Here is a 54025-nt window from a genome sequence, read left to right on the forward strand (position 1 = left end):
CTTCAAATATCGATCGACGTCGTATCTCCCGCATGGCCGCGTGCGACGAGCGGAAGTCTACACCATCCGCGCGCGGATGACGCGCGAGACGAATGGCCGCAAGGCTTGTGTGATCGAGATCACATTGCCGCATCCGAGATTTTGGTCCGTGCGGCCGCGGTCTCAACCCTCCGCGGGCACCGTCGCCGACAACGACGGCCGCTGGGAGATCGTCGCGAACCAGGTCGCGAGCGCCGGCCGGGTGCCGCGCCAGTCCACATCGGCAAAACGAAAATCGAGATAGCCGAGTGCGCAGGCGATGGTGAGGCTGCCGATCGTGATCCCGGATCCGAAATCGGCGACCGTCGCCTCCATGTGATCGAGCGCGGCGGCGATCTTGGTCATCTGGCCGCCAGCCCATTCCGAGGATCTGTGCTCGGACGGCCGACAGGTCATCTCGTAGCGGCCGAGCAGGGCGGCATCCAGCAAGCCGTCGCCAAGTGCCTGTTCGGTGAGAACCCGCCATCGCTCAGCGCCGCGAGGAAACAGCGAACCGCCGACGCTGTCGTTGAGGTATTCGCAGATCACGCGGCTGTCGAACAGCAGGGTGCCATCCGCAAGCTTTGCCGCCGGCACCTTGGCCAGCGGATTGAAGGCGGCGATGCGTTCGTCGCGTTTCAAGGGATGGGCGGCACTTGGCAGGCGCACAATGCGCTCTGCAATGCCGAGCTCGATGGCGGAGGCCATCACCTTGCGGACGTAAGGCGAGGTGGGGGCATAGAACAGTTCGATGTCGCTCATGTCTGATGTCCCTAGGGCAGGAGGACGAAATCGGCTAGCCTGTCCATCATCGCGCTGGCCGCCGCGAGTTCACTGAGCGCGATCCATTCATCCGCCTTGTGGGCGCGTGCGATGTCGCCGGGGCCGCAAACCAGCGTGGGAATGCCGGCTTGCGCGTAGATGCCGGCTTCGGTGCCGAACGCAACGGTGCCGGCGGGCTGCGTGTCCTGCGCCAGCCGCGCGACCAGCAGCGTTGCGGGATCGGCGCTACCTGTGTCGAGGGCGGGATAGGCCAACATCTCTTCCGAGATGATGTCCGCTTCCGGTGCCGCGGCCTGCAGGCGACGGCGTTCTTGCTCGACCAGCGCGTCGACGCGCGCGAGAATGTCGCCGGCGTCGCGGCCCGGCATCATGCGCACTTCGTATTCCAGCACCGCACGGTCCGGCACGATGTTGAGGGCTGTGCCGCCATGCAGCGAGCCGACATGGACACTGGTGAACGGCGGATCGAAAGAGAGATCGCCGCCACGCGCCACCTCGGCCTCGGCGAAACCGCGCAGGCCATAAGCGATGGCTGCGGCCGCATCCACCGCATTGGCGGCGCGGTGCGGCATGGCTGAATGGCCGGTGCGGCCGGTGATGGTGAGACGTCGGGCGATCTTGCCCTTGTGGGCGCGCACCACGCGCAGGGTGGTCGGCTCGCCGACAATCGCAAGCATCGGTCGCGTGACGCTCTGCGTCAGTGCGCGAACAAGATCTGGCGCGCCGCGGCAGCCGACTTCTTCGTCATAGGAGAGCGCAAGATGGATCGGTCGCTCTTTTGCTGCCGTGAGGAAACGCGGAACGTGAGCGAGTACAACAGCGACAAAACCCTTCATGTCGGTCGCGCCGCGGCCAACAATCCGGCCGTCGCGGATGACGCCGCCGAACGGCGGCACGCTCCAGGATTGGCCCTCGACCGGCACCACGTCGGTGTGCGCCGACAGCACCACGCCGGGGCGATCCGCCGGGCCGATGGTGGCGAGCAGCGAGGATTTTTGGCCGTCCGGCGAGGGAATGCGCCGTGCGGAGACGCCGTCAGCCTGAAGTAATTCTTCAATATAACCGACGATATCAAGGTTCGAATTTGAACTTATACTTTGAAAGCGAATGAGATCGCATAGTATTTGTGTAATTTTTTCGATCATATACTATGCCTGAAGAGTCAAGATGATGGGAAACTGAACATGACCTATTCCATTTCGGCGCGCTGCCCTGACACCGGCGCCTTCGGGATCGCGATCACGTCGTCGAGCATTGCGGTCGCGGCGCGCTGCGCCTGGGTTGGTCCCCTGGGAACGGTGGTCTCGCAGAATGTCACCGATCCCGCGCTCGGTCCCACCGGACATGCGCTGCTGCGGCAGGGCCTGGGGTCGCCGGCCGTGCTCAGCAATCTGCTGCTCGCCACGCCGTCGCCGGAATGGCGGCAGGTCGGTGTGATCGATCGTTATGGTCGTGTGTCCTGGCACTCCGGCGCGCAGGCGCTGGCGCTCTCGGCTGTCGCGGAAGGCGCGGGCTGTCTGGCGCTGGGCAATCTGCTCGCCAACACCGACGTGCCCGGCGTGATGATCAAGCGTTTCGAAGCCACCGCCGGCCAGGTGCTGGCCGAGCGGCTGCTGTCGGCGCTCGAAGCCGGTCTCGCAGCCGGCGGCGAAACCGATGACGAACATGGCGCCGGTCTGCATGTGGCGCACCAGTTCGACTGGCCGGTGGTGGACCTGCGGGTCGACTGGCATGATGAGCCGATCACTGAGCTGCGTGCGCTCTGGGAGCGTTACCGGCCGCAGCAGAAGGACTACATCGCACGCGCCCTCAATCCCGGCGCGGCGCCGTCGTTCTGAGGTGGGATGAAGTTTGGTTGAGCGGATCTCTCCATTGTCGCAGTTCAGTTCGCTCCGCCTGCGGCTACGGGATTCACGCGTCGTAATCTGAGATTGCCCCATGTCGGGACGATGCTTTGTGCGGCTCCCTCCCCCCTTGTGGGGGAGGGCAGGGGAGGGGGGTATGCCCCGCATTCCGACATGAGAGGTGGCGTGACGCAGTCGATCAACTGCGCTGCGGCTTGTCTTCACCCCCCTCCCTGACCCTCCCCCACAAGGGGGGAGGGAACATTCATTGCCGAGCCGCATCGATTTCACTGTCATGCGTTGTCGTCCGGCGGGAAGGCAACGATGTCGTCGGAGCTGACAACAACACCGATCTCCGCACCGACCGGGCACGACGACAGCGCGCCGATGCCGGGCGAACGCAGCAGCACGCGCTCGTGCGCAATGCCCTGCATGTCGATGTAGAGATCGACATGGTCGCCCTGGAATATCTGCGCCGCAACGATACCGGGCAGTGATCCGGGCAGGCCGCGCGCGGCGATGCTCAGGTGCTCGGGCCGCACGAAGACATCCGTCCTGTCGCCGACGCGGAGCGCGGCGAGCGCCGTGGCCGGCACCTCCAGATGGGCCTCGCCGATGGACACGCTGTCGCTGTCGCCGCGTCGCTCTGCGAGGCGGCCCGTCAGGACGTTCACGTCGCCGACGAAAGACGCGACAAAACGATCGGCCGGGCGCCGATAGATGTCGCCGGGTGTTGCGATCTGCCGGATCCGGCCCGATGACATCACCGCGATCCGGTCCGACATCGACAGCGCTTCGCTCTGGTCATGGGTTACGAAGATGGTGGTGACGCCGAGATCGCGCTGGATCTGCTTCAGCTCCACCTGCATCGATCCCCGCAGGTTCTTGTCCAGTGCCGAGAACGGCTCGTCGAGCAGCAGCACCTTGGGCTGGATCACCAGCGCGCGCGCCAGCGCCACCCGCTGCTGCTGGCCGCCGGACAGCTGCCGCGGCATGCGGTCGGCGAAGCCGTCGAGCTTGACCAGCGCCAGCGCCTCATTCACCCGCCGAGCGATCTCCGCCTTGGCGACACCACGCGTCTTCAAGCCATAGGCGATATTCTTGGCGACGCTCATGTGCGGAAACAGCGCGTAGTTCTGGAACACGATGCCGATCTCGCGCTGATGCGCGGGCGTCTCGGTCACCAGCGTACCATCGATGAAGATCTCGCCGCCGTCGGTCTCAAGAAAGCCGGCCACCAGATTCAGCAGCGTGGTCTTGCCGCAGCCGGACGGGCCCAGCAAGGTCATGAACTCACCCGGCGGAATCTTGAGCCAGGCCTCGTGCAGCGCGGTTGCGTCGCCGAACCGCTTGGTGACGCCGTCAAGCTGGACGGTCGGGCGGACGAGGTCCTCGGACGTCGCGCGCGCGGTCGCGGCGAAATGGTCAGTGCGCATCAACATTCAGGATTTTCCCAAGTCCGAGGAAGGCATTTGCGAGGGTGAGCAGCGTCGCGGTCACGACGATATAGATCACCGACAGCGCAGCGAGGGTCGGGTCGGCATACTCCCGCACATAGTTGTACATGGCGACCGGCAGCGTCTGCGTCGCCTGGCTGCTGACAAAGAGTGTGGCGGTGAATTCGTTGAACGACAGGATCGCGGCGAACAGCCAGCCGCTCAAGAGGCCCGGCAGCAGCAAGGGAAGCGTGATGGTGAAGAGTATCCGCAGCGGCGAGGCGCCGAGGCTGGAGGCGGCGAGCTCGAGCCGGGTGTCGAGGTTCTGCAGCGAGATGAAGACACTGCGCATCACAAACGGCAGCACCATGATGACATGCGCGAGGATCACCAGCGGAAAGCCCCGGCCCGCGCCGGTTTGGGCTGCGAGCATCAGCAAGCCAAGTCCGATGGTGTAGTGCGGGATGATCAGCGGCGACAGCAGGATGCCTTCGAGTGTGCGCTTGAAGCGAAATGTGTAGCGGTGGATCGCAAAGGCGAAGGCCGCGCCGATCACCAGCGCGAGGGACGAGGCCCACAGCGTCACCGTCAGGCCGTTCCAGAAACCTTTTCGGAAATCCGCATAGTCGAACGCGCGGGTGAACCAGCGCAGCGACCAGACCTGCGGCGGGAACGCCAGGATGGCGCGGTCGTTGAAGGCGGTCAGCGCTACCACGATCGCGGGCAGGATGACAAACAGCAAAATGACCGCGACCAGGACGTATCCCGACCATCGCAGTGCCTTGGCGGTGAACCGGCCTGTCATGTCGCAGCTCCCAGTCGCTCCAGCGGACGGGCCGCCTGCTTCATCAGCGCAATGACTGCAAGCGACAGCGCAAGGCCGACGATCGACAGGCTGGCCGCGAATGGAAAGTTGAACGATGAAAAACCGAGCTGGTAGACCAGCGTCGAGACTGTGCTGACCCGGCCTCCGCCGATCAATTGCGGCGTGGCGAAGGCGCTGAAGGTCCAGGCGAAGGCGGTGGAGAAGCCGGCGACCACGCCCGGCATCGACAGCGGCAGCGTGATCGTCAGGAAGATCCGGATCGGTCCCGCGCCGAGGCTTGCGGCCGCCTTTTCGTAGTTCCGATCGATGTGAGACAGCCCCGCGGCCAGCATGATCACCATGATCGGCATGGTCACATGCACGAGCGCGGCGACGACGCCGCCGGTGGTGAACATCATCTGCAGCGGCCGCTGCACCAGCCCCAGTTTGAGCAGCAGCGTGTTGAGGAAGCCGTTGTTGCCGAGCACGATCATCCAGGAATAGGTCCGCACCACTTCGCCGAGGAACAGCGGCGTGACGGAGGCAATCAGGATGAAGGAGCGCAGGAACGGACTGCGGGTGCGCACCAGCGCATAGGCGACGGGATAGGCGAGGATCAGCGTAAACACGGCGGTCTGGAAGCACAGCAGGATGGTGGCCCAGAACGCCCAGGCATACAGCGGGCGCAGCAGCGCCGCGAAATTCTGCAGGGTGAAGCCGCCGACATCGAGCGAGCCGGGAATATAGGTCCTGACGCTGTACTGGAAGACCACCGCCATCGCCGCGACCAGGCTGACGGCCACGAGGCCGGCCGGCGAGACGAACCAACCCAGGAATGGTCGCGAAGTGAGAGGTCGCGAAGTCATGAAAGCCCTCGGTGAATCACACAGCGCGGCCCGACTGTGTCGGGCCGCCGACGGGACGGGCTTATTGCGCCATCATGTTTTCAGCGAACCACTTGCGCCATTCGGCTGTCTTCTCGGCGCGCAGCTTGTGGTCGATTACCAGCGTCTGGCTGGCCCATTGCTCGGGCGTGGTGAACACGCCGGGTAGCGCCGCGGTCTCCGGCTTCAGCTTGGCGTTGTCGACCACGGGGCTGCCTTTCTTCAACTCCGCGATCTTGGCCTGCACCGCCGGGTCGAGCGCGATGTTCAGGAATTTGTAGGCGAGGTCGGCCTTGGCCGAGCCTTTCATGATGCCCATGGTGTCGATGCCGAGCACCGCGCCTTCCTTCGGGATCACGAGCTGGATGGGAACGCCCTGGTCGCGCATGTGATAGGCGTTCATCGAGAGCACCACCTGCACGGGCGTCTCGCCGGTGGCGAACAACTGCTGGCTGTTGGCGTCGTTGGTGTAGAACGCCTTGTAGTTTGGCCGCAGCGCCTTCAGCTTCTCGCTGCCGACCTGCCAGTTTGTCGCGTCGCCGCCCGAGAGCTTGGCCGCCACCGCGATGACGTGGCTTGGGTCGAAGTCGGGTGAGGAGATCATGCCCTTCAGGGCCGGATTCCACAGGCCTTCCCAGCTGTCGAAGCTGACGCCTTTCGGCAAGCGATCGGGCAGGTAGCCGATGGTGTAGACATAGGCCCAGACACCGACATGATACGGGCTGATCTTGGCCTGCGGCACCAGGTGCTGTGCGTTCGGTGCCTTCGCGAGGTCGAGTGTCTCGAACAGCTTGTCGTTGGCATAGAGCCAGCCGACATGCGCGGTGGTGAAGGTGACGTCGCTCTCGGGCTTGCCGGCGGCGAGCTTGGCCTGGTTCAGCCGATCCATGGTGCCGCCAGTGACGTATTCGACGTCGGCACCGGTCTGCGCGGTAAACGTCTTGCCGATCGCCTCGTCGATCAGGTCACGGAAGCTGCCGCCCCATGTGCTGACGACAAGCTTGTCCTTTGCGGAGGCCATGGATGGCGCACCAGTGACGGCGAGTGCGGCGAGAACGACTGCCGCGGAAATCTTCAAGGCATGCATCTTCGAACCTCGTTTGATTGGGCTTTGCAGCGATGAAACAGAGCAAGGATCGTGCCATTTATTTTATTGATTTCAGATAGTTAGATGCAATTTGCCAACGGCGAGCCACTTCATCTTCGAAGGAAGATGAAGTGGCTCTTAGGACTGTTGCTAAAAGCTTGTTTCGCTCTCAGCGCGACGGAATTTCAGCGATGATGTCGATCTCCATGAAATACTCGGGTTTAGCCAGTCCCTGGACGATGATGCCGGTCGACACCGGATAGACGCCTTTCAGCCAGCGGCCGACCACGCGATACACCGGCTCGCGATAAGCGCGATCGGTGATGTAGATGACGATCTTGACGATGTCCTGCAGCGAGGCACCTGCCTCTTCAAGCAGCACCTTGGCGCAAGACATGGCATTCTCGGTTTGCGCGGCTGCATCGCCGATGCCGACGATGTTGCCGTCGAGGTCCATGGCGGTCTGTCCGCGCACATAGACGGTGTTGTTGGCGCGCACCACCATGCAGACATCGTTGTCGAGATTCTGCTCGGGGTAGGCTTCGCGGGTGTTGAACTTGCGGAACCGCTGATGGGTGGTCATGGATCTCTCTCTTTAACTTAAGCAGCGGCGAGGCGACGGAACGCGCGATCGGAAAACACCAGCGGCAAGGCCGGCTGGGTGCGAACGTCAAGCACTTCGCCGGTCACGATGCGATGCGAGCCGAATTCGAAAACGCTGGCGACGCGGCAGTCGAAATTGCAGAGTGCGCCGTCGAGGGCGGGCGCGCCGGTGTGCAGCTTGGACCATTTACCGGCCAGGAAACGATTTTCGCGCAGTTCCGGGATCAGTCCGGCGAAGCTGTTGGCGACGCGTTCCTGGGCATCGCTGAGCACGTTGGCGACGAAGGTGCCGTTGGTGAGAATTTGCGCCAGGCCCTTGTTGTCGCGATGGACGCAGAACACCACCGAGGGCGGCTCCATCGACAGCGAGCACAACGACGACACCGTGACGCCGGCGCGCCCGGCGTCGCCGTCCGAGGTGACCACGGCGACACCCGAGGCCGTCAGGCGCATGGCGTCGCGGAATGTATCGACGCCGACGACGGGTTGCATTGTGTGGCTCATGCCTTCCCTCCATTGATGCGATCCGACAGGCCTGCGGACTTCTTGACGAAATCGAGTGGGCCGGAAAAATCAAAGCTGTTGTAGACGGCGGCGAGATGATTGAAGTGCGGCGCCTGGGCGAACTGCACGAACGTCAGGCGATGGCCGGCATAGTCGGAGTTCAGGAGATCGCGGGCGAAGGCGAGCAACTTGCGTCGGTCTTCGGCCTGCCACTGGTCGTTCAGGGAATAGAACTTGTTCAGCCACTCGCCGCTGCCCTTGGCTTCGAACGAACTGGCATTGGGGGTGATGCAGATCTGGCCGCCGCAGAGCTCGCGGGCGATATGCATCATGGCGGGAAGTTGCGAGCAGCCAAATACCCGGCCGGCATAGAGCATCGACTGCTGCGGCATCAAGAGGCCGCCCGGGCTCTTTTCCGCCATCGCGATCGAGGCGGTGAGATGAGCGTTGATGCCTTCGCGATAACAGACGAGGTCGGCGAGCTTTTCGCGGACCGACTGCAGCTTGTCGAGGCCGGTCTGCTTCGCATTCCACATCGCGGCGCCGATCATCATGTCGGCGGTGTAGAGCAGGCGCAGCACGTAAGGAAATGCCGAATAACGATGCAGCGTCGAGCGCACGAACTGCGCCGCGCGGGTGTGCCGGTAGAAGAAGACGTCTTCCCAGGGGATCAGCACGTCGTCGAACACCACCAGCGCTTCCACTTCGTCGAACCGGTTGGCGAGCGGGTAGTCCTTCTCGCTGGAGCGGTTGGCAAAGCCGGCCCGGCAGATGTGCTTGACGCCCGGCGCGCCCATCTTGACGATGCAGCCGACCGCATAGTCGGATAGCGCTTCGGTGCTCCAGGCGCCCACCGTCGGCTTCAGATAGGCCTGGTCGGCATAGGCGGCGGCGGTCTCGTATTTGGCGCCGCGGATGATGATGCCGGCGTCGGTCTCGCGCGTCACGTGCACCATCAGGTCCGGGTCCTGCTGCTGCGGCGGCAGCGAGCGGTCGCCCTTCGGGTCGGTGTTGGCCGATACATGGAACACGTCGTTCTCGACCACGGCCTGGATGTGTCGGTCGATGTTGGCGGCGAACCGCGGATCGATTTCCGCCAGCACGTCGCGGCCATCGGCCAGCGACCACATCTCGCCGATGGTCTCGTCGCCGACCCGCGTCACCACGCCGCCGATGTCCTTCATCACGTGATCGACCGCGGCGATCTTGTCGGCCCAGTCCTGTTTCGTCTGCGGCGGGCGGTAGAAGATGGAGTGGCGCTCGTTGCCGTCGACATAGGTGAGGGCGCTGCTGTAGCGCTCTTCATGCGCCATGTCGTACATGCGCGCCTTGATATCGATAATCGGCTTCAGTGCCGGGTGCCGCGTGACGTCCTTGACGCGCTCTCCGTCCATCCAGACTTCGCGTCCGTCGCGAATGCCGTTTTTGTACTCTTCGCCCGTGCGGATCATCATTGGCTCCTGCTTGCACTGGACGAAGTGTGGGGCGCCGCATAGCATAAGGAAAATATTTTTATCTTTGGAGTTTCATAGGAAAATGCGATGAAGTTTTCCCTCCGGGCTCTGAAGTACATGGTCGAAACCGCCGATGCGGGCAGCGTCACCGAGGCGGCCCGGCGCCTCAATGTGTCGCAGCCCGCGATATCGACGGCCCTGAGCCAGATCGAGGCCGAACTCGGCATCCAGATCTTTGTCCGCCACCTGGCCAAGGGCGTGACGCTGTCGGCGGCCGGCCAGCGGCTGGTCAATGATGCACGGCTGCTGCTTAATCATGCCCGCGACTTCGAGCAGGGTGCGCAATCCCTCGGCAACACCTTGCAGGGCGAGATCGTGGTCGGCAGTTTCCTGACCCTGGCCACCCGCTTCATGCCGGGGCTGCTGTCGGGTTTCGGCGATCGTTATCCCGGCATTTCGGTGAAGCTGGAGGACGGCGACCAGCAAGAGATCATCGATGCATTGATCTCGGGGCGCATCGAACTCGCTTTGTCCTATTCCTTCGCGATGCCGGACGATATCGTGGGTGAAAGGCTCGCCGAGTTGCCGCCGCACGTTCTGTTGTCCGCCACCCATCCGCTGGCGACGCGGCGGCAGGTCAGTCTTGCCGAGCTTCAAGACGATCCGTTCATCCTGCTCGACCTGCCGCATTCCCGCGACTACTTCCTGAGCGTGTTCGCAGCGTGCGGAATTGAGCCGCGGATCGCGTTTCGCACCCGTTCGTTTGAACTGATCCGTGGCCTGGTCGGGCACGGGCGGGGTTATGCGATCCAGAATGCCGTGCCGCGCACCACCATCGGTTATGACGGCAGCCGCAGCGTGGTGGTCCCGATTGCCGAGCCGTTGCCGTCGACCTACGTGACACTGCTGCACTTGAAACGCTACACGTTGCGACCGGCGGTCCAGATGTTTGCCGACTATGCCAGGGAAGCCTTTGCGGTCGGCGGCCGGTTCGCGCCGGGATCAATAGCCCCGCCCGGGGTCGACGCGGCTTAGCAGCGGCTGCCCGGTGCGCAGCCGCCGCACATTCTCGCCGATCTGTCGGGCCGCGGAGGCCGGCAGTGCGATGGAGGCGAGGTGCGGCGTAATCAGGACATTGTCCATCGCCCACAGCGGGCTCGAAGGCGGCAGCGGCTCGGTGGCGAACACATCCAGCGTTGCCTCCGCGATATGGCCGGATTGCAGTGCTGCGATCAGCGCGGCTTCGTCGACGATGCTGCCGCGCGACACGTTGACAAACGCAGCACCCGTCTTCAGCAGCGCCAGCCGTTCGGCATTCAGGAGGTTTTGGGTGAGCGGCGTTTGCGGCAGCATGCAGACCAGAATATCGCTGCCACTGAAAATCTCCGGCAGCGCCTCGAGACCGGCTGATGTCCGGATGCCGTCAACATCTTTAAGTGTGTTCGACCAGCCCTGCACTTGATATCCTTGCCGCGCGCATTCGATCGCCGCGGCCAGTCCCAGTTCGCCAAGTCCCAAAATGCCGACCCGGATGGTCTCGGGATCGCGGGGATGGATGTAATGCCAGCGGCGCTGCCGCTGCGCGCGTTCGAAGGCCGGGATATTGCGCGCGTGTCGCGTCACCGCGAACAGCACATACCCCGCCATCATCCGCGCCATCTTGGGGTCGGACAGCCGGGTGATCGGCACATCGGGCAGGTCGTCGCGACCGACCAGCGCATCAACCCCCGCACCGAGATTGATCACCAGGGCGAGGTTCGCAAAATCCGCGAAGAAGCCATGGGGCGGTTTCCACACCAGCGCATGGCGGACCGACGCCTTGTCGGCGATGTCGCCGGTCTGCCGCAACTCGATATCCTCCGCGGCCAGCGCCGACCGCCAGGCCTCGAAGTCGTCGACCTGGCTGTAGAAAACCATTGTCTCCGGCATTATCGGGGCGCCTGCTCGGCGATCAGGCGCGCCACCGCGGTCAGGGCCAGTTCATAACCCAGCGCGCCAAGGCCGGCGACCACGCCGGTGGCCGCGCGCGACACGTAGGAATGGTGTCGGAAGGGTTCGCGCTTCCAGATGTTGCTCATGTGGGCCTCGATGATCGGTCCCTCGAAGGCCAAAAGCGCATCCAGGATGGCGATCGAAGTATAAGTGAGCCCGGCCGCGTTGATGATCAGGCCACCGGCTTTCTCGCGCGCCTCCTGGATCCAGTCCACCAGCACGCCCTCATGATTGGACTGGCGAAATTCGAGCGTCAGCTTGAGCGACGCGGCGTGATCCTCGCAGCGCTGTTTGATCGCGACAAAGCTTTCGCGGCCGTAGGTCCCGCTGCGATCCAGTCCATAGAGATTGGCGTTGGGTCCATTGAGGAAATAAACGGTCGGCTGGGCGGTCATGGGGGCGCTTTCGTTGCGGGTCACCGGCCTGCAACACTAACGAGCGCAGGTACCTCCGCCATAATAAAAAAAACCTATCCGGTTCGACGGGTTTGGATATGGGGCGATGTCTCCTGATCTGCCGCATGTCTCATGGCCGGGAGATGCGAAGTGCAGCGATTCTGGATGTACTGAAGCGAAACGGTGCTGCCTGCGCACGCTCAACATTTGCTTCCATCGTTGCAAGCCAAGGACAATGATCATGTCGATCACATCGATACGTCCCTTTATCGCGATCATATGCGTCGGTCTCTCGTGGCTTGCCTTCGCCCCGCTCGCGGGAGCAGCTCCTGTCACCCGCAGCGACGGAGCCGAGCTGGTCTACGCAATCCCGGACGATGGCGCCCAAAAGTATAACAGCGCGCAGAATCCGGCGCTGTCTCCGGACGGCACAACGCTGATTTTCACGCTCTATATCAACGGATACGATGGCCACATCGGCGATACCCAGCAAGGCGGGCTGGCTCGCATGCCGAGCGCCGGCGGCGCGGCGACACCGATCACCGCCACCAATCTTGGCGGCACCAATGTCAACGGGTTGGCAACTTGGAACGGCGCGACCAACCTCGTGACATTCGCCGATACCGCCCTCGACGCCAACATCTGGACGGTCGCGCCGGATGGCAGTGGACTGCGGCAGGTCACCTACACGACAGGCAAGGGCCACCCGGCTTACCAGGAACCGACCTTCTCTCCCGACGGCAAGACCATCGTGTTCGAGGAAGACCTCGAGCATAACCCCAATTCCGACGACGGCTACGTGGGCAGCATCGACATCGTGCCGACCGCCGGTGGCCCGGTGCGGCGGCTGCTGGTTGGCGGCAACGCCAGCGATAACCGGCTGCCGGTGTGGTCGCCCGATGGCTCGCAAATCCTGTTCCAGCGGCGGACGGACATGAAGCCAAAGCAAGAGGGCGGCTATCACCTGTTCACCATCAATCCCGATGGCACCGGCCTGATTCAGATCACCGGCAAGCCCACCGCCGACGGGGTGGTCTATGAAAATTACGACAGCGACGCGTCGTGGTCGCCCGATGGTCAATGGATTCTGGATTCGGCGTGTTATGGCAGCGGTCCGCAGACGCCATGCCCGAAAGGCGCCGTGCCGAACATCTTCCTGATTTCGGTCGACGGCAAAAAGGTCGTGCGCGTCACCACAAGCAAGCACGAGGATGGCGCCCCGGTCATGAGCCCGGATGGTCGCTGGATCTACTTCGAGTCCCACAAGGGCGACGAGGATTCGCCGACCCAGATCTGGCGGATCGCCACACCGCCGCATTAGGTCGTTGTCCGACGAGACGGATCGGGGGAGCTGATCAATGACGGTAACGGGGTTGGCGAGCAGCGGAGTTACGGTGCATTCAATTATTGTGAGGATCTCGGAGGATCGAAACCAGTTCCGGGGACGATCTCAACACCAAACCCAGCTGCAGCCGAAGAATCGATAGCGGTAGATTCTTCGTACGTAGTGAACGCGCGACGCGTGTTGCGGCCGTACCGTCTTCTGCGGTGGCGGCACATTGGGATCCTGGCTCGTCGGATCGACCTGAACTGCCATGCGCCGCAGCTCGGCCGCCTTGAGCGGATCGGGCGCGCCGAGCAATCCCCGTTCGTACATGACAGCGAGGTATTTGAGCGAAAAGCCGTCGTTGAGATCGGCGGCCTGCTGGAAGTATTGCGCAGCGGCGTTGTAGTCGCGCGGCGTTCCCTTGCCGTAGAAATACATCAGGCCGGTCTGGGTCAGGGCGAAGGGGTCGCCCGCCTCGATCGCCTTCTCATAGAGTTCGAGCGCCCTCGGTTCGTCCTTCTTCACGAACTCGCCGTTGGAGTACATCGCGCCAAGATTACTGATGGCGCCAGGCACACCCGCGGCGGCGGCCTTGCTGAACAGCTCGAAGGCCCGCGGTCGGTCCTTTACGACTCCGCGCCCGGTCGCGAAAAGGATCCCGAGACGAGCTTGCGCTGGCGCATAGCCGGCATCAGCGGCTTTGGTCAAATGCCGCAGCGCTTCCATATAGTTTCTCGTCTTTTCGTAGGCGTGGCCAAGCAGAAACTCCAGGCGCAGTTCATTGGGACTGGTGCGCATGGCAGCCTCACAGATTGGGACCGCGGCCGAAAAATCGAGCGTGTTGTAGATTTTCAACTGCTGAGGACTGGCGAAAGGCGGCGGCGGCGCGGCGGCGCGCTCGCATTCGCCGACCGGGCCGTCCGCGGTAACCGGCGGCACCTGAGACGCGGCGGTTCGCGGCTCGACCGACGGCGCAGCCTGCGTTGCGACCAAAGCCGGTTGCTTCAGATCGCCTGGCGCTTGGGACGAGGCCGCCGATTGCGTCGGCGTCGCGGGTGAGGCGACGATGCCAATCGGGGTCGGTTGGGCCGCCAGATAGACATCGCCGACGAGGGAGGAACTGTCCCAAGGCGTTTGCTTCTGACCGGTCGTTTGAAGCACGTCGCCGCGAACCCTGGAGAGCATCTGGCGCACTTCGATCCCGGGCGTTGCGATATGCTTCAGCAGCGCGGCGGTAAAGGGCGAGTTCCGCCCCACGCCGTCGAGGGCGATATTGTTGGGCTGCGTCGAATAAACGATGAGCGAGCCCTGTCCCGCCGCCTCGATGCGGCCGAGCCCGCGATTGGGCGTGGCGCGGCCGCCATGAGCGAGCTTCTCGACAAAGGGATTGTTGCGGCAGGCGTCAAGAATGATGATGTTGGCGCGCCCCGTCCCCTCCATCTCCTGCTGGATGTCGGTCAGATTGAGCGTGTTGAAGCGCACATCCGCAGGCGTTTCGATTTTCGCATCGACCGGCAGCAGATAATTCTCTCCGTTCATCTGCAAGCCATGGCCGGCGTAGAAAAACAATGCGACGTCAGCGCCGCGCAGGCGCTCGGAAAAGTCGCGCACCGCCCTCGCCATGGCGTCGCGGGTCGCATCGCGCTGCTCGATCACCTCAAAGCCGACGCTGCGCAAAGTTTGGGCGAGATCGGCGGCGTCGTTGGCGGGATTGCCGAGTGCGGGAACGGCTTGATAGTTGCTGTTGCCCAGCACGAGCGCGAGGCGCGTGCCGGCGAAAGCCTCTGTCTGCATGGCGGCCAATGCTGCGAAAAAGCAAAGTGTAACAAAAAGGTAGCGGCAATGGAATTTTCGCATGGCGCCTGCTTACGGTGTTGAGATGCGAGCTGAAATGGCTCGCCGATCCAGCGATCGGATGGTGCGGTGCATTCGCACGGGCGTCAACCGGCAGGTGACGGTAGCGCATCAGCGGGAGGCGATGAGCGGCGTGAATTTCGGTGCCTGTGCACCTAATTGACCTCGCGCGTTTCATGTAAGGCGGCAGTGGGGCCGTAGTGGTCACCGCAATTGCGGCTCGCCCAAATTGGGAGCCCGTTTTGCGCTCAACAACAAGTGAGCTTGAAGCGGTCCGATTGTGAACAGACCGAAGCGCACGCCAGAGTATTGTTGCAGTTGCTACAGTTCCCATCAAGAAGGAAACAAGTAATGAAAAAACTTATCTTGTTTGTTGCTGCTTTTGTGACAGCGAGCGGAGTCAGCGCTTACGCCCAGAGTGAGCATGGTGCCGGCACCAGCAAGCACCGTCGATTGATGTCGTCCCACGCTTCGGTACAGAACCATCAGCCCGGCTTTCAGCCGGCCGTGATGGTTCCGCCAACTGGCTATTATGGCGGAGCGGACGCCGGCTATGGTCGGATGGATGACCCGTCAGCGGAAGGCCGCAGCGGCGGGGGCTGAAAATTTTCGATTTTACTGGTGTTGCAGATCGACGGTCCGGCCCCGCTTGAGACCTGAGACTTGGTCTCGGGCAGGGCCGTGCCTTTGTTTCTCCCGACGCGAGGCCGGGGCGGCGTCCTTTGGCTTCATTGGAAAACGATGAGCTTTCACAGCGCGGTCGCCCCTATACGTTAGGGTGGCATACTTTATCGTCCCGGCGCACTAAATTGACGCCGCAACCGGCGGGCGCCATCATGCGCTCCGTCTTGCCCGCGTCATTGTTCCGGTGTCCCGCACCACGCGGCGCTCATTCGCATTCGGGAGAACACGATGACAGATACCTCGCGTCAGACGCCGATGACGGGCAACATGATCGCGCGCCGCCAGTTGCTGCGGTTTTTCGCCGGCAGTCCTTTGCTCACGGCGACCTCTCTCGGGGCGATCACCTCGCTGTTGACCGCGGGCACGGATCGGGCGTTCGCGCAGAGTTATGACGTGCTGCGCGGCTCGCGGCGGGCGCTCGGCCCGGACGGCGTCATCACCGCCGCGGCCGACGCACTGGATGTGTTCGAGTTCGAACCGGCGGCGAAGAAGGCTGTGCTCGGCCAGGAGGCGCCGGCGCACTGGGGCTACCTCCAGAGTGGTGTCGACGGTGACGTGACGCGCGACGCCAACCACACCGCTTTCGCGAAATACAACATCCGCGTCCAGCGTCTGATCGATGCGCGAAAGGTCGACACCAGTGTGAAGATCTTCGGAGAGACCTGGGGCAGCCCGATCTTCATGTGCCCGGTCAGCAGCCTCGGCGCTTACGATCCCGAGGCGGGGGTCACCGTGGCGCGCGCCGCCGCCAAGCGCAACCATCAGATGATTCTCTCCACCGTCGACAATGCCAGCATCGCCGATGTCAGCAAGGCGCACGGCAAGCCGGCCTGGTTCATGTTGTATCCGACCGACGACTGGAACGTGACGCAGAAACTCGTGCAGCACGCGGAGAGCGCGGGCTCTCCGGCGATCGTGCTGACGGTCGACCGCCAGGGCGGCCGCAACACTGAAACCCTGTTTCGCGAACGGCGCCAGGACCAGCGCGAGTGCTCGGGCTGTCACACGCCGGGCTTCACCAACGAGGTCAGCCGCAAGTCCAACTTCGCCGATATCGACGTGTCCAAGGTCACGAACCTGTACGGCACCGGGATGACATGGGAGTTCATCGATCGCCTGCGCAAGATCGTCAAGGGCAAGCTCGTGCTCAAGGGCATCATGACGGGTGAGGATGCCAAGGAAGCGCTGAAACACGGCGTGGACGGCCTGATCGTCTCCAACCATGGCGGGCGCGCGGAAGAAAGCGGGCAGTCGACCATCGGCGTGCTGGCGGAAGTCGTGGACGCGGTCGGCGGCAAGATTCCGGTGTTGATCGACGGCGGCGTGCGCCGCGGCACCGATGTTCTCAAGGCGCTCGCCGTGGGCGCTGCGGCCGTCGGCATCGGCCGGCCCTATGTGTGGGGCCTGGCGTCATTTGGTGAAACGGGTGTGGACCGCGTGCTCCAGATCCTGGACGACGAGTTCATCACCATCATGCGGCAGGTGGGCGCGCTGGACATCAAACACATCACACGGCGCAACGTCACCAGCGCTTAGAGCGTTTTCCAGCGAAGTGGATACCGGTTCGCGTCAAGAAAACGCGTCAAAACAAGATGCTAGAGCCCCGTTCCGATTTTATCGGAACGGAAAAGGCTTTAGCCGTGCCGAGCTGTACAACGGCGGCCCGCAACCTGCGGCAGCCGCCGTGCAAGTCTATTTTGTCACAAGTTTATTTTGTCAGGTGAGCCGGGAACCGGGTGTCGAAATCCCGCAGGCCCTCGATATTGAGGACCGTGATTGTCCGGTACCCCATCGCGATCAGCTCGATCTTCTCCAACTCCTGCAGCGCCTGACTGATCCTTTGCCGCGATGCCCCAACGAGATGACCAAGCTCTTCGTTGGAGATTTCGATGCGATATTCCCGGCTCGGATAGAGTTGCGGATGCAGCATGTCCGCGAGGGTGTGAGCGACGCGCGCGTCCAGGTCGTCCAGGCGGTCATGCTCGAACGCACCCAGGAATTGCCCGAGGCGTTCGTTCAACTGGTTGAGAATGAAGCGGTTGAAAGCAATACTTGTGTCCAGCAGCCAGAAAAATGTGGCTGCCGGCATCAACGCGACGCGCGAGTCACGTAACGCGACGACATTGTATTTGCGCGGCTCCTGTTTGAGGATCGAACCTTCGCCGAACCAGCAATTGGCGGGGAACGTCGCAAAGGTCACGGGCCTTCCGGTTTCGGACAGGTTTGCTGCCTTGATCAGTCCGTCGACCACACCGACCCACACATTGGACGGATCGCCCTTGTGGCACGCATAATTGCCGGGCTCGAGTTCGCGCACCATGATGGTGGTCCGCGCGCGCTGCAATTGCGCGGCTGACAGCGCGCTCGCCCATGTGCTCGTAGCCAACAAATCGTCGAGCGACCGCATTGTGCAACCAGATTGTTAGACCGGCGACAGTCTCCAGGCGGATCACTGATCTATCATGGCGAAACGGGCATGCAAGCGCCCGGCATAATGCGCTGCAACAGGGAGGAGCCGATGATGAGAAACAGACAAGACCGGCGACGAGTCCGAGGGTATCTGCTGGCTGCGGCCGCGCCGGTGGCGATCGGGGTGTTGTCGGCGTCCCCAGCCGCCGCCTCGACATGCTCTCAACTGGCGAGCCACTTTCATCGGCCGAATACGACCATCACGACGGCGCAGACCGTTCCGGCCGGAACATTCGTCACGCCGACCACTCCGGCTCAATCGCTTCCAGGACTGCCGCAATTCTGCCGGGTGGCAGGATTTACGACGCCGACCCGCGACTCGCACATCAATTTCGAAGTGTGGGTGCCGGAAGCGGGGTGGAACCTGAAGTATCTGCAGGTGGGCTGCGGCGGTTTCTGTGGGTCGATCTCCTACACCAGCATGGCCGAGCCGCTTCGCAGGGGGTATGCCTCGGCGGCGACCGACGATGGCCATCAGGCCAGCGGCATCGACGCGTCCTGGGCGGTCGGCCATCCTCAGAAGGTGGTCGATTTCGGATATCGCGCGCTGAAGGAGACCACCGACGTTGCCAAGGATATCATCATGGCCTTCAAATCGAGTGGCCCGCGTCGCTCCTATTTCGTGGGCTGTTCCGATGGCGGCCGCGAAGCCTTGATGGAAGCGCAGCGCTACCCGCACGATTTCGATGGCATCGTGGTCGGTTCTCCAGCGAATGACTGGACCAACTTGTTTAGCGGGTTCGTCTGGAACCAGAAAGCGCTTGCCGCAATCCCCGGCGGTGATCTCTCGCAAGCCGACCTCGGCGTCGTCAGCAACGCCATGCTTGGACAGTGCGCCGGACGCGACGGCGGGCTGCGCACGGATCAATTCCTGAACAATCCCCTGGCCTGCCGCTTCAACCCGGACAGGCTGTCGCTGTCGAATGACAAGATCCAGGCGATCAAGAAGATCTTTTCGGGTCCGCGCGGGATCTTCCCGGGCTATCGCGTGACGGGCGACGAAGCGAGTGATCCGGCCAACTGGCCGGCATGGCTGACCGGGGGCGGCAATCCGGCCAATGGACTGCAGGGATTGTTCGGGACCAACTTCTTTAAGTACATCGTGTTTCCGAATTCCGGATGGACCCCGGACACGTTCAGCATCGAGCAAAACGCCCGTCAGGCGGACGTCCGGGTCGGAGCGATCCTGAATTCCGTCGATCCCAATCTTCGTCCCTTCAAGTTTCGTGGCGGCAAGCTGATCCAGTATGCAGGCTGGGGTGATACCGCCATCTCGCCCGAGAACGACATCGATTACTATAACGCGGTGACCCGGGAAGTCGGCGGCCACGAACGTGTCAGAGAATTCTATCGTCTCTTCATGGTTCCGGGCATGGCTCACTGCGGTGGCGGACCCGGCGCAAACGCGTTCGGGCAATTGACGCTCAACGGGCCGAACCCCTCCGATCCGCAGGGCGACATTATCTCGGCGCTGGACCGATGGGTCGAATATCATGATGCGCCCGACAGAATCGTCGCCACGAAGTACGTCAATGACGATCCGACCCAGGGCATCGCGTTCCAGCGACCGCTGTGTCCCTTCCCGCAATTTGCCAAATACAACGGGACTGGCAGCACGACCAGCGCCGCGAGCTTTGCGTGTGTGAGACCGGATCATGACGAGGATCACGACAGGGAAGCAAGCAACCGGTGAGTCTGAAAACATCAGCCGCGCGGGCGCGTGCGCGTCCCGCGCGGGATGTCAGTTCACGGTGGGTATTGAGGTGATGGGGTGGAGGGCGCCCCGTCATCCGTTCTTACGAGGCGGCGCCGCTTTCGTGCCGGCATCCTGTTGCTGGGGCCTGAACTTCGCTGACTAATTGCTGCCAATGATTCCCCGCTCCCGGATGATTGCGCCGAACCGCCTGGAATCGTCGCGGGCCCTGTCTCCGAACTCGGCAGGGGACATCGGTGCGGGCAGATTGCCGATGGCCATGATTCGCTCTTTCAATGCGGCCGTCGCCAGCGCTCGATTGATCTCTGCATTCAAGCGCATGATAACGTCACGCGGAGTTCCGGCGGGCGCGTAAACGCCGAAAAAAGCGTCGGTGTCAAAACCGGCAAGGCCGAGCTCCTCGAGCGTCGGCACGTCGGGAAGTTGCGGTGCGCGCTGCGGGCTTCCGATCGCAAGGGCGCGCAGCCGGCCGGCCTTCACGTGCTCGATGGCGATGCCGGGGTCGAACAGGAAGTCGAGTTGCGCCCCGAGCAGGTCGTTGAGCGCAGGTGCTGCGCCGCGATAAGGCACATGCTGAGCATCTGTGCCGGTCATCTTCTTGAGCATTTCCGCTGCAAGATGCGGAGAACTGCCGATGCCGGGCGATCCGAAATTGCGTTTTCCCGGGTTGGCTTTGAGATCAGCGACAAAGGCCTCGAAATCCTTCGCCGGATTTTCGGTGCGAACGACGAGATAGAAGGGGACGCGCGCGACGGACGCGACGGGCACGAGATCCTTCGCCGGGTCGAAAGACATGCTCGCATACAGATGCGGATTGATCGCGACCATGCTGCCTGACGACACGAGCAAGGTGTAGCCATCGGGCGCGGACCGGGCCACCATTTCTCCGCCGATATTCCCGTTGGCGCCGCCTTTGTTTTCGATGACCACCGGCTGCCCGAAGGTTTCGCCGAGGGGCTGGGCGATCAGTCGCGCAAGCAGGTCGGCCGTCCCTCCCGGAGGAAAGTTCACAACGAGTCGCATGGGTTGAGTGGGCCAACTCTGAGTGGCCGACGTCTGAGCCGGCGACGTCTGAGCCAGCGATGTCGATATCATGCCGGCGAGGAAAGCGAGCGCGATTGCAATGGCCCTCATGTGTGTCTCCCTGAGTTTTATTATTGGAAGGAAGATGGTGGAGTCCTGCTCGGCATCCCCTGTGTTCGAGAGCGGCTCGCGCAACTTGCGCTCAACCCGCGAGGAAATCGCCAATCGTCCTGATGCAGGCCGGGTTTTCCTGCGTGGCGAAGTGCCCGAAACCGGGGACAATATGGACGCGTGCTTTCGACGATGAATCAGTGGCCGGCATCGTTTCACATGGATTCCGCACTGGCGTGGTTGCGCGAGATCATCACCGATGTTGCTGCCGAGGTCGACTGGACGCCGGCTGCACAAAAGAGGGGTGGGTAAGAAGAAGTTCCAGCAGAGGCCTGCCGGACTTTGAACCTCCCGCCGCACAACGGGCGGCGGTGAATCGCGCTCTCACCGCACGAACGAGAACAGCATTCGTCGCAGCACGCGGGTGACGCGCACGCCGTGACGGCCGTGGTGGCGGGCATAACGCACGTAGCGACGCGCGGCTGGGCGGGTTTCCGCGGCTTTGGGCTCGGCGCTTTCCGACGCCGCTTGCGCGGCTGGTGGCTGTGTGGCTTGCGCCGTGTCCGACGGCATCTGCCGCGAGCGCCGGCCGCGGCGATCGGTGGTGGGTTGCGCGATCGCGACCATCTGCTGCGCGCCGACGGTGTCGAAGGAGACCTTCTGTTCGTCGTTCATGGTGGCGTAGGCGTCGTCGAGCGCGGCATGGACCGTTGTCACTGCCCGCAGCATGGCCTCCAGCCGGCGGCCGATCGCGGCGAGGCGCGCCGGCGGCGTGGTCGCGGCCGCGGGCGTGCAGGAGGCCTTCAGCATCTCGGCGGCCTGTGTTGTCGCGCGCTGCAGCGCTTCGATCTTGCCGCGTTGCGCGTCCGTGGGCACGACCGATTGTGTGACCATGGCCGCCGGCCATGCGGTGACGCCATCGGGCTGCTCATCGCTGCAGTTTTGCACTGTGGCGGCCGGATCGATGGGCATCTCGCGGCGAGGCGACCGATGCCGCCGGTTGCGGCTGTCGGTCGCCTGGGCCGCTTCGGCCATTGCTTTATCGGCGGCTGTGCGCTGCGCCGTGGCGATGGCGTCGAACTGCAGCTTCTGCTCTTCACTCAGCGGACCGTAAAACGCTTCCAGCGCCGGCTGCAGGGTTTGCACCGCTGAGATCATTGCCGTGATGCGGGTCTGCATGATGGCCAGCCGCCGCGGCGCGGTCAGCACCATGTCGGTGGGGCATGCCGCCTGCAGGATCTGCGAGGCTTTTGCGGAGGCATCGGCCAGAGTGTCGAGTGCCGCGCGCTGTGCCTCGGTAGGGGAGATCGCCTGCGCGATGATGTCGACCGGCAGGCCGGCGATGCTGCGGCTGGTGTCGCCGCACAGTTGCGCCAACGAGTTCTGGTCGTCCTTGTCGATGCCTGCCGCGGAGGCCGCTTCTTCCGCGCCGCTCACATGCCGCGCCGCGCGCAGGTGGGTGGCATAGCCGGTGAGGTCGTCATAGGCGTAGGGACCGAACAGGCCGGCGTGCAGGTCGCTGGTGCCATAACTCCAGAAGGTGGGATCGCTGCTGTCGCCCCACAACGCGGCGTTGGAGATGTCGTAGAATGCGAACGGCCAGAACACCGGGCCGACCCAGCCGTAGCCGCCGGTGTTGTGGCGCCACCAGCCATGGCCGCCGCGATGCCAGGCCACGGTCGCAAGCGCCGAAGTGACCATCGCGCGGGTGCGCGGATCGTTGAGCGCCTGGGTCGCATGCAAGGCCTGGTGAATTTGCGGCGCGTGCAGCGCACCGCGCACTGAGGCCGCACTCCAGCGCATGTGGGTGGCGCGCATGTTCAGCATCGCCGCCTGCGATCCGCTGCCGTCGGCACGCCCGGCCATCGCGGCCGGAAGCTGGGCGCCGTCTCTGCCTTTCGAGGCCTTGCGTTCCTGCATCGCCTCCATCATCCGCGTGCCGGGAAAGCCGGCGCCGCCGGCATCGAGGCTGCCGGTATCGCCGCGCCGGTCGCGCGGCGCGGCGTCGGTGGGAGCCGGCAGCAGGCTCAGGGACAGCAACGCCATCGCGGCTGCGCATGATCGCATGGACGAGGTACCGCTTGTGGACAGTCCAATCGTCAGCATGGCATCACCACCGCTTCCCCGGGCAGGTCCCCGCAATGGACCGAGGCGAAAAACACAATTCCGCTCAGCCCAAATTGTTCCGGTGTGAGCCGCTGGGCGTGTCGTCATGGCGGGAGAGGCTGGAAAATGAGCCGGCATGGCTGTCCTGTCGGCATCAGCAAGCCTTGCATCCCGGGCGGCCGGAGGCCAACTTCCGGGTACGAAAGGCCTTTTGGGGCAATCTCATCAGGACAGCACAGGGGAGACTCAAGGTGGCAGACCCAACCGGATTGCAATTGCGCTCGCTGATCAAGAAGAGCGGCGAACTGGAAATCTCGCTCAAACGCATCGCGATTCCCGAGCCCGGCGCCGACGAGGTGGTGGTGCGGGTCGAGGGCACGCCGATCAATCCGTCGGACCTCGGGCTTTTGACCGGCCCGGCTGATCCCGCGTCGTTCAAGTCCACCGGCAGCGGCGACGACGTGGTGGTCACGGCAAAAGTGCCGGAAGCGGCGCTGGCCGGGTTGGCCGCACGTCTCGATGAGTCCATGCCGGTGGGCAATGAAGGCGCGGGCGTGGTGATCAAGGCCGGTTCGTCGGCCGCGGCGCAGGCGCTGAACGGCAAGATGGTGGCCATGATCGGCGGCGCGATGTATGCGCAATACCGCGTCCTTAAGGTGGCCGAATGCCTGCCGCTGCCGGACGGCGCTACGGCGGCCGACGGCGCCTCCTGCTTCGTCAATCCGCTGACGTCGCTGGGCATGACCGAGACCATGCGCAGGGAAGGCCACAAGGCCTTGGTGCATACCGCGGCGGCCTCCAACCTCGGCCAGATGCTGAACAGGATCTGCCTCAAGGATGGCATCGGCCTGGTCAACATCGTGCGCAGCGCCGAGCAGGCGAAAATCCTGCGCGATATCGGCGCCAAACACGTGGTCGATTCCACCGCGCCCAGCTTCATGAACGATCTCACTGCCGCACTGGTCGAGACCGGTGCGACCATCGCCTTCGACGCCATCGGCGGCGGCAAGCTGGCGGGGCAGATTCTCAATGCCATGGAAGCGGCCATCAACAAGACCGCCAGCACTTACAGCCGCTACGGCTCCAACGTGCACAAGCAGGTCTATATCTATGGCGGCCTGGATGTACGCCCGACCGAACTGAGCCGCGGCTTCGGCATGGCCTGGGGCATCGGCGGCTGGCTGCTGTTTCCGTTCCTGCAGAAGGTCGGCCCCGAGACCGGGCACAAGCTGCGCCAGCGCGTGGTCGCCGAACTCAAGACCACCTTCGCCTCGCACTACACCAAGGTGGTGTCGCTGCAGGAGGCGCTGCAGCTCGACAACCTCGCCGCCTACAACAAGCGTGCCACGGGCGAGAAATTCCTGATCAATCCGAACAAGTGAACGGTTGCGCGCGAGCGGTTTCAACCAGGTAAGTGGTTTCGCCTCAGTAACTGGTCTGGCGCCGATGTGATCGCGCTTGCGCTGGCGTGGTGCATCGGTTCAGGTCATGACGGGCGATATTTTCCTTGAGGGACCGATCATGATGAAATTTACAACCGCTCTCTTTTCCGTGCTCGTTCTCGCCGCCATGGTGGGGTCTACTGCGCATGCGGCAGACCCGGCCCAGTTGGAGGCCAACACGAAAGCCGTGCTCGAGTTCTACGAGAAGGGTTTGAACCAGAAGGATTTCGAGGCCGCGTCGAAATATTTTGGTCCGAAATACGTCCAGCACAATCCGACCGCGCCCGACGGTATCGAGGGCTTCAAGACATTTCTTGAATTTCTGCGCAGCAAATTCCCGAACTCGCGCAGCGAGATCAAGCGCGTGTTTGCGGAGGGCGACTATGTGATCCTGCACGTCCATGCGGTGCGCGAGCCAGGTACGCGCGGATCGGCGATCGTCGATATCTTCCGGCTGCAGCAGGGCAAGATCGTCGAGCATTGGGACGTGCGCCAGGATGTGCCGGAGCAAGCCGCCAACACCAACACGATGTTCTGAGAATCAAGACCTGGGTTCAGGCCCTTGAGATCAGCCTGCTGGCATCCGCTTCACTCAGCGTATGCCAGAATACTCACGATGGTGCCTCACGCGTCGCCGCCGGTGTTGCCATGACTGTGCCGCAGCTTCAGGATCTGCACCGACTTCGGCAATTCGATCAGGAATTCGGCATCCCGCTCGAGGTGGTGGATCCTGGTCGGATCGCCGCCGGTGAAGCGGCTCATCGCCGGAATGCTCTCCCAATACGAGATGGTGACGAACTCGGTCTCGCCGTCGCGATCCTCGCGCAGGTGCTGCACGCCCATCGCTTTCGCGATCAGCGGCTTGATGCCGACCTCATAGAGATAGGCCTCATAGGTGTCGGCCATCGCGGCCGTGGTGCGGCCGCGCCAGATCCGCGCGATGGCCGGCTTGATTGCTTGCGGCATGTTGGTCCTTCTGGTTGTCAGGCCCTGTCGCGCTAACGGCCAAGACTGCAGCGGGTTCACGCGCGGCTATCACGCCGAGCGCAGCACCGCGGTGACGCCGTTGGCGAGCAGCCGTTCGTCATGTTTCTTCCAGGCCAGTGCGCGGCGCTCCGGGGTCAGCAATCCGCGCTGCTCGGCCAGGATCATCCAGGCGAAGCCCCACCAGTCGGAGACCATGTCCTCATAGTCGCCGATGTCGTAGCCGTGCTTGAGCGCGAACACGTAGGCTTTTTTCGCCGTCAGCTTGTCCAGCCACTTGTGATCCCGCTCCGAGATATCGTCGTCATCGAAGTCGTCCAGGGTGTAGCCCCAGATGGTCTGGCAGACCCGGTTGAACTCGCGGTCGATATCCTCGTCCACGCCCCACAGGTGCAGTCGCTCCAGTTCCTCGCAGTAGAGGCTGATGTGCTTCAGACATACTACATTTTGTTTTAGTGCGCCCATGTTTCCACCTATGGTGTGAATCAGTGTGGGTTCATCCTACATAAAACTTGCCAATGTTCTATCTTTGTTCTTAAATCGAGCCATCTTTTTTTGGTTGTGGTGAACAGGCGAACATTGCGAGGCCATATGGAGTTCGGCAGCACACCCGGCACTAAATCTGGCGGTCAATCCGTCTCGATCGCCTCGTCGGCGCCGGTTACCGAGCGCCAGATCTCGTCCAAGCGGCGCGACATCGCCCGCCTGCGCGACGACATCCGCCTGCAGCAGGCGGAGATGCAGGCCCTGATCGCCAACGACATCGACTGCACTGCTGCTGCCACGCGCCTGCTGGAGATGCGGCTGCGATTGGCGCGGCTGATCGGCGAGCGTGACGCCATGATGGCGGCGTTCCTGGCGGCGTCGAAGGTGTGACATCAATCACTGGCAATCGCAGCCATAGACATCATATCAGCTGAAAGTCGCACCACCCGGCTGCGCGGCTTCACATCCATTCCTCAGGAATCCTGACCATGTCCTTGTCCATGTACGACCTCTCGATTCCCGCGCTACAGCGCGGTCTCGGCGTCCTGTCGCGTTATCTCGACAAAGCGGCGGCCAATGCCACCGAGCGCGGCTTCGAACCCTCCGTCCTGGTCAATGCGCGGCTCGCGCCGGACATGCTGCCGCTGGCGGGGCAAATACAGCGGGCCAGCGACACCTCCAAGGGCGGCATCTCGCGGCTGACCGGGGTTGCGGCGCCGAGCTTTCCCGACACCGAGACCACGATCGACGAACTGAAGGAGCGGGTCGCCAAGACGGTGGCCTTCCTGCAGACCGTGACGCCGCAGCAGTTCGACGGCAGCGCGGAGCGGATGATCGAGTCGCGCGCCATCGGCACCATGCCCGGCGCGACCCATCTGTTGGCATTCGTGCTGCCGAACTTCTATTTCCATGTCGCCAGCGCCCACGCCATCCTGCGGCACAACGGCGTTCCCGTCGGCAAGAAGGATTTTCTCGGCGGCTAGAGCGTTTTCCGGCGAAGTGGACACCGGTTCGCTCGCGACAAACGCGAAGCGTTTGCGCGGGAAAAACGCGTCAAAATAAAAATCAGGCTGCGGGCGCTGCGTTCGCCGGCAGCGTGGCCGGCGGCTTCGGGTTCATCCCCATCAGGAAACGCATCGGCGGCCACGGCCGGATCAGCCAGTGATAGGCGGCGAGCGAGATCGCGGTGGAGCAAAGCGACATCACCGCGATCTTGACCCAGACCGGCACCGCCAGTGGCAGCACCACCGTGCCGATCAGGAGCAGCGGTGCGTGGTGCACGATGAACACCGGCAACAGCGCTTCATTGAGATAGCCGACCAGCGGCGTATCCTGCGGTTGCAGGCGGGCGAAGCCGCCGAGGCCCGCGCCGACCGCGCTCCATCCCAGCACTCCGACGAACACCCGGCCGAGGGCGGACTCGCCCACCCACATCATGCCGGCGAAGGCGACGAGCATCAGCAGCGCGAGGCGAGGGGCCTCCAAACGCAGCCGCGTCTCGAAGCCGGGCCAGACCGCGATGCCGGCGCCGATCGCGAAGCACAGCGCGAAGTACGAGAAATTCGCCCAGTCATGGATCAGGTTCGGCATGTACGGCCAGAAGCCGTTGAACGCCACCAGCAGCGCCGCCATCGGCAGCGCCGGAAGGTACACCATCCAGGCCGGCGGCACCTCGCGCTGCGGCGTCCGCTTCGTCAGCCGCATCAACAGCGGCAGCATCAGCACCGAAATCAGGAACAAATAGGCGAGGAAATAGAGGTGCGACCAGGTCAGCAGCTTCAGGAATTTCAGATTCTGCGGGAAGAACTCGAAGAAGCTATCCTGCAGCGGCGCCACCAGCCGCAGGCCGTTCAAGCCGAGATCGCGGCCGTGGCTGAGTTCGATGTATTTGATGATCGATCCAGAGGTGATGATGCCCACGGTCAGCGGCACCAGCAGGCGTGTCGCCCGCTCCGTGACAAAGCGCAGCGGTCCGCGGCTGCGCAGCGATTTCAGCGAGGCCCAGCCCGCCAGCACGAACCATGTCGTCATCAGAGTGGGGCGCAGGAATTCGTAGATCGCCGAGGCGATCATCGATGGCTCCGCACTCTTGAGATGATAGCGCGGCTCGACTGCGAAAATCAGCAGCGCGTGGGCGACGATCACGCCGCCGCACAATAGAATACGCAACACGTCGATATCGGTCCGCCGCATGTGTCCCTGTCCCCGGGGTCATTCGGATTGTCGTTGCTGATGGGGAAGCGGCGCCAGACGCCTCGCATCGCGCGGTCGTTTAAGATGGCCTTTGTGGCGAGCGTTGGGCTGCCTGCCGTGCATTCAGCATTGCACGGAGATGAACCGGGCGATGCCAGACATATGTCTTATGTCTTAATTCGTGCGCTTGGCCAGCGACGGCGAGTGCACAGGGTCAGCGGCCTTGAGCGCGGGCGCCAAAGTTATAAAATAAGGACATTGATTCGATGCGGCGGCGGCCGCCCGCAGACAAGCGGCTTTTTTTGGCGCTTCATTTGATAAGCGCCTCTGTTTGATAAGGCGGTATTGCAAGCGATATGGCGAAGTCCTCGAAACTCGTGGTCGCGAAACGTGGTCAGGTGCTGCTGGTTCGCCGCAGGCGTGACCGTCTCTGGATGTTTCCGGGCGGACGCAAGCGTGGCCGCGAGAGCGAGAAGGACTGCCTGCGCCGGGAAATCAAGGAAGAGCTGCCCAAGCTCAAGCTTGGACGGTTGCGGCTCTGGAAGGAAGTCAAAGCCCGCAATCGCCTGTCGGGCCGCAAGATGAGCGATGCGATCTTTCTGACCAGCAAGGCGTCCGGCCACCTGACCATCGGCGACAAGCGGGAGATCGACAAAGCCACCTGGCGCAAGCCGCGTGGAATCCGGCTGACGCCGACGTCGCGCTACATCCGCGACAAGCTGTTTCCGAAACGGGGCTGAAACCGGATCGCCGCGATGATCTCGGATCAGCGGCTTTTCATTTCTTGGGCGCGATGGACGGGGATTTGCCGCCGTCGTTCTTGCCGGCGGCCGATGACTCGGCGGCAGCCTTGAGCACCGGCGGCTTGTCCGCCGGGACCAGCTCCTTATCCAGGTCCCAAATCTCCTCCGCGGTTGGCAGAGCCTTGCTGGTCCTCGACACGGTCATCTCCTTTTTGCTTCACCAAACGAGATCACGACACGGAAGCAAACCGAAGTTCTCTTAAGATTCCTGCTTTTGTGGGGTCTCAGCAAGGCACAAGGGTCTTTGGTTTCCGTTTTGTTCTTGCTCGATTCAGCAAAAAGCCCGGCATTGCACCGGGCTTCTTGAATTTGTTCAGTGCGCGAGATGTTCTTCGGCAGCGGGAAGCAGCGTGTAGATCACATCGCCGACATTGATGGGCGTGCCCTTGATCAGGCCGGCCTGTTCGAGGCGCTCATAGCGGGCGCGGTTAATGGTCCCGGCGGTGTACTTCTTGCCATCGGTACGCTTCATCGACTGCAACAACTTCAACGCATCGTCCTCGAGTTTCATTCCAATTCCCCATTGGCAATCACTCACATCCACAAAGGCTAGGGCCGACGTGGTTAACGAGTGATTAACGCGTCATAAATGCGTCGCGAGTCGCCGGCAAGCCGGAATTTTGGGGAAGATGTCCGCTCTCGTGGTCCGAGGTGTGGCGCCGCTTCGCTTGGTTGCGGCTCGAAATTTTGAGTCGCCGATGTCAGTGAGTTGAATTGATCGCCGGACGCCGGAAGATAGGAAATGCTGTCGATCGGTTTGACGATCACCGCCGCCTTGCGGCGAGAGTTTGTCGTCGACGCGATGGCGCTGGGTGAAGGTGTTCTGGTCGGAGGCGTGCGAGGCCGGTCAACGGCCGGGCAGAGGATCACGGTGCCGGACACCGCTGAGGTGGTCACACGGATCGTCACCGTGCGTTTTTCAGCACCGCGATTTGCGCTTCGCACGCGCGAAGGCGTTGCCCCACCTCGACCTCTCCGTTTTTGGGACCGAGCGGGTTTGCAAGGGAGATCCCGGTTGCCAACGTGGTCAGAAGGCCGATCGTGCCGTTGATGGGCTCGCCGGCCGCCTCGCCCAGGGAAAAGAGAGCAATCATCGCGATCGGGATCAGAACGGCGAGGACGATGCCTAAAATCAATGTCGTCTGGCTGATGCCGTTGGACATCAGGCTCGCTGCGACGAGCGCGAGAACGGGGATCAGCACAGGGAGTATCAGCACAGGGAGTATCAGCGCCAGGATGGCAGCGCCTCGTCCAAGTCCAGGGGATTCCGCCGGCTCTCGATTTTCCCAGGTAATCATCCCGAGCAGGCGCGCGCGTTCTGCTTCGAGTCTCTGGAGGTCGTCGCTGTCGGGCATCGGCGGATCCTCGTGTGGGCCGAGGATACCGCAGGCGGAGCCCCCAGTCCAACAAAGGGAACTTTTCAACAAAGGGAACTTTCCCGCCCCCGCTGCGTTGCAGTGCTAGCCCACAATCGTCAAAACTCATTTTGGTGGATCAACATGTGGCGCAGTATCGAGGCGTGGCTGGGACGGTCGGACGCGCAGCTGGTCGAACTGGGAATCGACGCGACGTTTGCGATCTTGCTGTCTCTGATCGTAACCACAGGCCTGCGGCTTGTGATTGAGTTTCTGTAGAGATCGCTCAGTCGCGATCGTCGCGGGTCGCAACGGTTTGGATGCGGTGGGCTAGCAGTCGCTCATCGCAGCGCAGTCGGCGCGTGCCGAGGTTTCTGGCGCGCCTCAGGAGAGCGCGATCGTCAGCAAAGCCGCGCTGAGCACGGCAACCCCCATCAGGGCCAGGCCGAGAAATCTGGCGCAGATCGCCTCATAACAGCTGTCATATTGGTTTTGGGTACGCACAACTGAAACTCCCGCAAACCACCGGCCGATACGCTCGCTCTAAATTGATTAAAAATGTCTCAAGCGGAGCGATCACGGCTGCGTGCGGTCTGGTGGCACCGGAGCCTTGAGAGGCACCGGATGCGGACCCTGGCCGTGATCATCACGCTATGCGCGAGAATATCGATCCCAGGGGCGACGAGGCGCGGGCCGCGATCCTTTGGTGAAGATGACGCCCAGCGCGAAGCCAATAATTCCGGCTACCAGCAGCGCGCTGCCCGGACGCTCCTGAACGTTGGCCGCAACGGCCCCGGTCCCTTCTTGATAGATCGTGCGGGTCGCATTCACAGCCGATCCGGCCGCATCGCGCACGGCGTCCTTCGCCTGTCCGATGGTGTTCTGCACGATGCCTTCCGCTTCGCGCACGTTGCCGGAAGCTTCCCTTTCCGCATCTCCCGTGGCCTGTCCGAATGCGCCTTCGACCTTGCCGAGCGCTTCCTTTGCCGCTCCCTTCACGCGATCGCTGTCCATCTGTCTCTCCTTGTTTGTCCGATGGCAACAGCGTGGGCCCCAGGCTGTTCCATCGCGCATGTCCATCACGCCAGTTGCGGACGTCGCGGAACGATCATGGTTGTGACGAGTTCACGACAGGGGCCTTGCATGCGTCCGACGCTATCGTGACTTTTCGCATGCTGCTCAGCCCCAAGGGTGACACAGCTGAGTTGAAAGCCATGCCGCAGTTCAAGTATGGAACGGGGAGGCATGGCGGACCCGGCGGGGCCCCGTGCGGCACTCGCTTGACACAGATCGCCTGACATCGATCGTTGCCGAAGGCCGTCGCTCCCGCCGAGTGGGCGTGGATTGGCGACAGAGTGGACTGATGCGGCGAGCGGTACCTGCGGTTCTGGTGATTGTTGCGCTGGCGAGCGCGTATGTGGCCTCCGCGGTGGTTTCGCTGACCGAGGCGGTGCGGGCGGCGCAGGCCGGAGACGGCGAGCGCCTGCGCGGCTACGTCGATATCGACAGCGTGCGGGGATCGATCTCGTCCCAGGTGGTGACGGCCTATCTCGCCGAGATCGGCGAAACCCGCCGTATCTCGCAGCTCGAGCGGACGCTGGCGATGTCGCTGGGCACCACCATCGCGGATGCGGTGGTGGACAAGATCCTGACGCCGGAAAATCTTGCGGTGCTGTTGAAAAGCGGACGGGTGCAGATCGACGCCGGCACCGCCCTTGCCGGCGACATCACGCCGCTGGCGGAGATCGGCCGGCTCAATCTGTTCGATATCCTGGGCCGCGTGCGCCTGATCAAGCCGGTGGAGTTCGCAGTCCGGGTCGGCAAGTCCAGCGATCCGGAGCGCTCCTCGGCGTTCCACATGCATTTCGAGGGCAATGGCTGGAAGCTGTCGGCGATCGAATTTCCGAAGGCGGCGTTGCGCGATCTGGCGTCGAGACTGCCGCGACGGTGATATCGTCGTCTTTGATCGAAGGGGTGAAATTCAGCGACGGATCGAATCCGGAGGCTCGAGTGCGAAATTCAAGCCAGGATCAGGCGAAGGCCGCCGCAACCAGCGCGGCGCTCAGCAAAGCGAAGCCGGAAAAGGTCAGTCCGAGAAACCGGACGCACATTGTGGTGTTACGGTCCTGCACACGCATGACACACTCCTGTCCGTCCAACCCGTCGCTCAGATGGCGCGACGGATATGCGATCGGGATCACGCTTGGCTCAATCGATCACGTACAGATATCGCCAGCATCACAGCATGAAATGCCGGGAATGCCTGTAGCGGCTGGGCCACAGTCTGATTCTTAGTCGATGCGCGGCCACGCCCGGTTCAGCACGCTCACGTCCTGGTGATGCGCCAATTCAGCTCTCCAGCACGCGGCAGAGCCGCAGCGCGTCTTCCGCCACGGCCTCGACGCTTTGCGTGTAGCCGCCCTTGATCCAGGCCTTGGCGATCTGCACCATGGCGCCGACTGCGCCGGCGCGCAGCATCTGGCCGCTCTTGAGTTCGACGTTGGTATCGGGCGCCACCGTGCGCGACAGCAGTTCGCCGAACTCGCGCAGCAGCGCCGCCCACACCTCGTCGACGGCGGGGCCGACGCGGGCGATCTCGATCACGAACAGCCGTGCGCCGTCCGGCTCGTCCTTCAGCAACTGGTAATAGGCCTGCAGCACAGCGCGTCCGCGGGCCTCCGCGGGTCCCGGATGTTCCCGGCGGATGGTGTCGAGACGATCGATCACGCGATGGGAGACGGTGTCGAACGCAGTCACCAGCAGCGCCTCGCTGTTGGTGAAGGACTCGTAGAAGTAACGCTCGGTGAGGCCGGCCGCCTCGCACACCGCCTTCACGGTGGCGTTGCGATAGCCGAGCTTGCCGTAGACCGAGATGGCCGCTTCGATCAGCCGCTCGCGGCGCGCCAGCTGCCGCTCCTCGGCTGAGACGCCCGCATAGTGTCGTGCCCGTGCCGTTGTCTGTGCCGTCATGGATGGCCCCTGGGTCTCCCTATTCGCTCTTGACATGGCGAGTTGTCAGATGTTGAATTCTGACAATAACGCATGTCAGAAAAAAGTACAGCCGGACAACGGCTGCTTTCAGGGTTCGGGAACAACGACAGGGAAGGCAGCCAATGGCTTCGGTTTCAGCTGGCAAGGTTGCGGCTCCACTTCAGGAGCCCTCGAGCGTGGTCGCCTTCAAGACGCGTCCGGTTCCAGCTATCGCCGATCAGGCGCATCTGGATGTGCTGATTGTCGGCGCCGGCATTTCCGGCATCGGCGTCGCCTATCACCTGCAGCGCGATTGCCCGAAAAAATCCTACGCCATTCTCGAAGCGCGCGACGCCATCGGCGGCACCTGGGACCTGTTCCGTTATCCCGGTATCCGCTCCGATTCCGACATGCACACGCTGGGCTATCGTTTTCGTCCCTGGCGCGGCGAGAAGTCGATTGCCGACGGACCCGCGATCCTCAGCTATCTGAAGGAGACCGCGGCCGAATACGGCATCGACCGCAAGATCCATTTCGGCCACAAGGTGGTGCGGGCGTCATGGTCCTCAGTGGATGCGCGCTGGACGGTTGAAGTCACCGGCCCCGAGGGCCGCGCGCTGACGCTGACCTGCAATTTCCTGCAGATGTGCAGCGGTTATTATGATTACGACGGCGGTTACATGCCGGGCTGGGCGGGCATGGAGCGCTTCACCGGCGCCATCGTGCATCCGCAGAAGTGGCCCGAGAATCTGGACTATGCCGGCAAGCGCGTGGTGGTGATCGGCAGCGGCGCCACCGCGGTGACGCTGGTGCCGGCGATGGCCGACACCGCAGCCCATGTCACCATGCTGCAGCGATCGCCGACCTACATCGTGGCGCGCCCGTCGAAGGACGCGATCGCCAACTGGATGTACGCAAAACTGCCGGAAGGGCTCGCGCATGGCCTGGCGCGCTGGAAGAACATTCTGCTGCAGATGTATTTCTACAATGCCGCGCGGCGCAAACCGGACGGCGCCAGGAAAGTGATCGTCGGTCTCGCGCGCGATGCGCTCGGGCCCAATGTCGATGTCGATAAGCATTTCACCCCGCGCTACAATCCGTGGGATCAGCGATTGTGTCTGGTGCCCGACGGTGACCTCTTCAAGTCCATTCGCGCCGGCCACGCCTCCGTGGTCACCGACGAGATCGAGACTTTCACCGAGACCGGCCTCAAGCTGCGCTCCGGCGAGGAGCTGCAAGCGGATATCATCGTCACCGCCACCGGGCTCACCATGAAGCTGATGGGCGGCGCGCAGGTCGAGGTCGATGGCGTTGCGGCCGATCTCGGCAAGACGCTGAGCTACAAGGGCATGATGTTCTCGGATGTGCCGAATCTGGCCTCGACCTTCGGTTACACCAATGCGTCGTGGACCCTGAAGGCGGATCTCACCGCCGAATATTTGTGCCGGATCCTCAACAAGATGGACCGCGAGGGTTTTGCCTACTGCACGCCGCACAACAGCGATCCCACCGTCACCGCCGACGCCACGCCGCCGCTGAGCTCCGGCTACTTCCAGCGCGCCCACGATGTGATGCCCAAGCAAGGCAGCAAGCGGCCATGGAAGCTGCACCAGAACTACGCCAAGGACATGCTGGCGCTTCGTTTCGGCAGCATCGACGACGGCTCACTGGTGTTCACCAAAGCGACCGCGGCGTCGCGCACGCAACCTCTGCAGAAGCAGGCGTGATGACGACCCTCATGGTGAGGAGCGCCGCGCGTCTCGAACCATGAGGCCCGTGCCGTGCCCCACAATCATCCTTCGAGACGGCGCTTCGCGCCTCCTCAGGATGAGGCCGAGGGTGGTCCAGTCAACTCAGAAGCAATAACCGAACAAAGGCACCCCGAACATGTCCAGCCGCATGACCCTCGCCAATCGCACCGCCGTGATCACCGGCGCCGGCAGCGGCATCGGGCGGGGAATTGCATTGGCGCTGGCGAAGCGGCAGTGCCATCTGGCGCTGGCCGATATCAACGAAGCCGGGCTTACCGAAACCGCGCAGATGCTTGCGGGACAAATCACTCCAGGATCTGGCATCCGCGTCAGCCGCCACAAGCTCGATGTCGCCGATCGTGACGCGGTCGCGGCGCTGCCGGAGGCGGTCAAGGCGCAGCATCCCGGCGTCGACCTGCTGTTCAACAATGCCGGCGTCGCCGCCGGCGGCACCTTCGATCGGCTGCCCGAAGATAATTTCGAGTGGCTGTTCGAGATCAATTTCTGGGGCGTGGTGCGGCTGACCCGGGCGTTCATGCCGCTCCTGAAAGCCAGCACCGACGCGCGCCTGGTCAATGTCTCCAGCATCTATGGCATCGTCTCGCCGCCGGGCCAGACGGCTTATTCCGCCAGCAAGTTCGCGGTGCGCGGGTTCTCCAACGCCTTGCGCCATGAGCTGGCCGGCAGCAATGTGGGCGTGACGGTGGTGCATCCGGGCGGCGTCGCCACCCAGATCGCCGAAAGTGCTCGCCGGCCCGAAGGCGCCACCAACGAAGAGGTCGACCAGGGCTTGCAGCGCGCGCGGCGGATGCTGACCATGCCGCCGCCCAAAGCGGGCGAGATCATTGTCGATGCGGTCGAGCGCCGCGCGCCGCGGGTGCTGGTCGGCAACGATGCGAAGTTCATCGCGCTATTGGAGCGGCTCGCTCCGGTGTCGTACTGGAAGTTCATCGAAAAGGTGTTGGTGCGCCCATGAGTCTTGTCCTGACGCTGATCCTGATCGTCGCTGTTATCATCGCGGGCCTGGTCTGGTTCGCGGGCAACACCGCGCGCAAGGTCGAGGCGGCGGTGCCGCCGCGTGGCCAGTTCATGGATATCGACGGCCAGCGCCTGCACTACACTGACAGCAAGGGCACCGGCCCCGTGCTGGTGATGATCCATGGCCTTGGCGGCACCATGTGGAATTACCACTATGCGCTGGTCGAAAAGCTCACCGGCGAATTCCGGGTGATCACGGTCGACCGTCCGGGCTCCGGCTATTCGGTGCGGCCCGACGATGCGCCCGCAACGCTGAGCGCGCAGGCGGCAACGCTCGCCAAATTCATCAAGGCGCTGGGCGTGAGCCGGCCGCTGCTGGTCGGGCATTCGCTCGGCGGTGCGCTGTCACTGAGCATCGCCCTCAATCATCCGGACTGCGCCGGCGCCCTGGCGCTGATCGCACCCTTGACCCATGCCCAGGACGATGTGCCGGAGGTATTTAAGGGCCTCGTCATCGCCTCGGCGCTGGTGCGCAAGATCATCGGCTGGACGCTGGCGATCCCGATGTCGATCCGCCGGGGACCGGAGATGCTCAAGATCGTGTTCGGTCCCGATCCCGTGCCGGCGGATTATCCGCTGCGCGGCGGTGGCTATCTGAGCCTGCGGCCGAAGAGCTTCTACAACACCTCGTCCGATCTGATCGCCGTCAACGACGATCTGCCGGAAATGATGACCCGCTACGGCTCGCTCAGCATTCCGGTCGGTATGCTGTTCGCGCGCCAGGACCGCATCCTGGATTTCCAGCGTCAGGGCGAGGCGATGAAGGCAAAGCTGCCGGCGCTTGACCTCGTGGCGACTGACGGCCACGGCCATATGCTGCCGCTGACCGTGCCTGACCAGGCCGCCGACCTGATCCGGCGGACGGCGGCGAGGCAGCAGGTGCCAAGCGTGGCGAGTGCGTGAGGTAAGTCAGGTGAGGTGTTTGCCATACCTTCCGCGTCATTGCCGGGCTTGACCCGGCAATCCAGCTTTCTCTGGCTGTACCGAAGGGCTTAAGCTGGATACCTGCGACTCGGCTTAGCCGAGTCGCCGAGGTCAAGCCCGCGTATGACGCAGAGTGTTGTCGAAGCGCATGTCACCTCACTTTGTCATGGTCAGCCTTATCCCGGCGGCGCTTCCTATGCTGCGGCTATGCGCCGAGGTCCCGTTCAATCTCGATTTCCTATAAGCGGCCACCTACCTGCCGTGTGTTGGGGACTGAGACCAACAGGACCAAACTCATGATGAAAATCACCACACTTGCCACTTCGCTCACGATGCTGGCCATGCTTTCCGGCGCCGCCCATGCAGGATCGACGATCTCCGATCAGCGCTACTGGCCCGATGAGATCCACCGCGCCAGCCAGCCGGTCGTCGAACACCCAACCGAGGCGTTCGCCGGGATGGCGCCGCTGCAGGCGCCAGCGCCAGCCGTCCATCGTTATGACGGCGGACCGAAGTCGGAGGACTGAGTCGCTTTCGTCACTTTGTGTGACCTCAAGCCGGATCCCTCCGACTTGAGGTGATGCAATGCGACGTGAGCTTGTTCGCTCAGCGCGACAGATATCCCGGCGCCAGCGGCTTGAAGCGGTAGATCAGATACGGCATCTTGTTCTCCGCTTTGCCGCCGTGGAACATCGCCGCCGCCGAGACCTGCGACGCCGACACATACATGTAGCCGTCCGGCCGGTAGGTAATGCCGTCGGGCCACACCAGGTCGGGATCGCTGGCGAAGGTGCGGTATTTGCGGTCCGGCGTGATGACGCCGACCGACTTGGTTTCCACCGCGGTGAGATAGAGGTTGCCGTCATAGTCGATCGACAATCCGCCATTGTTCGGCTTGTCGGCATATCGCTCGACCTTGGCGCTGAGTTGTGTGGCCGATAGCGTCTCGTTGTTGAGATCGTCGACACGGAGACGATAGACAGCGCGGCCGCTGAGCGGCGCGAAGTACAGCCATTCGGCCTTGGGATCCATGGTGATGCCGTCGCAGCCGACTTTGATCAGCGTGGGCTTGCCGTCCTTGCCGGGCACCGTCAGATCCTGGCCATCGACCGTAATCGGCACGTTCTCCGGCACCGTCGAGCGGTCACCGTCGAGCAGGCGCCGGGCGCGCCCGGTGTCCATGTCGATGACGATGATCGCGCCGTGCGAGCCGTCGCCGCCCGGGCCGATGTCCTCGTCGGCGATGTAGAACTTGCGGTTCTTGCGGTCGATCACGATGTCCTGCGGCTGCGACCCCGCGCGCGTCACCGGTTGCGGCATGTAGTAGATTCGCTCCAGCCTGTTGTGACGCGTATTCCAGCCGACCAGCTTCGGCGTGATATGGGTGCGAAAGCCCATGTCGATGATCCAGACCACGCCGTCTTCGTCCGAGCGCAGCCCCAGCACATTGTCGAGATACTGATCGGTGCCGGGACGCGGCGTGTTCCACTCGGCATTCGGAAACGGTTCGAACGTGGTCGGCGACGTCAGCTTCGCCACCCGCACGTCGGGGCTGTAGAACGGATGGTGGCTGAAGATCACCTGGTTGTCGGGGGTGAACGCGATGTTGCCGACCGATTGCGGCAGCCGCGCGAACACTTCTATCGCGGCCGTGGCCGGCTGCTGTGCGACTGCGGAAGATGATGCCGCCCCCGCTATCGCCATCATTGCGATACCGGTGAGAAGCTGAAGACTCATGCTCTGCGAACGCAAGGCCATGCGCGGTCCCTCGATTGGTGTGACTATCCTCCCGGCGTCAGCGCGATCCCCCGCCGTTGCCGGCTGCGGCAGAGATCGTTTGGCGTGATCGTCAACAGCCTGTGAAGGACGCACGCTCTTGGTTGCGCCGGGATAGCGCGCTACAGTACGGACACACAAGTACGCACAGTGGTGGGACACAGTATCACGGAGTGAACCATGGCGAGCTTTGCCGACCGGATGAACGACAAGAGTTATGACTGCGCGCCCGGCTGTCCGATCGAGGCGACGCTCGATCTGATCGACGGCAAGTGGAAGGCGATCATCCTCTACCATCTGCTCGGCGGCACGTTGCGCTTTGGCGAGATGAGAAAACGATTGTCCAAGATTACCCAGCGCATGCTGACGCGGCAGTTGCGCGAACTGGAAGAGGTCGGCCTGATCAGCCGCACTGTGTTCGCCCAGGTGCCGCCGCGGGTCGACTACGCACTGACCGCACGTGGCCGCACCCTGGAGCCGGTGATCCGTGCGTTGTGGATGTGGGGCAATGAGCATCTCGGCCGCGGTGACGCGGTGTTCGACGCTACGTCAAACGTGGTCGAGTTGCCGCGTGTTACGCGCCCCGCGCAAACAAGCTGAAACACACCTGCCGCAACCAGCGGTGGCCGGCGTCGCGGTGATAACGCTCGTGCCAGTATTGCGCCACAATGATCGGCGGCATCGTCACCGGTGGCTTGAAGCTCGTGAGTTTCAACCGGTCGCCGATGGCCAAAGCGAGGTTCGCCGGCAACGTGGCGATGCCGTCGGTCTCGGCCGCGACCAGCGCGGCCGCGACAAAACTCGGCAGCCGCAGCAGCACCCGATCCGGCGGGATCAGCGCCTCGATTGCCTGCTGCGCGGTGGTGTGCGCCGCATGGCCGGTCTCGGACGCGGTGATCAGGATGTGCTGCGCGGCGCGAAATTCGCCGAGTCGCATCAACTGCAGCCGTTTGGGGTGCCCGCGCCGCACCACGCTGAGATAGCCGTCGGTATAGAGCTGTTGCCGGCGCAGGTCGCGCGGCGCCTTGGCGTAGGCGCCCAGCGCCAGATCAGCCTCGCCGCTGGCGAGCTTGGCCTCGAAGTTGCGGGCATCCAGCGGCAGCGCCTCCAGTTTCAATCGTGGTCCCTGTGCGGCCAGTCGCGCGGTCAGCGGCGGCAGGAAACGCAACATGCCGACATCGCTGACCAGCAGGCGAAATTGCCGGTGCGACGATTGCGGATCGAACGGCACCGTGGGCGGCGACGTCAGGCTGTCGGCGGCGCTTAATAGATTTCGCAACGGGGTCAGGATCTCGGCGCCCTTCGGTGTCGGCCGCATGGTCTGGCCGTCGCGCACCAGCAGCGGGTCGTCGAAATGCGCGCGCAGCCGCGCCAGCGCCTTGCTCAGCGTGGGCTGGGTGGTGTCGAGCAGGGCGGCGGCGCGGGTCAGCGAGCCCTCGCTGAGCATCACCTGCAACATCCGCAGGTCGCGCAGCTGCAATTCCACATCATTCTCAGTGGGCATGACCATCATTCCATCCGCGGCATCGCCAGAAGATGCGGCCGGGCCTAGCCTCGCGTCAAGGCTGAGATAACGGCAGTTCAAACAACCTTCGTGGGAGCAAACGCATGGCAAAATTCAGGATCGAAGCGCATTTTCGGCTGCAGGAGTGGGTGGCGGAAGAGAAGGGCTATTTCCGCGACGAGGGGCTCGATTACGAGTTCCGCGAGCTCATCCGCTCCAGCGACGGCGCCCATCATGTCACCCAGGGCCAGAGCGGTGCGTTCCAGAGCATCGAGAAGGGACGCGAGGCGAACATCACCTGTGCCTGCCACTGGACGGTGAATGTCGCGGCGTCGCGCGGCCACACCAAGCTGTTCGCGGACGCCTATTCGGTGGCGCCGTCGGGCATTTTTGTGCGCGCGGATTCGGCCATCAAGTCGCCGGCCGATCTCGCCGACGTGCCGATTTCGGTCGGCTTCCAGTCCGGCAGCCACTATGCCACCATCCAGGCGCTGGAGTCCTACATGCCCAGCGACAAGATCAAGCTGTCGTTCGATGAGGGCATGCTGTTCAGCCGGATGGAAGCGTTCTTCGAGGGCAAGTCGCAGGCCGCGACCCTGTTCGGCGGCCCCTATTATTTCGCCGAGCAACTGGGATATCGCAAGCTGATCGACACCACCTTCATGGTCGGCGCCATGATCAATGGCGATCCCGACATGGCCGATGTGCGCAAATACTTCAACGCCCTGCGCCGTGCCCAGCGCGACATCGACCTCCGGCCGGAGCTCTACACCCACTATTACAAGATGGAGTTCCCCGAACGATTCCATGCGGCGATGGACACGCGGCGCTGGGGGCCGGGCGAGCGCATCGTGTTCGAACCCTACAGCCGCGAGGTGTTCGAGCAGTCGTTCGACTGGATCGCCAAACACGAGATTTTCGAGTCCGGCAGCATGGGCTCGGGCAGCTACGAGAATGCCACGGTGTCGATGGCACTGGCGTAGCCTGCGCTGTCTGACGGTGCGCGGGCGACCGCGCCCCTGCAGGATCGTAGCGTGATGGGCAAGCTGGTGGTGACAATGTGAGGGACACGCGCTCTCACATTGGCCCTCAATGCATCAGCAGAAATCCGGTCGCGATGGTGAATCCCATGGCCAAGATGAAGGTTGCGCTCATGACGAGCGCAGGCGTCTTCACGTTGCTGCCGTTCGCCAGGTCCTCGATTGCCTGAGTCTGGCTGTCGTTCAGCGTGAGGCCATTTTGTTTGCGGTCCAGGGCATCCAGTGTGCCGGTGATCGCGCCGAGCGTCGCCACGGCGGCGAGGATCGCCACACCAAACAAGATCCACGCCACGAACATCGACCACGGCACCGATCGCGTTCCGGCTCCGCTGGCAGTGGTCTGCACGACCTTTTCCAAAAAAGTGACCGTCAACGCGATCACGCCGGTGGACAGCGTGATGATCTGCTTGGTGGTATCTGCGGCCGATTTCAGGCCTTCGGACGAGGGCTTGTCCGCCATGGTCCACCTATGAACAGAACGGCCACAGCGGGCAGAGCTTGCCGAGCGCCGAGTTAAACGTGTTTTCGCCGAGCTGATCGCCCCTGAGTTCGAACTGCTCCGTTTTCGCGTTAGCGGACGAGACCATGGCGTCGACCATGCGCTTGAACGCCTCCTCGCCCTGCTGGATCAGCTTGTCGCGCTCGGCCGCCGGCTTGGCGAACACATCTTGCGCGCCACGTTTCGCCGCCTCTCGCATCTCGCTCTCGGCACCGACGCCGAATTGGCGGCCATGCGCCTTGGCATAGTCGACCGCGTCTGTGAAAAATTTCTTCTCCAAATCCGCCTGATTCATGAATGTCCCCGTCTTCCCTGGAAATCGCTCTGTGATGAAAAAATTCGGCTCTAATCCCCCATGCGCCGCGTCAACACGGCGGTCGACACCTTGAGCGGTTCGCCCTGCACCACATGGGTCATGTTCTGCAGCGCGACCGCAGCGTGGGCCGCGAGCACATCGGAAATCTCGCTGGTGTCGGTGGTGAAGCGGATCTTGCGCAGATAGGCGTCGGCATTGGCGCCGCGCGCCAAACGAAACAGCTTCGTCATCATGTCGTCGACCTTGAGGCCGGGACGGGTGACCTTGCCGGCGGCATCGAACTCCGCATCGCGCTGCCAGTAGCCATCACGGTCGAAGAAGATCATCGGGATGAATGCCGCCGCGTCCTTGACATAATAGTTGCGCTCGGCATCCTCGAAAATTTCTCGGATGGTGCCGCCGCTGCCACGCGCATAGACAATGCCGGCGCGCGAATTGGTGATCAGCGTTTCCTCGCGGATGCTGTTCTGGAAATATTTTGCATAGTGACTGGCGAAGGGAACGGTCGGCTCCTGGCCATACAGCCAGGTCGGCACGCCCAGGCTTTCGCCGGTCTCGGGCGGTGCGAGCGCCCGCGCCTCCAAGGCGGCGTTCATCCATCGTCGCGCGGCATCGAGATCGTCGGCGCGGTCGGGCACAAGTGTGCCGTCGTCCGCGATAGCGCCGATCAGGTCGGGCAGTGCGGTGGCCTTGGCGAGCACGGCCAGCGCCTTGTCCACGGTGGCGACATCGGCATGGGCGAACCAGGCGCCCATGTGCGCGGCTTCCATGGCGCCGGGCCCGCCGCCGCTGACGATCAGATAGCCTTGCCGTGTCAGCTCGCGGGCCAGCAGCGCGACGTCACGGTAGCTGTCGTCGCCGCGGTTGACCGCATGGCCGCCCATGATGCCGACCAGTTTTGGCGTCCGGTTGTCGAGGAAATGCTTGAGCGCTTCCGAGATATGGGCGTCGTGGTCGGCCTGGGCACGGCGGATGGCCAGCGTCTTCGGGCTTGCGGCGCCGTCGGCGATGTACTGGCGGAAGACGCCAAAGTCCCAGGAGCTGGCGAAGCCCATGGGGGCATCGGGCTGATAGCCGGCGAGCAGGTCGGCGGAACTGTAGAGCTCGGTCGGGTTGGCGTAGGGCATGGCCATCTCCGTCGCAAAGAAATTCGGACAGTCACGTTTCGGCAATATCGAAAAATCAAAAGCTGGACGTTAAAACAACAGTGTGCCGTGCCTCAGGGCGCGGTGCAATCCGTGCTCGCATAGGCATCGTTCAGGAATTTCGCAAGCCGCAGTCCGCCAAGCCCGAGCTGGCGATCCAGGACCGGGAGTGCCGTGCGATAATAATCGTCGTCGAGGGTCATGGTGGCGGGAACTGCATTCCAGACCTCGCGGGCCGCGGCATGGGCTGTTACGGCCCAGCTCTCCGGCGCCATGTCGCCGGGATCGGTGTTGGTCTTGAGCCAGCCATTCTCCAGCCGGTCGACATAGGCGCCCCACGCCCATACGGTCCTGGTGATCAGCGTGACATCCCACACCGTGTGCAGGTCGCTGGGCGTGCGCTGTGGCACGCACTTGCCGAGGCAAACCTGGCCGCGCATGAAGACGTCGACCTTGAAATCGTTGCCGCCATGGTCATCCAGCACCGCGTGCAGCGGCTGATGGATGTCCCCGATGAAATGCACCGCGTATTTCAGCGCTTCGGCTTTCTGCGCATCGGTTTCCGCGCAGCGTAGCTCGCGTTTCAGCCGGGCGATCTCCTTGACCACGCAATCGCCCCTCGCAGCGTCGTCCCTGCAGTCCCGCCCCGGCTGATAGTCGCTGAGCGCGAGGGGGATGCTGACGAAGTGCCAGTTGTAGGTCGCCGGCCGCTCGTTGCGCACGTCGTCGGCCCAGCTTCCGACCGAGGCCAGCGAATGGCCGCGTCCGAGAAGCTTCTCCACCATCGCCGCCGCCGCGGCATTGAGGCGGCGCTGGGCGATTTCGGCCACGATGGAGTGGCCTTCCGGTCCCCAGGCGAAGGCTTGCGATGAAACACACAGGGCTGCTGCTGCCAACGCGATGCGTCGCATCGTCATCTCCTTGGGGCGAGGCTCTCGTAGGTATGTCGTCGGCGGCGGCGTTCGGTTCAGTGTGTCATTGCGATGTTACAATCGGAAGACGAGCGGGCATCACCGCCCGGTAAACGCAGGCAAGCGCTTTTCCACGAAATGCTTCACGCCTTCCTTGAAGTCGTCGCTTGCAAGACTCAGCGCCATTTCATGGTCGGCCACGTCCATGGCTTCGTCGAGCGACTGCATCGGGCTCTGCCAGAGCTGCCGCTTGATGACGCGCAGCGATCGCGGCGACGACAGCTCGGCGAGCTCGTTGGCGTAGGCGAGGGTCGCGGGCATCAGTTCGTCACCGGGATAGAGCCGGTCGGCCAGGCCGATCCGTAGCGCCTCGTCGGCCGTCACCTTGCGCGCGGACAGCAGCAGGTCGGTCGCCTTCGACAGCCCGACCAGGCGGGGCAGGGTCCAGCTGATACCATGTTCGGCGATCAGGCCGCGGCGTGCAAAGGCGGTGGTGAACACGGCCTGTTGCGATGCGAAGCGCATGTCGCAGAACAGGGCGAAGCACAGGCCGAGACCCGCGCAGGGGCCGTTGACCGCGGCGATGATTGGTTTGGAGACCGCGGGAAAGTAAGTGTTCTTGCGCTGGAAATCCTTGCGCGATGTCGGGTCGAACGGGGGATCGGTGGCTTCTTCCAGACGTCCCGCGCCTGAAATCTGGGAAAGGCGCTTCATGTCCGCGCCGGCGCAGAAGCCACGCCCGGCGCCGGTAAGCACGATGACACGAACATTGTCGTCCTTGTCGGCCTGTTCCATCGCCGCGCGGACTTCCTGTCCCATCACGGCAGTCCAGGCATTGAGTTGATCCGGCCGATTGAGGGTGACGACGGCGACATGATCGGTCGCGGTGTAGTCGACTTCGGTGAACGACATGCTGTTTCTCCCGCCATTGTTTTTCATCATTGTTTTCCTGGCCGCCGCGGGGGCGATGTGCTGGGCACGATAGGGGGCGGCATGTTAGGGGGCAACGCGATTCTCGAAAAAGCGCAGGGCCAGCTCGTCCGGCTGTTCAACCAAGGAAAACGTCATGACTGATCTGAAGACCCTGCTGGCCGGCCTCGACTCCGGCGAGCACATGTTCGCCGAGACCCTGGCCTTCATCGCGGCGCATTACGACTACCAGCCGCAGGCATTCCGCAACGGTGAGCTGGACAACGCCGCGGGTCAGAACGAGGGGGCCTGCAAGACGCTGGGCCTGGCCAAGCTGGAAGGGCTGAGCGACCAGCAGGCACTGCTGGCATTCGGCGAGCATTATCGCAGCGTGCTGGCCAAGCCCGACGGCAGCGACCACGGCAACATCCGCAACCTGATGGCGCACGGCCTCGCAGGTGTGACGTTTGCCGGGCCGCCATTGACTCGCAAGGGGTGAACGGCCGTCGCTTTTGTGCGCAGGGAACTAAAATCTGTGTCGCACCGCGACAAATACGCCGGCTCGACTCCGCGATAACGAAGCGTAAGCTTGCCGTCTGCTCCAACGAGCCCAGGCTCGCCTAAAAAATAAAAATGCGGAGGACACCATGCTCGATAAGGCCCCCAACGGCAAAGTCTCCGAAATTCTTAATGCGCTGGATGCGGCGCTTTCGGCCGGCGATGTGGATCGCGCCGTCGCTCTGTTCCAGACAGATTGCTACTGGCGCGATCTCGTGACCTTCACCTGGAATATTCGCACCATGGAGGGCAAGGATCAGGTTCGGGACATGCTGAAGCCGCAGCTGTCAGCCACCAAACCGTCGAACTGGCGGATCGCCGATGGCGAAAACGCCTCCGAGGCCGATGGGATCACCGACAGCTGGATTGAATTCGAAACCCATGTGGCGCGTGGCTTCGGGCACATTCGTGTGAGGGACGGCCTGATCTGGACGCTGCTGACCAGCATGAGCGAGCTGAAGGGCCACGAGGAGCCGCTCGGCACGGATCGTCCGATGGGCGCGAAGCACGGCGTCGACCGCAACCGCAAGACCTGGAAAGAGGAGCGGGAGGCGGAAGCGGCCGAGCTCGGTTATACGCGCCAGCCGTATTGCGTCATCGTTGGTGGCGGGCAGGGCGGCATCGCGCTGGCGGCGCGGCTGCGCCAGCTCGATGTGCCGACCATCGTGATCGAGCGCAACGAACGCGCCGGCGACAGCTGGCGCAAGCGTTACAAGTCGCTCTGCCTGCACGATCCGGTCTGGTACGACCATCTGCCCTATTTGCCATTCCCGCGGAACTGGCCGGTGTTTTCACCCAAGGACAAGATCGGCGACTGGCTGGAGATGTACACCAAGGTGATGGAGCTGAATTACTGGAGTTCGACCACCTGCAAGACAGCCTCCTACGACGACAAGGCCGGCGAATGGACCGTGGTGGTCGAACGCGACGGCAAGGAGATCGTGCTCAGGCCGAAACAGCTGGTGCTTGCCACGGGAATGTCGGGCAAGGCCAACGTGCCAAAGTTCGAGGGCATGGAGTCCTTCAAGGGCGACCAGCATCATTCGTCGCAGCATCCGGGGCCGGACAATTATCGCGGCAAGAAGGCGGTGGTGATCGGCTCCGACAATTCCGCGCACGATATCTGTGCGGCGCTGTGGGAAAATGGCGTCGACGTCACCATGGTGCAGCGCTCGTCCACCCACATCGTCAAGTCGGACTCGCTGATGGAGCTCGGGCTGGCCGGGCTCTATTCGGAACAGGCGGTCGAGGCCGGCATGACCACGGCCAAAGCGGACATGACCTTTGCGTCGATCCCTTACAAGATCCTGCATCAATTCCAGATCCCGGTTTACAACGCCATCCGGGAGCGCGACGCCGATTTCTACAAGCGGCTGGAGAAGGCCGGCTTCATGCTTGACTATGGCGACGACGAGTCCGGCCTGTTCATGAAGTACCTGCGCCGCGGCTCCGGCTATTACATCGACGTCGGCGCCTCCGACCTGGTCGCTGACGGCAGCATCAGGTTGAAAAGCGGCGTCGACGTCAAAAAGCTGACGGCGAATTCGGTGATCCTCAGCGACGGCACCGAGCTGCCCGCCGATCTCGTGGTCTATGCCACCGGTTACGGCTCGATGAACGGCTGGGCGGCCGACCTGATTTCAAAGGAAGTCGCCGCCAAGGTCGGCAAGGTGTGGGGCCTCGGCTCCAGCACCACCAAGGATCCCGGCCCCTGGGAAGGCGAGCAGCGCAACATGTGGAAGCCCACCCAGCAGCAGGCACTTTGGTTCCATGGCGGCAATCTGCACCAGTCGCGGCATTATTCGCAGTATCTGTCGCTGCAGCTGAAGGCGCGCAAGGAAGGCATCGCCACCCCGGTGTACGGGCTGCAGCAGGTGCATCACGCCGGGTGAGTCCATAGAGGCTGAAAATCGAAGCGTCTCGGCGGTTTCAGTACCGCCGTGGCGCGTTCGGTTGAACCCCGATCTTATTGACGGCGTTCCACAGCCTGCGGCCCATGGATGTGACGTTCGATCGAGCGCGCCACCGCCGCCTTGGCGTCGTGCCTGATCTCGCCGCGGTCCGCAAACGGCGAATAGATCGCGTCGAAGTCGAGCGCGGCGAGGCGCCCGCCGATACGCTCTACCTCCGCGGCCGGCAGCGGCACGTAGTTCGGATAGGACCACATGAAGGCGACATGCCTGCGATCCGGGGTCACCAGTAGGGTGTCGCCCGGCAGCAGTGCGCGTTGCTCGGCCCAATGCAGCAGGGATGATCCGGGATAATGTCCGCCGAGCCGGTGCAGCGTGAGGCCTGGCAACAGCTCGCGCGTGTCGCCGCTCCAGTGATCGAGATGATGATCGGGCTCGGCCACCCATTCGTGGTCGGCCTCGTGCACCAGCACCGGACAATCGAAGGTGCGGCCCCAGGTCGCGATCGCGCTGTAGAAATGCGGATGCGAGATCGCGATCGCCTTGAGGCCGCCCAACGCGCGGATGATGGTCGTTGTCGCTTCGTCCAGCAGGCTGATGCAATCCCACAGCACGTTGCCGGCCGGCGTCTGCACCAGCAGCGCGCGCTGGCCGATGCCGAAACGCGGCACGGTGGTGATCGAGATCAAGCCCGGCGCAAGCTGGTGGAAGGCGTTGGAATGGCCGGCCGCGAGTTGCGCCGGTGTGGTCCAGCGCTGGCCGGTTGGCGGCACGAACTGCCTGTCGTCATCGCAGATGAAGCAGCGATCGGGCGGGGCCTCGCTGGGCGCATATTGCAGGCCGCAGGTCTCGCAAATGAACTGCTGCATCGGGCGTTCCTTTCTCTGTCTCACCGGCATTCCCAAGGCAGTCGTTAAAGCCGGGAGGTGTCAGTCGTTAACGCGGGACCTAATTGGTTGCCAATTCTATGGCAATATGGAATTGAGGACAGATACTATTCACTATTGGTGATGAATGGATCATCTCACCGCACTTAAGGTCTTCCGGCAGGTGGCGGAGCTCGGCAGCTTCGCCCAAGCGGCACGGGAGCTCGGCCTGTCGCCGCCGGCCATCAGCAAGAACATCAGCGAACTCGAAGCCCATCTCGGCGTGCGGCTGTTCAACCGCACCACCCGCCGGGTCAGCCGCACCGAGGCGGGCGCGCGTTATCACGCACAGGTGGCCCGCATCCTGGACGATCTGGATCGCGCCGACGCCTCGCTTGGTCCGATGCAATCGACGCCGAGCGGACTGTTGCGGGTTGCGGCTCCCCTGACATTGACGCTCCTGAAGCTGTCTGCCGCGATGCCGGCCTTTCTCGCCCGTTATCCGGAATTGACGGTTGACCTGCAGATGAGCGACCGCCGCGTCGATATCATCGAGGAAGGCTTCGATGTGGCGATCCGCGGCAGCGACGCCATGAAGGACTCCAGCCTGGTCGCCCGGAAGCTGATGACCATGCGGCATGTGGTGTGCGCGTCGCCCGCCTATCTGGAAAGCGCCGGCACGCCGGCTGTTCCCGCCGATCTGCGCCGGCACAGCAGTGTTCAGTTCACACTGTCGGGACATGCCGATGAATGGGAATTTCGCGGTCATGGCGGCACCGTGCGGGTGCCCATCTCTGGTCGCTACAAGGTGACGTCGAGCCTCGCGGTGCGCGACGCACTGCTGGCCGGCTTCGGCCTCAGCCTGGTCCCGCGGATCTATGTCGAAGACGACCTCGCGAAGAGGCAGCTTGTTACCGTGCTCGATGACTGGTCGGCCGTCGAAACCGCCATCTATGCGGTCTATCCCTCGCGCGGCCCCGTTGCCGCCAAGGTGCGGGCGTTTGTCGATTTCGTGGTGGAGCAGTTGCGGGAGTGACGACGCGCAAGGCTCATCCGGCCATCTCCATTTCCACCGCCCGCGCGGTGGCGAGCAGCGTGTCCGCCACGTCCGCCTCGCGGCGCGGACCCAGCCGGTTGCGGATCGCCGACAGCGTGATCGCGGCCACCGGCGCGCCGTCCGGATTTTTGATCCAGACCGAGATCGATTTCGTGCCCTGCACCAGCCCGACATCGGCGATGCCATAGCCGCGCCGTCGCGCGGCCTGGATCCGCGCCAGCACCACGGCGGGGGTGGTGCGATAGGGCTCGAAGCGCACCGCATTGGTCGCGACGATCTTGCGGGCCTCGGTTGCCGGAAGGGCCGCGAGAATGGCGACACCGGCGCTGGAGACGCCAAGCGGCCGCCGCGCACCGACCTCGATCGACAGCACCTGGATCGGATAAGCGCCGATGCGGCGCGCCACGGACAGCGTGTCGAGCCCGGTGCGCACCGTGAGGAACAGCGTATCGCCGAGCACCTCCGATGCCCGCGCGAGATGTGGTTCGGCCGCGACCAGCAGCGGCGAGCGCGAGGGACGCGCCAGCGCCAGCTCGCCGACCTGTCCGCCGATGGCATAACGTCCCGCGGCGTTGCGCTCGACAATGCCTTCCTCGATCAGCACATGAACGATGCGATGCACGGTGGGGCGGCTCAGTGCGGTGGCCTTCACCACCTCGCTCAGCGGCACGCCGGTATCGCGCCCGGCGGCAAGCAGCCGCAGCACGCTCAGCGCCCGGCGGATCGCCTGTGCACCCTGGCGCGGCTGGCGCTCGCTGATCATGACGGTCCCCTTGGGTTTGTCCACAATATGGACAAAAACAGCACAATTCCGTCGACACGGGAAGGGCGATGACGGATACCGCGCCATGATGCTGTGTGCGGACGGAACCAACCGTCGGCGGATATCACAAGAACACGATCGCGGTGCGAACACCGGTTTTCGGGAGGACAATGATGAGATTTTTGGCCCAATGCCTTGCGATCGCGGGCGCCGCCGTGGCGCTGCTGATCCAGCCGGCGGCCGCGCAGCAATGGCCGGCGCGTGCCGTGAAGGTGGTGGTGCCGTATCCCGCCGGCGGCAATGTCGACGGCGCCGCGCGCATCATCGCCAACCGGCTGCAGGAGATCCTGGGCCAGCCCTTCATTATCGACAATCGCGCCGGGGCCGGCGGGCTCATTGCTGGCGAGATGTTCGCCAAGTCGGCGCCGGATGGCTACACCTTGTTCATCGGCGCTAACGGCCCGGTGTTGTTCGCCCCCGAAATCAACAAGCGCGATGCCTACAACTGGAAGCGCAACTTCCTGCCGGTGACGTCCATTTCGATGACGCCGCTGGTGCTCGAGGTGCATCCGTCGCTACCGGTCAAGACCCTGAAGGAGTTTCTCGATCTCGCCCGCAAGGATCCCGGCAAGCTGACGCTGGCCTCGCCCGGCGCCGGCACCACCAATCATCTGCTCAGCGAACTGATGCAGTCGACCCTCGGCCTCGAATGGCTGACCGTGCACTACCGCGGCAACGCGCCCGCCATCAACGACCTGATCGGCGGCCAGGTGCAGTTCGCGCTGGACCAGATTTCGGTGGGACTGCCCTACATCAAGAGCGGCATGGTGCGCGCGCTTGCCGTCACCGGCAGCCATCGCGCCTCCTGGATTCCCGACGTGCCGACCTTCGCCGAACTCGGTTACAAGGATCTCGACGGCCAGACCTTCACCGGCCTGTTCCTGCCCGCCGGCACGTCCGCCGACATCGTCAGCAAATTGCACGACACCGTGGCGACGATCCTGAAGGATCCGGCGATCATCGAGAAATTCAACGTGCTGGGCGCGGAAGCCGTGGCGATGACGCCTGCGGAATTCACCGCATACCTGGAGCGCGAAGACGCCAAGTGGATTCCCGTGGTGCGCAAGGCGAATATCAAGGCGGAGTAGGGTTGCCGTGAAGGCGTGATGCATGAGCCTTCTCACTCAGCGTCATGGCCGGGCTTGTCCTCAGCGACTCGGCTTCGCCGAGTCGCGGATACATCCACGTCTTTCTTACGGCGATGCTGTAAAGACGTGGATGCCCGCAACAAGTGCGGGCATGACGCCGAGGAGGATGAGGCGCATCGCCTCTCACGCGCAATGAACCAACAAGGACTTCCCCATGCAAATCGACCCCGCTGAACTCGGCGCCGAAAAAACCTACCGGCTGATGACCGGCATCGTGGTGCCGCGGCCGATCGCCTGGGTCAGCAGCCTGTCGGCCAAGGGCGTCCTCAACCTCGCGCCGTTCAGCGCCTTCACCTTCGTCTCGCAGAAGCCGCCGATGCTGGCGATCAGTGTCGGCAGCAAGGCGGGCGTCTACAAGGACACCGCGCACAACATCCTCAACACCGAGGAGTATGTGATCCACATCGCCGATGCGCCGCTGATGGATGCGGTGCATGAGAGCTCGGTGGAGCATCCCCCCGAAATCAGCGAAGTCGAGGTGCTGAAGCTCGCGACCGCGCCGAGCGAGCGCATCAAGGTGCCGCGGCTGACCGCGCCGCCGATCGCGATGGAGTGCCGTTTCCGCCAGTGTCTGGAATTCGGCGAGACCCGCAGCCGGCTGATCGTCGGTGAGGTCGTGCTGATCCATGTCCGCGACGGCTTGTTCAACAACGGCAAGATCGAAACCGAAGCGCTGGATCCGATCGCCCGCATTGCCGGCCCGCGTTATGCGCGTCTCGGCGAGATCGTCACCTTGCGGACGGTGCCGCAAACATCGAAATCCTGACACCAGCGATTCCATCCTCCGGAGCCTGAGCCGATGCGCCTGCTGAGTTATCTCGTCAATGACAAACCCTACTACGGTGCAGCAACTGCCGGAGGCGTTGTCAATCTCACCGGGCGGATCGGGCATCTCTATCCCGACCTGAAAAGCCTGATCGCCGGCGACGGGCTCGAGGCCGCGCGCAAGGCCGTGGCCGGGCAGGCGGCCGATCACGCGCTTGACGATCTCGTGCTGCTGCCGCCGATTCCGGCGCCGGAAAAGCTGTGGTGCATCGGCGTCAACTACAAAGACCGCAACGCCGAGTACAAGGACAATTCGGATCTGCCGAAATATCCGAGCCTGTTCGTGCGTAATCCGTCCTCGGTGGTCGGCTCCGGCCAGCCGATCGAAAAACCGAAGATTTCCGAACAGCTCGATTACGAAGGCGAGCTTGTCATCGTGATCGGCAAGCAGGGCCGCCACATTCCCCGCGACAAGGCGTGGGAGCACATCTTCGGTTTGACCTTGTGCAACGAAGGCAGCGTGCGCGACTGGCTGCATCACGGCAAGTTCAACGTGACGCAAGGCAAGAACTTCGATCGCTCCGGCAGCATCGGGCCGTGGATCGTGACGTCGGACGACAACGATCCGCGCGGGCCGCATGACATCGTCACCCGGATCAATGGCGAGGTGCGCCAGCAGGATTCCACCGAGCGGCTGATGTTTCCGTTCGATTTTCTGATTCATTATCTCTCCACCTTCGCGACGCTCAAGCCCGGCGACATGATCGCCACGGGCACGCCGACCGGCGCCGGCGCGCGCTTCACCCCGCCGCGCTGGCTCAAGCCCGGCGACGTTGTTGAGGTGGAGTCTTCCGGGATCGGCTTGCTCTGCAACACCGTGATCGAGGAGGCCTGAGATGCTGGATCAATCCACCATCGACCGCTTGGCGCAGCGCCTGGATGACGCCGAGCGCAGCAAGTCGCTGATCCGCGCCTTCACCCTGGAGCATCCAGAGCTCTCCATCGAGGATGCCTATGCGATCCAGCGCGCCTGGACGAAACTGCAGCTCGCGCGCGGCCGGATCATCAAGGGTCACAAGATCGGCCTGACCTCGAAGGCGATGCAGAACGCGGTCGGCATCGCTGAGCCGGACTACGGCGTGCTGTTCGCCGACATGTTCTATGCCGACGCAAGCCCGATCCCGTTCGACCGTTTCCATGCGCCGCGCATCGAGGTCGAGCTGGCCTTTGTGCTGAAGACGCCGCTGAAGGGGCCGGACTGCACCCTGTTCGACGTACTCAATGCCACCGATTATGTGACGCCTGCGCTGGAAATCCTGGAAACCCGCATGCACCGGATCGATCCGGACACCAAGGCCGCGCGAAAAGTGATGGATACGATTTCCGACAATGCGGCGAACGCGGCGCTGGTGGTGGGCGGCCGGCCGTTCCGGCCGCTGGATGTCGATCTGCGCTGGATCGGGGCGCTGCTGTTCCGCAACGGCCAGATCGAGGAAACCGGCATCGCCGCCGGCGTGCTCAATCATCCGGCGCAAGGCGTGGCCTGGCTCGCCAATCGCCTCGCGCCACATGATGAAGAACTCAAGGCCGGCGAAATCGTGCTGGCGGGCTCGTTCACCCGCCCGGTCGATATCAGCCGGGGCGACACTTTCCATGCCGATTACGGGCCGTTCGGCTCGGTGTCCTGCCAGTTCGTGTAGCACAAGAGGGAAGTCATCATGGCCGACGTCAGGCGCAAGAGCATCAACATCGGCGGCTT

Annotated in this window: 59 protein-coding genes (1 of these 59 running past the window's edge); 27 read left to right on the forward strand and 32 right to left on the reverse strand. The window is 63.3% G+C overall.

The features are described 5' to 3' along the window. Positions 1-162: 162 nt before the first annotated feature. Both RS897_RS21375 and argE read right to left on the reverse strand, forming a co-directional pair. Positions 163-771, reverse strand: coding sequence for a glutathione S-transferase (locus tag RS897_RS21375; protein WP_315838709.1), 609 nt, complete (start codon positions 769-771; stop codon positions 163-165). Positions 772-791: 20 nt separating this feature from the next. Further along, complete coding sequence (argE, locus tag RS897_RS21380; RefSeq protein ID WP_315830716.1) at positions 792-1946, reverse strand: acetylornithine deacetylase; 1155 nt, start codon at positions 1944-1946, stop codon at positions 792-794. A gap of 39 nt (positions 1947-1985) precedes the next feature. Between argE and RS897_RS21385 the strand changes: the two genes are divergently transcribed. Further along, positions 1986-2639 (forward strand): DUF1028 domain-containing protein, encoded by a 654-nt coding sequence (locus RS897_RS21385; protein WP_315830717.1) that lies wholly within the window; start codon positions 1986-1988, stop codon positions 2637-2639. Positions 2640-2938: 299 nt separating this feature from the next. Here RS897_RS21385 and RS897_RS21390 read toward each other — a convergent pair whose 3' ends face one another. The 7 genes from RS897_RS21390 to RS897_RS21420 form a co-directional block, all read right to left on the reverse strand. Continuing rightward, the gene (locus RS897_RS21390) at positions 2939-4087 is read right to left on the reverse strand and encodes an ABC transporter ATP-binding protein (RefSeq protein ID WP_315830718.1); all 1149 of its coding nucleotides are present in this window, start codon (positions 4085-4087) and stop codon (positions 2939-2941) included. Continuing rightward, a complete protein-coding gene (locus RS897_RS21395; protein WP_315830719.1) occupies positions 4071-4886 on the reverse strand; it encodes an ABC transporter permease in 816 nt (271 codons plus the stop codon). The genes RS897_RS21390 and RS897_RS21395 overlap by 17 nt, the downstream gene beginning before the upstream one ends. Beyond that, positions 4883-5752 (reverse strand): ABC transporter permease, encoded by an 870-nt coding sequence (locus RS897_RS21400; RefSeq protein ID WP_315830720.1) that lies wholly within the window; start codon positions 5750-5752, stop codon positions 4883-4885. The genes RS897_RS21395 and RS897_RS21400 overlap by 4 nt, the downstream gene beginning before the upstream one ends. 61 nt (positions 5753-5813) lie before the next feature. Continuing rightward, complete coding sequence (locus RS897_RS21405) at positions 5814-6857, reverse strand: ABC transporter substrate-binding protein (RefSeq protein WP_315830721.1); 1044 nt, start codon at positions 6855-6857, stop codon at positions 5814-5816. 169 nt (positions 6858-7026) lie between these two features. Then, positions 7027-7440, reverse strand: coding sequence for a RidA family protein (locus tag RS897_RS21410; RefSeq protein WP_315830722.1), 414 nt, complete (start codon positions 7438-7440; stop codon positions 7027-7029). A 17-nt stretch (positions 7441-7457) separates the two neighbouring features. Further along, entirely contained in the window at positions 7458-7964 is a 507-nt protein-coding gene (locus RS897_RS21415) for a flavin reductase family protein (protein ID WP_315830723.1), read from the reverse strand. Then, complete coding sequence (locus RS897_RS21420; RefSeq protein ID WP_407654559.1) at positions 7961-9415, reverse strand: 4-hydroxyphenylacetate 3-hydroxylase family protein; 1455 nt, start codon at positions 9413-9415, stop codon at positions 7961-7963. The genes RS897_RS21415 and RS897_RS21420 overlap by 4 nt, the downstream gene beginning before the upstream one ends. A 90-nt stretch (positions 9416-9505) precedes the next feature. On the opposite strand from RS897_RS21420, the gene RS897_RS21425 reads away from it, so the two are divergent. After that, entirely contained in the window at positions 9506-10453 is a 948-nt protein-coding gene (locus RS897_RS21425) for a LysR family transcriptional regulator (RefSeq protein ID WP_315830725.1), read from the forward strand. Here the strand turns inward: RS897_RS21425 and RS897_RS21430 are convergent. Then, positions 10421-11335, reverse strand: coding sequence for a 2-hydroxyacid dehydrogenase (locus RS897_RS21430; RefSeq protein WP_315830726.1), 915 nt, complete (start codon positions 11333-11335; stop codon positions 10421-10423). The genes RS897_RS21425 and RS897_RS21430 overlap by 33 nt on opposite strands. 11 nt (positions 11336-11346) lie before the next feature. Then, positions 11347-11805 (reverse strand): type II 3-dehydroquinate dehydratase, encoded by a 459-nt coding sequence (locus tag RS897_RS21435; RefSeq protein ID WP_315830727.1) that lies wholly within the window; start codon positions 11803-11805, stop codon positions 11347-11349. Between the two features lie 241 nt (positions 11806-12046). Here RS897_RS21435 and RS897_RS21440 point away from each other — a divergent pair, with 241 nt between their 5' ends. Then, positions 12047-13126: a hypothetical protein gene (locus RS897_RS21440; RefSeq protein ID WP_315830728.1), complete on the forward strand. Its 1080-nt coding sequence runs from the start codon at positions 12047-12049 to the stop codon at positions 13124-13126. Between the two features lie 129 nt (positions 13127-13255). Here the strand turns inward: RS897_RS21440 and RS897_RS21445 are convergent, their stop codons facing one another. Continuing rightward, positions 13256-14926, reverse strand: coding sequence for a caspase family protein (locus RS897_RS21445; RefSeq protein WP_315830729.1), 1671 nt, complete (start codon positions 14924-14926; stop codon positions 13256-13258). A gap of 411 nt (positions 14927-15337) precedes the next feature. Here RS897_RS21445 and RS897_RS21450 point away from each other — a divergent pair, with 411 nt between their 5' ends. Both RS897_RS21450 and RS897_RS21455 read left to right on the forward strand, forming a co-directional pair. Then, entirely contained in the window at positions 15338-15589 is a 252-nt protein-coding gene (locus RS897_RS21450) for a hypothetical protein (protein WP_315830730.1), read from the forward strand. A 309-nt stretch (positions 15590-15898) separates the two neighbouring features. Next, positions 15899-17206, forward strand: coding sequence for an alpha-hydroxy acid oxidase (locus RS897_RS21455; RefSeq protein ID WP_315830731.1), 1308 nt, complete (start codon positions 15899-15901; stop codon positions 17204-17206). A 172-nt stretch (positions 17207-17378) separates the two neighbouring features. Here RS897_RS21455 and RS897_RS21460 read toward each other — a convergent pair whose 3' ends face one another. Next, positions 17379-18056: a Crp/Fnr family transcriptional regulator gene (locus tag RS897_RS21460; protein ID WP_315830732.1), complete on the reverse strand. Its 678-nt coding sequence runs from the start codon at positions 18054-18056 to the stop codon at positions 17379-17381. Positions 18057-18191: 135 nt separating this feature from the next. Here RS897_RS21460 and RS897_RS21465 point away from each other — a divergent pair, with 135 nt between their 5' ends. Next, a complete protein-coding gene (locus RS897_RS21465) occupies positions 18192-19832 on the forward strand; it encodes a tannase/feruloyl esterase family alpha/beta hydrolase (protein WP_315830733.1) in 1641 nt (546 codons plus the stop codon). A 162-nt stretch (positions 19833-19994) separates the two neighbouring features. Here the strand turns inward: RS897_RS21465 and RS897_RS21470 are convergent, their stop codons facing one another. Further along, entirely contained in the window at positions 19995-21071 is a 1077-nt protein-coding gene (locus tag RS897_RS21470) for a Bug family tripartite tricarboxylate transporter substrate binding protein (RefSeq protein ID WP_315830734.1), read from the reverse strand. A gap of 300 nt (positions 21072-21371) precedes the next feature. After that, positions 21372-23033 carry a Spy/CpxP family protein refolding chaperone gene (locus RS897_RS21475; protein ID WP_315830735.1) on the reverse strand — a complete coding sequence of 554 codons (1662 nt, stop codon included), beginning with the start codon at positions 23031-23033 and terminating at the stop codon, positions 21372-21374. A gap of 311 nt (positions 23034-23344) precedes the next feature. Here RS897_RS21475 and RS897_RS21480 point away from each other — a divergent pair, with 311 nt between their 5' ends. Together RS897_RS21480 and RS897_RS21485 are read left to right on the forward strand one after the other, a co-directional pair. Beyond that, positions 23345-24475 carry a zinc-binding dehydrogenase gene (locus tag RS897_RS21480; protein WP_315830736.1) on the forward strand — a complete coding sequence of 377 codons (1131 nt, stop codon included), beginning with the start codon at positions 23345-23347 and terminating at the stop codon, positions 24473-24475. Positions 24476-24662: 187 nt separating this feature from the next. Further along, positions 24663-25073 carry a nuclear transport factor 2 family protein gene (locus RS897_RS21485; protein ID WP_315838710.1) on the forward strand — a complete coding sequence of 137 codons (411 nt, stop codon included), beginning with the start codon at positions 24663-24665 and terminating at the stop codon, positions 25071-25073. 86 nt (positions 25074-25159) lie between these two features. Here the strand turns inward: RS897_RS21485 and RS897_RS21490 are convergent, their stop codons facing one another. Beyond that, a complete protein-coding gene (locus tag RS897_RS21490; RefSeq protein ID WP_315830737.1) occupies positions 25160-25501 on the reverse strand; it encodes an antibiotic biosynthesis monooxygenase family protein in 342 nt (113 codons plus the stop codon). Positions 25502-25570: 69 nt separating this feature from the next. Continuing rightward, entirely contained in the window at positions 25571-25984 is a 414-nt protein-coding gene (locus RS897_RS21495; RefSeq protein ID WP_315830738.1) for a hypothetical protein, read from the reverse strand. Positions 25985-26110: 126 nt separating this feature from the next. Between RS897_RS21495 and RS897_RS21500 the strand changes: the two genes are divergently transcribed. After that, positions 26111-26395 carry a hypothetical protein gene (locus tag RS897_RS21500; protein WP_315830739.1) on the forward strand — a complete coding sequence of 95 codons (285 nt, stop codon included), beginning with the start codon at positions 26111-26113 and terminating at the stop codon, positions 26393-26395. A 98-nt stretch (positions 26396-26493) separates the two neighbouring features. Beyond that, positions 26494-26988 (forward strand): DUF1993 domain-containing protein, encoded by a 495-nt coding sequence (locus RS897_RS21505; protein ID WP_315830740.1) that lies wholly within the window; start codon positions 26494-26496, stop codon positions 26986-26988. Positions 26989-27070: 82 nt separating this feature from the next. Here RS897_RS21505 and RS897_RS21510 read toward each other — a convergent pair whose 3' ends face one another. Further along, on the reverse strand, positions 27071-28198 hold the full coding sequence (locus tag RS897_RS21510) for an acyltransferase family protein (protein ID WP_315830741.1): 1128 nt from the start codon (positions 28196-28198) through the stop codon (positions 27071-27073). A 356-nt stretch (positions 28199-28554) separates the two neighbouring features. Here RS897_RS21510 and RS897_RS21515 point away from each other — a divergent pair, with 356 nt between their 5' ends. Beyond that, complete coding sequence (locus tag RS897_RS21515) at positions 28555-28938, forward strand: NUDIX hydrolase (protein WP_315830742.1); 384 nt, start codon at positions 28555-28557, stop codon at positions 28936-28938. 37 nt (positions 28939-28975) lie between these two features. Here the strand turns inward: RS897_RS21515 and RS897_RS21520 are convergent, their stop codons facing one another. The 3 genes from RS897_RS21520 to RS897_RS21530 all read right to left on the reverse strand — a co-directional run bounded on the left by RS897_RS21520 (position 28976) and on the right by RS897_RS21530 (position 30356). Further along, positions 28976-29140 carry a hypothetical protein gene (locus tag RS897_RS21520; protein WP_315830743.1) on the reverse strand — a complete coding sequence of 55 codons (165 nt, stop codon included), beginning with the start codon at positions 29138-29140 and terminating at the stop codon, positions 28976-28978. A gap of 174 nt (positions 29141-29314) precedes the next feature. After that, positions 29315-29512: a hypothetical protein gene (locus tag RS897_RS21525; RefSeq protein WP_315830744.1), complete on the reverse strand. Its 198-nt coding sequence runs from the start codon at positions 29510-29512 to the stop codon at positions 29315-29317. A gap of 394 nt (positions 29513-29906) precedes the next feature. Then, positions 29907-30356, reverse strand: a complete 450-nt coding sequence (locus RS897_RS21530; RefSeq protein ID WP_315830745.1) for a hypothetical protein — start codon at positions 30354-30356, stop codon at positions 29907-29909. Between the two features lie 144 nt (positions 30357-30500). Here RS897_RS21530 and RS897_RS21535 point away from each other — a divergent pair, with 144 nt between their 5' ends. After that, positions 30501-30635 carry a hypothetical protein gene (locus tag RS897_RS21535; RefSeq protein WP_315830746.1) on the forward strand — a complete coding sequence of 45 codons (135 nt, stop codon included), beginning with the start codon at positions 30501-30503 and terminating at the stop codon, positions 30633-30635. 372 nt (positions 30636-31007) lie between these two features. Here the strand turns inward: RS897_RS21535 and RS897_RS21540 are convergent, their stop codons facing one another. Then, entirely contained in the window at positions 31008-31370 is a 363-nt protein-coding gene (locus tag RS897_RS21540) for a CsbD family protein (protein WP_315830747.1), read from the reverse strand. Positions 31371-31719: 349 nt separating this feature from the next. Here RS897_RS21540 and RS897_RS21545 point away from each other — a divergent pair, with 349 nt between their 5' ends. Continuing rightward, positions 31720-32307, forward strand: a complete 588-nt coding sequence (locus RS897_RS21545; RefSeq protein WP_315830748.1) for a DUF2939 domain-containing protein — start codon at positions 31720-31722, stop codon at positions 32305-32307. Positions 32308-32705: 398 nt separating this feature from the next. Here RS897_RS21545 and RS897_RS21550 read toward each other — a convergent pair whose 3' ends face one another. Further along, the gene (locus RS897_RS21550) at positions 32706-33326 is read right to left on the reverse strand and encodes a TetR/AcrR family transcriptional regulator (RefSeq protein ID WP_315830749.1); all 621 of its coding nucleotides are present in this window, start codon (positions 33324-33326) and stop codon (positions 32706-32708) included. A gap of 143 nt (positions 33327-33469) precedes the next feature. Here RS897_RS21550 and RS897_RS21555 point away from each other — a divergent pair, with 143 nt between their 5' ends. From RS897_RS21555 to RS897_RS21570, 4 genes are all read left to right on the forward strand, one after another. Then, positions 33470-35053, forward strand: a complete 1584-nt coding sequence (locus RS897_RS21555; protein WP_315830750.1) for a flavin-containing monooxygenase — start codon at positions 33470-33472, stop codon at positions 35051-35053. A 160-nt stretch (positions 35054-35213) separates the two neighbouring features. Continuing rightward, positions 35214-36053, forward strand: coding sequence for an SDR family NAD(P)-dependent oxidoreductase (locus RS897_RS21560; protein ID WP_315830751.1), 840 nt, complete (start codon positions 35214-35216; stop codon positions 36051-36053). Next, the gene (locus RS897_RS21565; RefSeq protein ID WP_315830752.1) at positions 36050-37018 is read left to right on the forward strand and encodes an alpha/beta fold hydrolase; all 969 of its coding nucleotides are present in this window, start codon (positions 36050-36052) and stop codon (positions 37016-37018) included. Before RS897_RS21560 ends, RS897_RS21565 begins: the two co-directional genes overlap by 4 nt. 317 nt (positions 37019-37335) lie before the next feature. After that, complete coding sequence (locus tag RS897_RS21570; RefSeq protein WP_315830753.1) at positions 37336-37566, forward strand: hypothetical protein; 231 nt, start codon at positions 37336-37338, stop codon at positions 37564-37566. A 79-nt stretch (positions 37567-37645) separates the two neighbouring features. Here the strand turns inward: RS897_RS21570 and RS897_RS21575 are convergent, their stop codons facing one another. Further along, the gene (locus tag RS897_RS21575) at positions 37646-38797 is read right to left on the reverse strand and encodes an L-dopachrome tautomerase-related protein (RefSeq protein WP_315830754.1); all 1152 of its coding nucleotides are present in this window, start codon (positions 38795-38797) and stop codon (positions 37646-37648) included. A gap of 198 nt (positions 38798-38995) precedes the next feature. On the opposite strand from RS897_RS21575, the gene RS897_RS21580 reads away from it, so the two are divergent. Further along, positions 38996-39415 carry a winged helix-turn-helix transcriptional regulator gene (locus tag RS897_RS21580; protein ID WP_407654273.1) on the forward strand — a complete coding sequence of 140 codons (420 nt, stop codon included), beginning with the start codon at positions 38996-38998 and terminating at the stop codon, positions 39413-39415. On the opposite strand, the gene RS897_RS21585 is transcribed toward RS897_RS21580, so the two are convergent. Beyond that, positions 39390-40319, reverse strand: a complete 930-nt coding sequence (locus RS897_RS21585; protein WP_315830755.1) for a LysR family transcriptional regulator — start codon at positions 40317-40319, stop codon at positions 39390-39392. The genes RS897_RS21580 and RS897_RS21585 overlap by 26 nt on opposite strands. Positions 40320-40423: 104 nt before the next feature. Here RS897_RS21585 and RS897_RS21590 point away from each other — a divergent pair, with 104 nt between their 5' ends. After that, complete coding sequence (locus tag RS897_RS21590; RefSeq protein ID WP_315830756.1) at positions 40424-41302, forward strand: ABC transporter substrate-binding protein; 879 nt, start codon at positions 40424-40426, stop codon at positions 41300-41302. A gap of 106 nt (positions 41303-41408) precedes the next feature. On the opposite strand, the gene RS897_RS21595 is transcribed toward RS897_RS21590, so the two are convergent. The 5 genes from RS897_RS21595 to RS897_RS21615 all read right to left on the reverse strand — a co-directional run bounded on the left by RS897_RS21595 (position 41409) and on the right by RS897_RS21615 (position 45142). After that, on the reverse strand, positions 41409-41819 hold the full coding sequence (locus RS897_RS21595; protein ID WP_315830757.1) for a hypothetical protein: 411 nt from the start codon (positions 41817-41819) through the stop codon (positions 41409-41411). A 7-nt stretch (positions 41820-41826) separates the two neighbouring features. Continuing rightward, a complete protein-coding gene (locus RS897_RS21600; RefSeq protein ID WP_315830758.1) occupies positions 41827-42153 on the reverse strand; it encodes a hypothetical protein in 327 nt (108 codons plus the stop codon). Positions 42154-42203: 50 nt separating this feature from the next. Continuing rightward, positions 42204-43301, reverse strand: a complete 1098-nt coding sequence (locus tag RS897_RS21605) for a hypothetical protein (RefSeq protein WP_315830759.1) — start codon at positions 43299-43301, stop codon at positions 42204-42206. A gap of 92 nt (positions 43302-43393) precedes the next feature. Further along, positions 43394-44230 carry a S1/P1 nuclease gene (locus RS897_RS21610; RefSeq protein ID WP_315830760.1) on the reverse strand — a complete coding sequence of 279 codons (837 nt, stop codon included), beginning with the start codon at positions 44228-44230 and terminating at the stop codon, positions 43394-43396. 99 nt (positions 44231-44329) lie between these two features. After that, positions 44330-45142, reverse strand: coding sequence for an enoyl-CoA hydratase (locus RS897_RS21615; protein WP_315830761.1), 813 nt, complete (start codon positions 45140-45142; stop codon positions 44330-44332). Positions 45143-45296: 154 nt separating this feature from the next. Between RS897_RS21615 and RS897_RS21620 the strand changes: the two genes are divergently transcribed. Then, positions 45297-45638, forward strand: a complete 342-nt coding sequence (locus tag RS897_RS21620) for a HopJ type III effector protein (protein WP_315830762.1) — start codon at positions 45297-45299, stop codon at positions 45636-45638. Positions 45639-45786: 148 nt separating this feature from the next. Next, the gene (locus RS897_RS21625; protein WP_315830763.1) at positions 45787-47589 is read left to right on the forward strand and encodes an NAD(P)/FAD-dependent oxidoreductase; all 1803 of its coding nucleotides are present in this window, start codon (positions 45787-45789) and stop codon (positions 47587-47589) included. A gap of 74 nt (positions 47590-47663) precedes the next feature. Here the strand turns inward: RS897_RS21625 and RS897_RS21630 are convergent, their stop codons facing one another. Beyond that, complete coding sequence (locus RS897_RS21630; RefSeq protein WP_315830764.1) at positions 47664-48476, reverse strand: MBL fold metallo-hydrolase; 813 nt, start codon at positions 48474-48476, stop codon at positions 47664-47666. 145 nt (positions 48477-48621) lie between these two features. On the opposite strand from RS897_RS21630, the gene RS897_RS21635 reads away from it, so the two are divergent. After that, positions 48622-49509: a LysR family transcriptional regulator gene (locus tag RS897_RS21635; RefSeq protein WP_315830765.1), complete on the forward strand. Its 888-nt coding sequence runs from the start codon at positions 48622-48624 to the stop codon at positions 49507-49509. A gap of 13 nt (positions 49510-49522) precedes the next feature. Here the strand turns inward: RS897_RS21635 and RS897_RS21640 are convergent, their stop codons facing one another. Beyond that, positions 49523-50293 (reverse strand): IclR family transcriptional regulator, encoded by a 771-nt coding sequence (locus RS897_RS21640; RefSeq protein ID WP_315830766.1) that lies wholly within the window; start codon positions 50291-50293, stop codon positions 49523-49525. Between the two features lie 173 nt (positions 50294-50466). On the opposite strand from RS897_RS21640, the gene RS897_RS21645 reads away from it, so the two are divergent. The 5 genes from RS897_RS21645 to RS897_RS21665 all read left to right on the forward strand — a co-directional run. Continuing rightward, positions 50467-51441 carry a Bug family tripartite tricarboxylate transporter substrate binding protein gene (locus tag RS897_RS21645; protein ID WP_315830767.1) on the forward strand — a complete coding sequence of 325 codons (975 nt, stop codon included), beginning with the start codon at positions 50467-50469 and terminating at the stop codon, positions 51439-51441. 214 nt (positions 51442-51655) lie between these two features. Beyond that, positions 51656-52267 (forward strand): flavin reductase family protein, encoded by a 612-nt coding sequence (locus RS897_RS21650; RefSeq protein ID WP_315830768.1) that lies wholly within the window; start codon positions 51656-51658, stop codon positions 52265-52267. A gap of 33 nt (positions 52268-52300) precedes the next feature. Further along, a complete protein-coding gene (locus tag RS897_RS21655) occupies positions 52301-53161 on the forward strand; it encodes a fumarylacetoacetate hydrolase family protein (RefSeq protein ID WP_315830769.1) in 861 nt (286 codons plus the stop codon). Position 53162: 1 nt separating this feature from the next. Next, entirely contained in the window at positions 53163-53966 is an 804-nt protein-coding gene (hpaH, locus tag RS897_RS21660) for a 2-oxo-hept-4-ene-1,7-dioate hydratase (RefSeq protein WP_315830770.1), read from the forward strand. An 18-nt stretch (positions 53967-53984) separates the two neighbouring features. Then, positions 53985-54025, forward strand: the beginning of a protein-coding gene (locus tag RS897_RS21665) for a RidA family protein (RefSeq protein ID WP_315830771.1). Its footprint extends 349 nt past the window's final position; the window shows 41 of its 390 coding nt (coding positions 1-41); it begins with the start codon at positions 53985-53987; its stop codon lies off the right edge, out of view.

Origin of the sequence: Bradyrhizobium prioriisuperbiae, assembly GCF_032397745.1 — a bacterium.
In the GTDB taxonomy this organism is placed as follows: Bacteria; Pseudomonadota; Alphaproteobacteria; order Rhizobiales; family Xanthobacteraceae; genus Bradyrhizobium_A; species Bradyrhizobium_A prioriisuperbiae.

Excerpts from the sequence above, each read along its gene's own strand:
- RS897_RS21450 (WP_315830730.1), top strand. The coding sequence starts at position 15,338 with ATGAAAAAACTTATCTTGTTTGTTGCTGCTTTTGTGACAGCGAGCGGA.
- RS897_RS21510 (WP_315830741.1), bottom strand. The coding sequence starts at position 28,198 with ATGCGGCGGACCGATATCGACGTGTTGCGTATTCTATTGTGCGGCGGC.
- RS897_RS21565 (WP_315830752.1), top strand. The coding sequence starts at position 36,050 with ATGAGTCTTGTCCTGACGCTGATCCTGATCGTCGCTGTTATCATCGCG.
- RS897_RS21425 (WP_315830725.1), top strand. The coding sequence starts at position 9,506 with ATGAAGTTTTCCCTCCGGGCTCTGAAGTACATGGTCGAAACCGCCGAT.
- RS897_RS21655 (WP_315830769.1), top strand. The coding sequence starts at position 52,301 with ATGCGCCTGCTGAGTTATCTCGTCAATGACAAACCCTACTACGGTGCA.
- RS897_RS21495 (WP_315830738.1), bottom strand. The coding sequence starts at position 25,984 with ATGGGCGCACTAAAACAAAATGTAGTATGTCTGAAGCACATCAGCCTC.
- RS897_RS21420 (WP_407654559.1), bottom strand. The coding sequence starts at position 9,415 with ATGATCCGCACGGGCGAAGAGTACAAAAACGGCATTCGCGACGGACGC.
- argE (WP_315830716.1), bottom strand. The coding sequence starts at position 1,946 with ATGATCGAAAAAATTACACAAATACTATGCGATCTCATTCGCTTTCAA.
- RS897_RS21410 (WP_315830722.1), bottom strand. The coding sequence starts at position 7,440 with ATGACCACCCATCAGCGGTTCCGCAAGTTCAACACCCGCGAAGCCTAC.
- RS897_RS21505 (WP_315830740.1), top strand. The coding sequence starts at position 26,494 with ATGTCCTTGTCCATGTACGACCTCTCGATTCCCGCGCTACAGCGCGGT.
- RS897_RS21475 (WP_315830735.1), bottom strand. The coding sequence starts at position 23,033 with ATGGCGTTGCTGTCCCTGAGCCTGCTGCCGGCTCCCACCGACGCCGCG.
- RS897_RS21535 (WP_315830746.1), top strand. The coding sequence starts at position 30,501 with ATGTGGCGCAGTATCGAGGCGTGGCTGGGACGGTCGGACGCGCAGCTG.
- RS897_RS21405 (WP_315830721.1), bottom strand. The coding sequence starts at position 6,857 with ATGCATGCCTTGAAGATTTCCGCGGCAGTCGTTCTCGCCGCACTCGCC.
- RS897_RS21645 (WP_315830767.1), top strand. The coding sequence starts at position 50,467 with ATGAGATTTTTGGCCCAATGCCTTGCGATCGCGGGCGCCGCCGTGGCG.
- RS897_RS21570 (WP_315830753.1), top strand. The coding sequence starts at position 37,336 with ATGATGAAAATCACCACACTTGCCACTTCGCTCACGATGCTGGCCATG.
- RS897_RS21545 (WP_315830748.1), top strand. The coding sequence starts at position 31,720 with ATGCGGCGAGCGGTACCTGCGGTTCTGGTGATTGTTGCGCTGGCGAGC.
- RS897_RS21555 (WP_315830750.1), top strand. The coding sequence starts at position 33,470 with ATGGCTTCGGTTTCAGCTGGCAAGGTTGCGGCTCCACTTCAGGAGCCC.
- RS897_RS21455 (WP_315830731.1), top strand. The coding sequence starts at position 15,899 with ATGACAGATACCTCGCGTCAGACGCCGATGACGGGCAACATGATCGCG.
- RS897_RS21525 (WP_315830744.1), bottom strand. The coding sequence starts at position 29,512 with ATGAAACTCGAGGACGATGCGTTGAAGTTGTTGCAGTCGATGAAGCGT.
- hpaH (WP_315830770.1), top strand. The coding sequence starts at position 53,163 with ATGCTGGATCAATCCACCATCGACCGCTTGGCGCAGCGCCTGGATGAC.
- RS897_RS21385 (WP_315830717.1), top strand. The coding sequence starts at position 1,986 with ATGACCTATTCCATTTCGGCGCGCTGCCCTGACACCGGCGCCTTCGGG.
- RS897_RS21430 (WP_315830726.1), bottom strand. The coding sequence starts at position 11,335 with ATGGTTTTCTACAGCCAGGTCGACGACTTCGAGGCCTGGCGGTCGGCG.
- RS897_RS21550 (WP_315830749.1), bottom strand. The coding sequence starts at position 33,326 with ATGACGGCACAGACAACGGCACGGGCACGACACTATGCGGGCGTCTCA.
- RS897_RS21515 (WP_315830742.1), top strand. The coding sequence starts at position 28,555 with ATGGCGAAGTCCTCGAAACTCGTGGTCGCGAAACGTGGTCAGGTGCTG.
- RS897_RS21600 (WP_315830758.1), bottom strand. The coding sequence starts at position 42,153 with ATGAATCAGGCGGATTTGGAGAAGAAATTTTTCACAGACGCGGTCGAC.
- RS897_RS21500 (WP_315830739.1), top strand. The coding sequence starts at position 26,111 with ATGGAGTTCGGCAGCACACCCGGCACTAAATCTGGCGGTCAATCCGTC.
- RS897_RS21610 (WP_315830760.1), bottom strand. The coding sequence starts at position 44,230 with ATGCGACGCATCGCGTTGGCAGCAGCAGCCCTGTGTGTTTCATCGCAA.
- RS897_RS21595 (WP_315830757.1), bottom strand. The coding sequence starts at position 41,819 with ATGGCGGACAAGCCCTCGTCCGAAGGCCTGAAATCGGCCGCAGATACC.
- RS897_RS21590 (WP_315830756.1), top strand. The coding sequence starts at position 40,424 with ATGGCAAAATTCAGGATCGAAGCGCATTTTCGGCTGCAGGAGTGGGTG.
- RS897_RS21465 (WP_315830733.1), top strand. The coding sequence starts at position 18,192 with ATGAGAAACAGACAAGACCGGCGACGAGTCCGAGGGTATCTGCTGGCT.
- RS897_RS21445 (WP_315830729.1), bottom strand. The coding sequence starts at position 14,926 with ATGCAGACAGAGGCTTTCGCCGGCACGCGCCTCGCGCTCGTGCTGGGC.
- RS897_RS21630 (WP_315830764.1), bottom strand. The coding sequence starts at position 48,476 with ATGCAGCAGTTCATTTGCGAGACCTGCGGCCTGCAATATGCGCCCAGC.
- RS897_RS21415 (WP_315830723.1), bottom strand. The coding sequence starts at position 7,964 with ATGAGCCACACAATGCAACCCGTCGTCGGCGTCGATACATTCCGCGAC.
- RS897_RS21640 (WP_315830766.1), bottom strand. The coding sequence starts at position 50,293 with ATGATCAGCGAGCGCCAGCCGCGCCAGGGTGCACAGGCGATCCGCCGG.
- RS897_RS21530 (WP_315830745.1), bottom strand. The coding sequence starts at position 30,356 with ATGCCCGACAGCGACGACCTCCAGAGACTCGAAGCAGAACGCGCGCGC.
- RS897_RS21540 (WP_315830747.1), bottom strand. The coding sequence starts at position 31,370 with ATGGACAGCGATCGCGTGAAGGGAGCGGCAAAGGAAGCGCTCGGCAAG.
- RS897_RS21635 (WP_315830765.1), top strand. The coding sequence starts at position 48,622 with ATGGATCATCTCACCGCACTTAAGGTCTTCCGGCAGGTGGCGGAGCTC.
- RS897_RS21650 (WP_315830768.1), top strand. The coding sequence starts at position 51,656 with ATGCAAATCGACCCCGCTGAACTCGGCGCCGAAAAAACCTACCGGCTG.
- RS897_RS21580 (WP_407654273.1), top strand. The coding sequence starts at position 38,996 with ATGGCGAGCTTTGCCGACCGGATGAACGACAAGAGTTATGACTGCGCG.
- RS897_RS21620 (WP_315830762.1), top strand. The coding sequence starts at position 45,297 with ATGACTGATCTGAAGACCCTGCTGGCCGGCCTCGACTCCGGCGAGCAC.
- RS897_RS21615 (WP_315830761.1), bottom strand. The coding sequence starts at position 45,142 with ATGTCGTTCACCGAAGTCGACTACACCGCGACCGATCATGTCGCCGTC.
- RS897_RS21560 (WP_315830751.1), top strand. The coding sequence starts at position 35,214 with ATGTCCAGCCGCATGACCCTCGCCAATCGCACCGCCGTGATCACCGGC.
- RS897_RS21585 (WP_315830755.1), bottom strand. The coding sequence starts at position 40,319 with ATGCCCACTGAGAATGATGTGGAATTGCAGCTGCGCGACCTGCGGATG.
- RS897_RS21440 (WP_315830728.1), top strand. The coding sequence starts at position 12,047 with ATGTCGATCACATCGATACGTCCCTTTATCGCGATCATATGCGTCGGT.
- RS897_RS21485 (WP_315838710.1), top strand. The coding sequence starts at position 24,663 with ATGGTGGGGTCTACTGCGCATGCGGCAGACCCGGCCCAGTTGGAGGCC.
- RS897_RS21395 (WP_315830719.1), bottom strand. The coding sequence starts at position 4,886 with ATGACAGGCCGGTTCACCGCCAAGGCACTGCGATGGTCGGGATACGTC.
- RS897_RS21625 (WP_315830763.1), top strand. The coding sequence starts at position 45,787 with ATGCTCGATAAGGCCCCCAACGGCAAAGTCTCCGAAATTCTTAATGCG.
- RS897_RS21575 (WP_315830754.1), bottom strand. The coding sequence starts at position 38,797 with ATGGCCTTGCGTTCGCAGAGCATGAGTCTTCAGCTTCTCACCGGTATC.
- RS897_RS21605 (WP_315830759.1), bottom strand. The coding sequence starts at position 43,301 with ATGCCCTACGCCAACCCGACCGAGCTCTACAGTTCCGCCGACCTGCTC.
- RS897_RS21400 (WP_315830720.1), bottom strand. The coding sequence starts at position 5,752 with ATGACTTCGCGACCTCTCACTTCGCGACCATTCCTGGGTTGGTTCGTC.
- RS897_RS21435 (WP_315830727.1), bottom strand. The coding sequence starts at position 11,805 with ATGACCGCCCAGCCGACCGTTTATTTCCTCAATGGACCCAACGCCAAT.
- RS897_RS21490 (WP_315830737.1), bottom strand. The coding sequence starts at position 25,501 with ATGCCGCAAGCAATCAAGCCGGCCATCGCGCGGATCTGGCGCGGCCGC.
- RS897_RS21390 (WP_315830718.1), bottom strand. The coding sequence starts at position 4,087 with ATGTTGATGCGCACTGACCATTTCGCCGCGACCGCGCGCGCGACGTCC.